Below are 53,203 nucleotides of genomic sequence, written 5' to 3' on the forward strand. Positions count from 1 at the left end.
TCGAGGTCGAGATAATCGTAACGCAGCGCGATGTTGAGTTCATCGAGCAGAAGAAGCCCGATGGACGGATCGGCCATCAGTTCCTCAGCCTTGGCCCAGGCGCGTTCGGCGGCCGCGACATCGCGCTTCAGGTCCTGCGTTTCCCAGGTAAATCCCTCGCCCATCGTGTGCCATTCGACGCGATCGCCAAACAGTTCCAGCGCCGGCCGTTCGCCGGTTTCCCATGCGCCCTTGATGAACTGCACGACACCGACGCGTCGGCCATTGCCGAGCATGCGCAGCGCCAGACCAAAGGCCGCCGTCGACTTGCCCTTGCCGGGGCCGGTATTGACTATCAGCAGACCTTTTTCCAAAGTCTTTTCCGCCACTTCGGCATCCTGCACCGCCTTGCGATTGGCCATCTTGCGCTGGTGGCGCTCGGCTTCCTGCTGGTCGATCTCTTTCATTTCGGCTCCTCGGCGACGGCTCGTTTCGGGAAGCGCGGACTATAGGGGATTCGTTTCGCGCGGCAATCCATGCCGTCTACAAGGGCGTTTGCATTGACACTGCGTGTACCGACGCCTAGGGAAAGGGTGACGGTCTTTTCTCGGCAACGGGGAAAGCTAAGAGGGAACGTGGTACGGCCGGTCTTCAGGCTTCAAACCACGGCTGCCCCCGCAACTGTAGGCGGTTAGCCCCGCACCACGCCACTGAAAGCGATTTCGGGAAGGCGGCGATAGGGCGACGATCCGCAAGCCAGGAGACCTGCCGTCAGAGACAGAAATTCCAGCCGGGCGGGGTGCTCCGGCAAGGATGTTTTTTTCAGGCGCGACCGGCATCCAGTCATCGCGCCCGCACCCCGCATGTTTTGAATTAGACGGGGTAGATGCTTGGATTTCTTCCAGCCCGACGACGACCAGAAAACTGACCCCGCTGCAAAAACGCCGGCGGTAACGATTTTTGTGTGCGCCAGCTGCCGCGCCAGCGAAGGCTCGACCGAGGAACCTAGTCAGGGCACGCATCTGCTCAACGCAACCGTGGAAGCAGCGGCTGAACAGGTGCCGAACGTCACTATCAAAAGCGTCAGCTGCCTTTCCAACTGCAAGCGCGGCCCAAGCGCCGTGATCGCACGGCAGGACGGCTGGACCTATGTATTCGGCCATCTCGACCTCGAAAACGCCGCCGACCTGATCACCGGCGCCGAACTGATCGCCACCTCGGCCGACGGCCTGATGCCCTGGAAGGGCCGGCCGGACTGTCTCAAGCGCAACATGATCGCCCGTATTCCGCCCTTCGATTTCAACGCATAGACCGACATTCAGGAAAAGCTCATGACCGCCAATCTCGCCCGTATTCCCTGCACCGTCGTCACCGGCTTTCTCGGCGCCGGCAAGACCACGCTTCTGCGCCACACGCTGCAGAACCTCGAAGGCAAGCGCCTTGCCGTTATTGTCAACGAGTTCGGCGATGTCGGCATCGACGGCGAAATCCTGAAAAGCTGCGGCATCGAAAACTGCCCGGACGACAATATCGTCGAGCTGGCCAATGGCTGCATCTGCTGCACCGTGGCCGACGACTTTGTGCCGGCAATCGACAGGATTCTTGCGCTTGAGCCGAAGGTCGACCATATCCTGATCGAGACGTCCGGCCTCGCCCTCCCCAAGCCGCTGATCCAGGCATTTCAGTGGCCGAGCGTGAAAAGCCGCGTCACCGTCGATGGCGTTGTCGCTGTGGTCGATGGTCTGGCACTGGCCGAAGGCCGCGTCGCCGACGACATGGAAGCGCTGGCCGCCCAGCGCGCCGAGGACGATAGTCTGGACCATGACAACCCGGTCGAGGAAGTGTTTGAAGACCAGATCGCCTGCGCCGATCTCGTGATCCTGACCAAGGCCGATCTTCTCGATGAAAAGGGTCTGGCGATCGCCACCGCGCATGTGACCGAACATCTGCCGCGCGCCGTGCGCATCGTGCCGGCCTCCAATGGCGTGGTCGATCCGGCCGTATTCATCGGTCTGGGCCTGGCCGTCGAAGACGATATCGAGAACCGCAAGACCCATCACGACGACGAGCTGGACCACGAACACGACGATTTCGACAGCTTTGTTCTGGATATGCCGGCGATCACCGATCCGGCTGAACTCAGCCAGCGCATCGCCGATGTGACGGCGGCGGAAAAGGTGCTGCGCATCAAGGGTTATGTGGAAGTGGCCGGCAAGCCGATGCGTCTTCTCGTGCAGGCCGTCGGCCCGCGCGTCAACCACTACTTTGACCGCCCCTGGGCAGCCAATGAAGAGCGCCGTTCGCGTCTCGTCGTCATCGGCGAAAAGGGCATCGATGCGGCCAAGATCGAAAAGATCCTGGCGGCCTGATGCATATCCTCGCCACCACGTCCTCGTCTCTTGACGACCTGATCGAACCGGTCGACCTCGACCAGACGCCGGGCGACGTGGTGGTGCTGTCCTTTACCGACAGCGATCTGAACGGCATTGCCTCCGCATGGGCCAAGGGCGGCGAAAGCATGCCGTCGCTCAGGCTCGCCAATATTTCCGAACTGCGCCACCCGATGTCGGTCGATCTGTGGATCGACAAGGTGGCGCGTCACGCCAAGCTCATTCTCGTGCGTATCCTCGGCGGCCATGACCGCTGGCCTTATGGCGCCGACGAACTGGCCCGCATGACGCGCGCGCGCGGCGTGACGCTCATCATGCTGCCCGGAGAATGCAGCGAGCGCGACGCGCGGCTGGCCGCGGGCTCGACAGTTTCGGCCGCCGAACTCGACCGGCTGCTCTCCTATTTTCGCGAGGGCGGTCCGGAAAACATGGTGTTTCTGGCCACGCGAATGGTCGGGCTTGTTCAGGGCAAGGCGGCGGAGGCGGCCGATGCGGTAAGCGTGCCAAAAGCCGGGTTCTATCATCCCGGCCGTGGCGTTTGCGAAACTGCGGATACGCTTCTGGCCGCGATGCCGGGTGCGGCCATCGTGCCGATCCTGTTTTATCGATCCATGCTGCTGGCCAGTGACGTCGCGCCGATCGATGCCTTGTTCGATGCCTTGGGGAATAAGAACATTCGGGCGGTGCCGGTTTTTGTCGCCGGCTTGAAAGACAGGGCATCGCTCACTTTCGTCGAAACGGCGATGGCAGCGATAAAACCCTCGGCGATCATCACTGCCACCGCCTTTGCCAGTGGCGCGGATGACGAGGGCAAAACACTGTTCGACCGCATCGGCGTGCCGGTTCTGCAGGTGATCGTTGCCACCACCCGTCGCGACGCCTGGCTTGAAAACCGGCGCGGGCTGGGACCGGCGGATCTCGCCATGCATGTGGTTCTGCCGGAACTGGATGGACGCATTCTCGCCGGTGCGGTGTCGTTCAAGGATGCGCGCAACGCGGACGAACTGGGATTTGCCGGGCTGATCAACCGGCCAGAGCCGGACCGGGTGGCGCAGGTGGCGGGACGGATAGCCGGCCTTTTGCGGCTACAGAAGGCGGAGCGAAAAAATCGCCGCATCGTCATCCTTCTGCCGGATTATCCCGGCGCGCCGGGACGCACCGGTTATGCCGTCGGACTGGACGTGCCGCAAAGCGTGCTGGAAATGCTGAGCCAGCTGCGGCATGCCGGTTATGACGTCGAAAATATTCCGGCGGATGCCAAAAGCCTGCTGCAGCAGCTTGATGGCACCGGTGAAGCCTGTTCGCGGGAAGAGTATCAGGACTTTTTCGACACGCTTCCAAGGGAAGCCCGCGATGCCGTGACGGCGACATGGGGTGCGCCGGATGACGACGAAGCACTGCGGGAAAATGTTTTCGCCTTCCGCGCCGCCCGTTTCGGTAATGTCACCGTCGCACTCGCACCCGATCGCGGCCGCGAGGTGGATCGCCGCACCGATTACCACGATCCCGAACGCCCGCCGCGCCACGGACTGATCGCTTTCGGCGCATGGATGCGCCAGACGCTCGACGCGCATGCGGTGGTGCATGTCGGCGCGCATGGCACGCTGGAATGGCTGCCGGGCAAGACCGTGGCCTTGTCCCAAACCTGTTTTCCGGAAATCGTGCTCGGCTCGCTGCCGGTGATCTATCCGTTCATCGTGTCCAATCCCGGCGAAGCGGCTGTTGCCAAGAGGCGCATTGCCGCCGTCACCATCGGCCACCTGCCGCCGCCCTTGACGGAAGCGGGGCTTTCCGACGCACAGAAAAAGCTGGAACTGCTGGTCGATGAATATGCGCAGGCTGATGGGCTGGATCGCCGCCGCCGCGACAGGCTGGCCAAACTGATCGTCGAGATGGCGCATGAGACCGGTCTGGCGACCGATGCCGGCGTTGCGGCAGGCGAAGACGCCGATACGGCGCTGACGCGGATCGACGCATTTTTGTGCGACCTGAAGGATTTTGCCATCAAGGATGGCCAGCACGTGTTTGGTCGCGACACCGACATCACCACCGACACGCCGGACCCGATGCGCCGGCAAAGCGCGGAAAGTGAGCGAAAAGCGTTTCTGGATGCACTCGATGGCCGCCATATCACCGCCGGTCCTTCCGGCGCACCGGCACGCGGCCGCCGCGATGTGCTGCCGACCGGCCGCAACCTCTACGCTTCCGACCCGCGCACCATGCCGACACCGACAGCCTTCGAACTCGGCAAACGTGCCGCCGACGAGGTGTTGCGGCGTTACCTGCAGGATCATGGCGACTGGCCAAAGAGCCTTGTGATCGATCTCTGGGGCAGTGCCACCTTGCGCAGCGGCGGCGAGGAAGTGGCGCAGGGGCTGGCGCTGATGGGGGCGAAACCCGTTCAGGACCCCGCGACCGGACGCATCACCGGCATCGAGATTTTAGCCCCGGCAAGCCTTGGGCGACCCCGCGTCGATGTGAGCTTTCGCATTTCCGGCCTTTTTCGCGACATGTTTGCGCCTCTCATCGCGCTGCTCGATGCCGCCACCCGCGCCATCGCAGTCCGGGAAGAAGCGCCGGGCGACAATCCGCTGAACGAGGCGGCACATGCCGAAGGCGTCGCCCCGCAGCGCATTTTCGGGTCCGCCCCCGGCACCTATGGCGCCGGCATCGAGGAACGGCTGGCCGATGGCGAATGGCGCGAGCGCGCAGAACTGGGCAAACTCTATCTCGACGCGACCAGCCACGCCTTTGGTGGCGCCGAGGGCGAAGGCGTGGAAGCCCGCGGCCAGTTTACCGAGCGTGTCCGCGCCGCTGACCTGCTGGTGCATACCGGCGACGACCCCGGTCGCGACCTGCTGGACGGTTCCTCCGACGTCGCCTTTATCGGCGGGTTTTCCGCAGCCGTGGCAGCCCTTGGCGGCAAGGCGGATGTGATTGCGCTCGACACCACCGATCCCGACCGGCCGCGCGCCCGTTCCATCGTCGAGGCGATCACCCGCGTGGTGCGTGCCCGCGCCACCAATCCGCGCTTCATCGCCGGCCAGATGCGACATGGCCCGCGCGGTGCGTCCGAATTTGCCGAAACCGTGGACCGGCTGGTGGGTTTTGCCGAAACGACGCAAGCCATTCCCGGCTCGCTGATCGAAGCCGTCTATCAGGCCTATGTGGCGGATGACGATGTGCGAAACTTCATTCTCGACCAGAACCGGCAGGCGGCAAAGGCCATCGCAGAACGTCTTCTGTCGGCCCGTCGCCGTGGCCTCTGGCATCCACGCCGCAATTCCATCGATGGCGAACTGGAACTGTTGCTGTCGGAAGCCGACCGTGACGACGCAAGGGTGCTGGTATGACGGCGCCTCTCCCCATCCCGAACACCGCAATCCCGCCGATGGTGCGCGGCGCCTGCCCGGCGCTGGCGACGCCGATGATGACCGGCGACGGGCTTCTGGCCCGTATCGGCCTCGATGGCCCCATTCGCCCGGCCGACCTCATCCGCATCGGCGAACTGGCGATACGGCACGGTAACGGCCTGATCGACATTTCCGCCCGCGGCAATATTCAGCTTCGCGGTTTGAGTGCTCCAAGTGCGCGGGCGCTGGAAACGGACGTGCGCCTGATGAACCTGCCATTGCGGGATGGTGTGGCAGTCGAGACCGGTGCGCTGGCCGGCCATGATCCGCAGGAGATCACCAGCCCGGAACCGCTGGCTTCCGCCATTCGCGCATTCATCAGCGAATACGGCCTGTCGCGACGTCTGGCAGCAAAATTTGTGGTGGTGGTGGATGGCGGCGGGCAATTGCCGCTGCATGCGCTTCTCGCCGATATCCGGCTGCTGGCGGTGCGGCGCGGAACCGAGATTTTCTGGCGTATTCTTTTGGGTGGCACGGCCGGCACTGGCAGATCCGTCGGCGTGGTGGCCGATGCGGATGCGACGACCTGTGTGACGCTGATTCTGGCAAGGATTGCCGCGATGGACGTGCCAGTGCGTGGGCGGGCGCTGGATTCTGCCGAGGTGCGGGAGTGGCTTGGCGATGTCGTGATCGCGGATGATGACGTTGTTATGGAGCAGACGGCAGTGGCGCTTGGGCTTTTCCAGCTCATGAATGCTGCCGTTTCCTGTGAAGCCAGGCATCAGCCGCAAGTCACTTCTCCCCCGCGGGGAGAAGTGCCGGAGCGCCAGCGAGGCGATGAGGGGGCGACCCGGCAGCACCTGCATGTGGCGATATCCCCCTCATCCGGTCCTTCGGACCACCTTCTCCCCGATGGGGAGAAGACATTAGCATCTGGCCGAATCACCGACATCCCGCTCCCCGATCAGTTCGCCGCCCGCATCGGCATTCCCTTCGGCCAATGCCCTGCCGAAACACTGATAAACCTCGGCCGACAGGCGGAAACGGCGGGCATCGCAAAAATCCGCCCAGCCATCGACCACTCCCTCGTCTTCTTCGGCACGCAAGATGCCTGCCGCAGCATGATCGAATTCTCGAAAGACCTGATCCTATCGCAGAACGACCCGCGGGCAAAAATTGCTGCCTGTCCCGGTTCACCGGCCTGCGCCTCGGCGTCCATCAAAACCCATGCGCTTGGCACGCTTGCCGCACGGGATGTGGCCAACCTTCTGGACGGCTCCTTCACCCTGCATCTTTCCGGCTGCACCAAGGGCTGCGCGCACCCGGCAAAAGCGCTGGTCAGCCTTGTCGGAATGAATGACAGCACGGCATTGATCTTCGAGGGCAAAACAAGCGATATGCCGCTCAAACTCATCCGCCACGGCGAGGAAGGCAAGACGCTCGGCGCTCTGGCCCATCTTGTCCGCCTCGAAAGAGGTGCCGGCGAAACCACACGCGACTGTCTTTGCCGGCTGGGCCCTGCCCGGCTGGAAAAGGTGCTTTCGCAAGGACTGTCATGACCCAATACGACTACATTCGCGAAGGCGACGCCATTTACGAAAAATCATTCGCCATCATTCGCGAAGAAAGCGACCTGTCGCGATTTTCCGAGGACGAGGCCGGGATCGCCATCCGCATGATCCATGCCTGCGGACAGGTGGAAGCCGCCCAACATTTTCATTTCTCCCCCGACTTCGTTTCTTCTGCGCGTGACGCGCTGAAGGCCGGAAAGCCGGTTTTCTGCGATGCGCAGATGGTGGCGCATGGCGTGACCCGCGCCCGTCTGCCGGCCGATAACAAGGTCATCTGCACCCTGCAGGACCCGCGCACGCCGGAGCTTGCGAAGGCGATCGGCAATACTCGCTCGGCCGCCGCACTCGATCTCTGGGTCGATCAGCTGGAAGGCGCGCTTGTCGCAATCGGCAACGCACCGACGGCGCTGTTTCATCTTCTGGAAATGCTGGATGCCGGCGCACCACGCCCGGCCGCCATCATCGGCATGCCGGTCGGTTTTGTCGGGGCGGCGGAATCCAAGGAAGCACTGGCGATCAGCCACCACAAAATCCCCTATGCGATCGTTTCCGGCCGTATGGGCGGCTCGGCGATGACGGCAGCGGCCATCAACGCACTGGCGAGGGCCGGGCTTTGAGCAATATTGAAAAAGGCCGCGTTTTCGGCGTCGGCACCGGCCCCGGCGACCCCGAACTTCTGACACTGAAGGCGGTGCGCACCATCGCAGAGGCCGATGTGATCGCCTTCTTCACCAAGAAGGGTGGCCATGGCAATGGCCGTGCCATCGTGGAAGCGCATGTGCGCCCCGGCACGATCGAACTGCCGCTGGTCTATCCGGTCACGGTCGAGATGGACAAGGACGGCGACGATTATCGCGGCGCCATTGCCGAGTTCTTCGACCGGTCTGCGGAAGAGATTGCCGTGCATCTGGATGCCGGCCGCAGTGTTGCCGTGCTGAGCGAAGGCGACCCGCTGTTTTACGGCTCCTACATGCATCTGCATCTGCGGCTGGCTGGCCGCTACGATGCCGAGGTTGTGCCGGGCGTGACCGCGATGTCCGGCTGCTGGTCGATGGCCGGCCTGCCGCTGGTGCAGGGCGATGACATTCTGAGCGTGCTGCCGGGCACACTGGCGGAAGATATTTTGACGGAACGACTGTCCGGCACGGATGGCGCGGTGATCATGAAGGTTGGCCGCAACCTGCCAAAGATCCGCAGAGCGCTTGCCACCGCCGGCAAGCTGGATGGTGCGATCTATGTGGAGCGCGGCACGATGGCGACGGCGGCGATGACACCGCTCACTGAGCGTGACGAAAGCCCGGCGCCCTATTTCTCCATCGTGCTTGTTCCCGGCTGGAAGGCGCGGCCATGAGAGGATCGATTACCGTTATCGGGCTCGGGCCCGGCAATGCGCATCAGGTAACACCGGAAGCGCTGGCAGCGATCGAAGCCGGCGAGGATTTTTTCGGTTACGGCCCTTATGTCGATCGGTTGTCCTTGCGCGACGACCAGCGCCGCCATGCTTCCGACAACCGTGAGGAAATTTCGCGCGCGCAGGCCGCTTTGATGCTCGCGGCGAAGGGCGGAAGAGTCTGTGTCGTTTCCGGTGGCGACGCCGGCGTATTTGCCATGGCAGCGGCCATGTGCGAGGCGATCGAGGCCGGACCGGCGGAATGGCTTGAGATCGAATTTTCCGTCGTGCCGGGCATTACCGCCATGCTGGCCGTGGCCGCCCGTGTTGGTGCGCCGCTTGGCCATGACTTCTGCGCGATTTCGCTGTCGGATAATCTCAAACCCTGGGAGCTGATCGAAAAGCGGTTGATCGCGGCAGCAGAAGCCGGTTTCGTGATGGCCTTCTACAACCCCGTCAGCAAGGCGCGGCCGCACCAGCTTTCCCGCGCTTTCGACGTGCTGCGCGCACATCTTCCCGGTACTGTACCGGTCGTCTTCGGCCGCGCCGCCGGACGGCCGGACGAAAGGATGCGGATCGAGCCGCTGTCGAATGCCCATTCAGACATGGCCGACATGGCGACCTGCATCATCGTCGGTTCGACCGAAACGCGGCTGATCGAACGGCCCGGGCAGGCCCCGCTGGTCTATTCGCCACGCTCTGCCGGAAAGATCTGATCGAGATGGGAAAGCACGGCATCCACGCTTTCGAACGATGTGACCTGCGGCAGAACCGGCCGGCGGATCATGATCACTTCGATGCCGAGCTTTCTAGCCGCCACGATCTTTCCGTAGCTGGCGCTGCCGCCGGAATTTTTCGAGACGATGGCATCGATGCCGTGATCGGACAGAAGGGCCAGCTCGTCGGATTCGCGAAACGGGCCACGCGCGGTCATATACTGCGCGGAAGGTACGGTGAGCGGCGGTTCGACCGGATCGACGCTGCGGATGACATAGGAATGCTGCGGCGCCTGTTCGAAGGGCAAAAGCTCCTGCCGGCCGAGCGCCAGAAAGGCACGGCGCGGCGTTTTGCCGAGCGCTGTGACAGCAGCCGCGACGCTTTCGACGGGCGTCCAGCGGTCGCCCTGCTGTTCGGACCAGCCTTGCCGGCGAAGCGCGACCAGTGGAACGCCGGAAAGACGGCTCGCCTCGGCGGCGTTGGCGGAAATCTTTGCGGCATAAGGATGAGTGGCGTCGATCAGCAGATCGATGCCATGATCGTTCAGGTAGGCAGCCAGCCCTGCTGGCCCGCCAAAACCGCCGGTGCGCACCGGCACCGGCATGGCGATCGGCGTGCGTGTGCGGCCGGCCAGCGACAGCGTGGTGGCAAAACGGCTGTTCTGCGCCAGAACCTCGGCCAGAAGCCGGGCTTCGGTGGTGCCGCCCAGAATGAGGATGGAGTTTTTCAAAATGCCTCCTGAATCAGACCGGAAGCATGTAACGATTGATCCGTGGTTGTCCATCATCGGCCTCGGCGAGGATGGTGTTTCGGGCCTTGGTGAACGGGCACGTTCAGCGATTTCGGCTGCCACCGTCGTGTTCGGCGGCAAACGGCATCTGGAACTGGCCACCCCTCTGATCGCGGGCGAGGCGCGGCCATGGCCGCAGCCTTTCGATACCGCCATGCAGGCGGTCGTCGATTTGCGTGGTCAAAAGGTTTGCGTGCTGGCCTCGGGCGATCCGTTCTTTTTCGGCGTCGGTGTCACGCTTTCTCGGCATGTCGAAGCGCAGGAATATATCGCCATCCCCTCCCCATCCGCTTTTTCGCTGGCGGCGTCACGGCTGGGCTGGGCGCTGCAGGATATCGAGACGGTCTCGCTGCATGGACGCTCGCTCGATCTGGCGCGACCACTGCTGCATCCAGGCCGCAAGGTTCTGGCGCTGACATCGGATGAGATGGGACCGGCAGCCTTGGCGACGTTGCTGACGGAGAGCGGTTTCGGAAAATCCGCGCTGACAGTGCTGGAAGCGCTGGGTGGCGGGCAGGAACGGGTTCGAACCAGCACCGCAGAAAAATTCGATCTCGCCGATATCCATGTGCTGAATGTCGTGGCCATCGAGGTTATCGCCTCCGGAAATGCACGCATTCTGCCGCTAGCCTGCGGCATGGATGACGCCCTGTTTGACCATGACGGGCAGATCACCAAACGCGAGATACGGGCGCTGACGCTGTCGGCGCTAAGCCCTCGGCGTGGTGAACTCCTGTGGGATATCGGCGCCGGTTCGGGGTCGATCGGCATCGAATGGATGTTGCGGCACCCGTCCATGCAGGCCATCGCCATCGAAGGCGATGCGGCACGCGCCGTGCGGATCGGTCACAATACGGCAGCGATGGGTGTGCCGGGCCTGCGCATCATCAAGGGTACGGCACCGCAGGCGCTGGGCGGATTGCCGAGGCCGGATGCGATCTTCATCGGCGGCGGCGGCAGCGAGCCGGGTGTGTTTGATGCCGCCGTGCAGGCACTGGGACCGGATGGACGGCTTGTCGCCAATGCGGTGACGCTGGAAATGGAAGCGGTGCTGCTGGCGGCACATGCGCGGCTCGGCGGATCACTTAGCCGGCTAGATATTTCGCGCGTGACGCCGATCGGAACCATGTTTGGCTGGCGACCGGCCATGCCGGTGACCCAATGGATCTGGACAAAACCGTGAGTGAAACGGCAACCACAAGGCGGATCGTTGCCGGCATCGGCTGCCGCAAGGATACTCCGACCGCGACCATCCTGAGCGTGCTGGCGGAAACGCTGGAGCAGACGGGTTTTCCCGGACGCACGCCGGACATGCTGGCGACCGGCACGATCAAGGCCGATGAGGCCGGGATCATCGAAGCGGCAAAAAAACTCGGCGTTCCGCTGGTCGTGGTCGAACAAGCCGCGCTCGAAGCCGCAGCCTCGCGCACGCTGACCGTTTCGCAAGTGAGCCTCACCTATGCCGGAAGCCCGAGCCTTTGCGAGGCATCAGCTCTTGCCGCCGCCGGCGAGACCGCGGTACTGGCCGCACCACGATTTGTACGCGATGGCGTGACCTGCGCCATTGCCGTCGCAAATGCCGAGACTGGCCCGAATAAAAAGACTGGAAAGACGACAGCATGACCGTTCATTTCATCGGCGCCGGACCGGGCGCGGCAGACCTGATCACCGTGCGCGGCCGTGACCTGATCGGCAAATGCCCGGTCTGCCTGTTTGCCGGCTCGATCATGCCGCGCGAACTGCTCGCCTATTGCCCACCGGATGCCCGCATCATCGATACGGCTTCGCTGTCTCTCGACCAGATCGAGGCCGAATATGTGAAGGCGCATGAAGAGGGCAAGGATGTCGCCCGCCTGCATTCCGGCGATCTTTCCGTCTGGAGTGCTGTGGCCGAGCAAATCCGACGGCTGGAGAAACATGGCATCGATTACACGATGACACCGGGCGTACCGTCCTTCGCAGCCGCCGCTTCCGCGCTGAAGCGCGAGTTGACTATTCCCGAAGTGGCGCAGAGCCTTGTTCTGACCCGCGTTTCCGGCCGCGCTTCAAAAATGCCGGAGGGTGAAAACCTGAAAGCCTTTGGCGCCACCGGCGCAACGCTTGCCATCCATCTGGCGATCCATGCGATCGGCAAGGTGGTGGAAGAGCTGACGCCGCTTTATGGCGGCGATTGCCCGGTGGCCGTGGTGGTGCGGGCGACATGGCCGGATGAACGGGTTTTCCGCGCCACGCTTTCGACCATCGAGGCAATGCTGGCGGCCGACCCGGTGGAGCGCACGGCGCTCATTCTGGTCGGGCCGGGACTGGCAGCGCAAGATTTTCGCGAGAGCGCGCTTTATAACGCCGATTACGTGCGCCGGTTCAGGGGCGGAGACGGGCCGGGATCGGACGGCGCGGCTTGATCGGACGGCGTGAACGGCGCTTCGGCAACGAAATTTCCCTGACGGTCAAAGATCAGGATTTCCAGCGCGATATCGCCGCTGTCGAGCACTTTTGCCGCCGTCTGCCACGCCAGCGCAGCAATCGCCGGGCCGAGTTCCAGCCCGTCTTCAGCGGCGATTTCGAACGCGTGCATCACGGTGTTGGCGCTGCGGATGCGATCGGCCAGATCGGCGCTGGCGCCGACATCGATCGCGACCTTTGCCAGCCCATCGAGATCGGCCAGGCCACGTTTGGAATGCAGGTCGAGCATGCCTTGCGCCAGCTTGGTCATCTTGGCCACGCCGCCGGCAACGGTGACGCGCGGAACGGGGTGGCTTTTCAGATATTTCAGCATGCCGCCGACAAAATCGCCCATATCGAGAAGCGCGACTTCGGGCAGATTGTGCCGCTGCTGCACGGCCTTTTCCGAGGTCATGCCGGTGGAGCCGGCGACATGGGTGAGGCCTTCGGCACGCGACACGTCAATACCGCGCCAGATGGAATGGATCCATGCCGCGCAGGAAAACGGAATGACGATGCCGGTCGTGCCGAGGATCGAAATGCCGCCCAGAATGCCCAGGCGCCCATTCAGCGTTTTTTCGGCGATATTTTCACCATCCGCAACCGACACCTCAACTTCGAAATCGGTCTCTCCGCCCGAAACCTCGGCTATGGCGGCAGCGATCATCTGGCGGGGGACGGGGTTGATCGACGGTTCGCCGATGCCGAGCGGCAGGCCCGGCTTCGTGACCGTGCCGACACCGGAACCGGCCTTGAAGGTGATGCCGCTACCGGGGCGACCACGCCGCACGGTGGAGGAGATCAGTGCGCCATGGGTAACATCGGGATCGTCGCCTGCATCTTTCACGATGGACGCGCGGGCAAAATCAGCTCCCAGCTCTTCACCGGCCAAGGCAAAGGCCGGACGTTGCCCACCGGGCAGGCCAACCTCGACCGGATCGGGAAATTTTCCCGTCAAAAGCGCAGCGCAGGCCGCCTTGGCAGACGCGGCAGCGCACGTGCCGGTGGTCCAGCCACGCCGCAGGTTCTTGCCATCCGCTTCGATGCCAGTTTCACTCATGACCGCTTCTATAACGTTGCCCCGAGCCGCAGTCACCGGCAAAAGGTTTTTCGCATGACAGGTCCTGTCCCGACATTTTCGACCGAAGGAATTTTTGCATGACGGCACGGGCTCTCATCATTGGCGCACCACGCTCCGGCTCGGGCAAAACAAGCGTGACGATCGGCCTTCTGCGCGCCTTCGCCCGGCGTGGTATCAAAGTGCGTGGAGTCAAATCGGGGCCGGATTATATCGACCCCGGTTTTCACCATGCTGCGACAGGCCTGCCCGGCCTGAACCTCGATACCTGGGCGATGGAACCGGCGCTGGTGGCGCATCTCCTGAACGATGCCGCAAGCGATACCGAACTGGTGCTGATCGAAAGCGCCATGGGCCTTTTTGACGGCATCAACGGCGGCGATGGCCGCACCGGTTCGGCTGCCGATCTGGCGCGCCTGCTGGGCATTCCGGTTCTGCTGGTTCTGGATGTGTCTGGCCAATCGCAGACGGCAGCCGCCGTCGCACTGGGGTTCAGGCATTACGACCCGAAAGTGGAAATTGCCGGCGTCATCATGAACCGGGCCGGCAGCGAACGGCATGTAAAGCTGTCCGGCGATGCGATTACCGGCACCGGCCTGCCGCTGGTGGGGGCGGTGTTGCGCAACCCGGATCTGGTTCTGCCGGAGCGGCATTTGGGTCTGGTGCAGGCCAGCGAACATCCGCAGATCGAAGGCCATATCGAAAAACTGGCCGATGCGATGGAAGCCTCGCTCGATCTCGATGCCATTTTCGATATCGCCGTGCCGCTCAAGGAGACAACCGCGATGTCACCGGAAGCCAATCTGCAGCCCCCCGGCCAGCGCATTGCCTTAGCGCAGGATGCTGCTTTCACCTTCCTTTACCCGCATGTCGCTGCCCACTGGCGCGCATTGGGTGCGGAAATCGTGCCCTTCTCGCCTCTGGCCGATGAAGCGCCGTCCAAGGATTGTGACGTCTGCTGGCTGCCGGGCGGTTATCCCGAACTGCATGCCGGAACGATAGCCGCCGCCAAAAATTTTCGCACCGGGCTGGGCGAATTTGCGCAGACGCGGCCGGTGCACGGCGAATGCGGGGGCTACATGGTTTTAGGCGAAACGCTGGAGGATGCCGATGGCGTGACCCACCAGATGACCGGGCTTCTGTCTCACCAGACCAGTTTTGCAAAACGCCGCATGAACCTCGGTTATCGGCAGGCGACGATTGCCGCCGATGGTCCGGTGGGCAAGGCAGGCAGCATGATCCGTGGCCACGAGTTTCATTATGCCAGCGTGATCGATGCCGGTTCGGACGATGCCTTTGCGACGATCGCGGACGGCACCGGCAAACCGCTCGGCACATCCGGCGGGCGGCGCGGGTTTGTCAGCGGCACGTTTTTCCACGCGATTGCGCGGGTGAGCGGAGCCTAAGCGTGATCCTTAATTCGTCGTCATCCCGGCCTTGAGCCGGGATCCAGCAGAAACGCGGCTGCGTGGCGGAAAAGTCTTTTCAGCCCAAGGACTTGGGCTGGCTGGTTTCCGGCACGAGGCCGGAATGACGGAGAAAATTGGTCGCCCCTATTCCACAAATACCCTGACCGTGGCCGCCCGCCCCACCGCATCGATGACCGTCAGCGTCGAATAACCACCACCATCCGGCTGCCATTCACTGGTGCGGCGGCGCGAGAGGTCAGACAGAGGCTGACCATTGGCGAGCCAACGGAACGGCGCGCGGCCACCCTGCAATTTCAACGTCAGCGGTTCCAGCGTGTTACCCGAAGCAGCACCAAGATCGACCCGCGCACCTTCCGGCGGATAAACGATCTGTGGCGCCGGTTCGCGTGCCGAGGCCGAGATCAGCCCGGATGCGGTCATCGAAAAACGCCGCTGGCTGATTGGCAGATCGGCCTGCGCCACGCGCACTGCGCCAGAGGGTGCCGGCGGCATCGGCGTGATGGCGACGCCGGAGCGAGAAAAGGCGTCGAACAGGATCGGGGCCGCCGTCGCATAACCGGCAATGCCGGGCACCGCGCCATTATCCGGCCGGCCGACCCAGACGCCGAGCACATGGCGGCCATCATAGCCAATCGACCACGCATCACGATAACCGTAGCTGGTGCCGGTCTTGTAGGCGATGCCCAGCCGCCGGCTGCCCTGCGGCGGCAAAACGTCGGAGAGGATGTCGGTGACATTCCATGTGGCGACCGGTTCGAGCAGCGGATCGGCGGGATCGATACCCGGTTTTTCGCGCACGCCATCGCCCAGCCGCACCGGCTGGCCGCGATTGGCAAGCCCGGCATAAAGCTGCACCAGATCTTTCAGCGACACACCGACACCGCCAAGCCCGATGGCAAGCCCCGGCGCCTCGCCGATCGGTAGCGCCGGTTTTACATCCGAACGGCGAAACCGCATCATCAACCGGCTGGGGCCGACGGCATCGAGAAGACGCACCGCCGGCACGTTGAGCGACAGTTGCAGCGCCTGGCGGATGGACACGTCGCCCTGATAGCTCATGTCGAAATTGCGCGGCCGATAACCGTGGAAATCGGAGGGGCGGTCCTCGATCACCGTTTCCTGCGACACCAGCCCCTGTTCAAAGGCCAACCCATAAATGAAGGGTTTTAGGGTCGAACCCGGCGAACGATTGACGCGCGTCATGTCCACCCAGCCGGAACGGCTGGCATCGAAATAATCCGCTGATCCGACCTCGCCGACAATCTCGCCGGTGCGGGCATCGGCCATGACCATGGCAAGCGATATCTTGGGGCCGAGTTTCTGCACGGCGGCGCGGGCCGCATCTTCCAGCCCTCGCTGCACATCCCGCCTGAGCGTCGTGACGTGGCGGTTCTGCGTCGGCTGCTTGCGAATGGCGGCTTCGGCCAGATGCGCGGCATAGGCAGGCAATTGCAGACGACGCGACGGCACTGGATGTAAAGCCGCCTGCTCTGCGGCCGCCTTGCCGACTGTTTCCCTCACCGGCTCACGATCGAGCACACGTTGACGCGCGGCGGTGGCAACCTGCGAGCGCCGATCGGGCCGGCGCGCCTCCGGCGATTGCGGCAAGGCGACCAAAAGAGCTGCTTCCGATACAGAAAGCCGGCGCGGCTCCTTGCCGAAATAGGCAAGGCTTGCAGAGCGCACGCCTTCGAGATTACCGCCGTAAGGCGCAAGCGTCAGATAGAGATCGAGGATCTCAGGCTTCGACAGCCTCCGTTCGATCTGGATGGCGCGGGCAAGCTGCACGAATTTGGCGGTGAAGGAGCGGTTTTCGCGCGGCTCGATCAGCCGTGCCACCTGCATGGAGAGCGTCGAGGCGCCCGAAACGATACGGCCATTGGTGACGAATTGTGTGGCGGCACGCGCTAGCGCCCAGAGATCGACACCGGTATGTTCATAAAAGCGCTGATCCTCATAGGCCACCAGCATGCGCAGGAATTGCGGATCGACGTCGGCTGCCTTTGTGCCCAGCCGCCAGCGGCCATCCGGCGTGGCGAAGGCGCGCAAAAGCTGGCCATCGGCATCCACGACCTCGCGCGAGATCACACCGGCCTTTTCCAAAGGCGGTGGATAAGCACGGTCGGCGGCTTCCAAACCATAGACCGCCGCTACGCCAAGAAGGGCGATAGCAACGGTACCGACAACGAGTTTACGCCAGAGCCGCATTATTGCGCCGCCTTCACCTCCATGCGGCCTGTCGCGGTGCGCGCCGAAAACTGCGGGCGGTACATGTCCTCGACATAGGCTGCCGGATGATCGTAAACGCCCGGCGTCACCGCGCGGACCACATAGGCCAACGAGATTTCGCGGTTATCGCCGCCGCTGCGATCGAAGGCTGCGACAAAACGGTCGTTGCGGAATTCCGTATGGGCGGCCTGCGTATCGCCGATCCATTCGAAATTGGTGAGCTGGGCGCTATCGACGAGGCTCGGATTGTCGATCTCGAAACCGGCGGGCAGCAGATCGGTGATGACGATACGCGAAGCCCAGTCATTGCTTTCCGTCACCGTCAGCACCACCACGTAACGCTGGTTCTGCTCGGCTTCGGTGACGCTGATTTCCTCGCCTTCCAGCGTGTAATAGGCGCGGGAAATCTGAAAACCATCGCCGCCGGCCGGCAGCGGCACGACCGGTGCTGCAACCGTGGTCAGCACCGCCGAGAGCGGATCGGGGCTGCGATTGGCGAGCGTGACCGGATGATCGGCCAATGCTGCACCTTCGATGCGGGACATGTATGCGCCCTTGTGGGCGGCACCATTGACCTGCAGCGATATCCCCTCATCACCCTGCTGCAACGCGCGGGCGGCGAGCAGCATCCAGGCCTGTTCCTGGGTGCTGGTGTATTTTTTGTTGCGCCATTCGCTGGCAACGACCTTTGCAAGGTCCGGCACGATGGCCGGCACCGGGCGGCTTTCGGCAGCAAGCGCCAAAACCGCCGCGCCATCACGCAGCGACGAACCGTAATCCGAACGCGCGAGGCTCACCTTGCGGACCTGTGCGTCCTGAGACATCTGCAACGACTGCGCAAAGATGTTCTTCGAACGCTGGGCATCGCCATAAAGCGCCAGCGATGCAGCAAGATGCGCCTTGGCGAGCGGCGTCGGGAATTCCGAAAGCATCGTATCGGCGTAATAACGCAGATCGCTGATCGCGGCCTTGCGGTTGCGCGACAGGACATAAAGCGCATAGGCGATCTCATTGCCCTTGTCGCGAACGCTGTTGTCATAACCGAGGCCGTTCTGGAGATTTTCCAGCGCCTGCACCAGCGCCTGATCCGGCACCGTATAGCCCTGTTCGCGAGCGCGGCTCAGGAAGTCGGTGACATAGGAATCCAGCCAGAGATCACCCGAACCCGGTGCCCAGAGACCAAAACTGCCCGACGACGACTGGTAGGAGAGGACGCGGTAGATGGCATCCTGCACGCGCTTCTTGATCTCTGCATCGTCGGCCAGCCCGTTCTTCTGGGCGAGTTCGCTCAGATAAAGAAGCGGCAGCGCCCGGCTGGTGGTCTGCTCGGCGCAGCCATACGGGTAACGGTCGAGGCTGGTCAGCAGCGACGGGATATCGAACTCGGCCGAACGGCTGACATTGAGCGCGATCGAGGCACCCGGCAGAATGCTGTCCGCAAACAGATCGCCATTCACCGTAAGGCTGCTGCCGGGAGCAAGCGAGATGACGCGGCGGCTTGTAATCGGCAGCGTAGCAGGGCGCACCGGCAGGTAAAGCGCCTGTTCCAAGGCCATGCCGGAATCGTTTGTCAGACGGATGTTGATCTGGCCATCACCGGGCTCAACCCCGGAGATTCTTAGGGCCACATCCTTCTTCGCACCTGGCTGCAATTGCAGGGTTTGTTCCGGCGCTGCGACCGAAATTGCATCATTGCCGTTGACCGACAGGCGATAATTGCCGGCGGGCGCATCGGTATTGGCGATATCGAGACGCAGGTTGGCTTCATCGCGGGGGGCGAGGAAACGCGGCAGGCTGGCGGTGACGACAACCGGATCGCGGATGATGACATCCGTCACGCCATGGCCGACACCGGTCTTCGACCAGGCAACCGCCATGACACGGGCCGTGCCGTTGAACTGCGGGATATCGAAACTGACTTTTGCATTGCCATCGGCATCCAGCTTTACGGGACCGGAGAAGAAGGCGACGAGCTTTTCCTTCGGCGGGCTGGCCTGCAGTGCCATGCTGCCGCCATCGCCACCGGTGCGGATACGGCCCATTGCGCCGAGCGAGCCATCGATCAGGCGTCCGTAAAGGTCGCGGATTTCCAGACCAAGGCGACGCTGGCCAAAATAGAAATCGTCCGGGGCCGGCGGTTCGTAACGCGTCAGGTTGAGAATGCCGACATCGACGGCGGCAACCGTGACATATGCCTCTTCACCCACACCGGCACCGGCAACATTGACGGCGACCTCAAGCGGCTGGCGCGGAAGGGTCTTTTCCGGCGCGGTCAGCTTGATCGCAAGATCGCGCAGTTCCGGATCGACCTTCAGCCAGGTGATGCCGATGGCACGCATCGGCATGCGATTGTCACGCGCTTCGCCGGGGCGATAAAGCGTAGCGGTGACATAGGAACCGGCACCCCAGTTTTCCGTGACCGGGATTTCGACCTCGCCGCCGTTTTCGCCGATATCGACATTGTCGACCGAGATCAGCTGTTCGGCGCCGCCCATGACCATCAGCGAACCGGCATAACGCGACGCGATTTTCAGCTTGGCGGTTTCGCCGACCTTGTAGCTCGGCTTGTCGAGGGCGATTTCCAGCGCATCCGGAGTTTCGGTGGAACTGGCGGTGACGAACCAGCCGGCATCGAACTCGACGCTCGACTGCGGCCCCCCGGCTTCGGGCGTTTCCACCTCAAGGCGGTAACGGCCCCAGCTTGCCTGCACGGCAATCTCGCCGCCATCGGCTGAGAGATCGACCTTGCCGGTCGCCACCTGTTCGGTACGGGTGATCGGCTCATACCGCCAGGAACCACCCTCGCGATACCATTGGTAATTGCGCTCCAGCTTGACCAGCTTCCACAGCGCACCCTTCGAGGCCACCTTTTTGCCGGTCTCATCGATCATCAAGATATGGAATTTTCCCTGCGCGTTTTCGGGCAGATCACCCGAAAATTCCGGCTTGATACCAATGCGCGGGCCATCGGCGCGAACCGGCAGCGTCAGCTTGCGCTCGATGGCGCGGCCGCCGCCTTCCTGCATTCGCAAGACGATATCGGCAGACACCAGCTGCGTGGTGGACGGAATTTCGGCGATAGCGGCATCGAAACTGGCCTTGCCGTCTTCATCGAGCGGGTCGAGCCCTTCGAGTGGCAGGCGGGTGGCTTCCGCGGCTTCTTCATCGGCGAGGCCGAAGACATAACCCTTGAAGGCCTCCGTCTCGCGCGACGGTTTCAGCACCACTTCGCCTTCGAGATTAAGCCCGGCGGCCGGCGCACCATAGAGATAACGGCCATCGACATTGACCGGCAGCGGCTGGCCAACGGTGATGGTATCGACGTCGCTGGTCAGATCAAACTCGATGCGATCCGGCACAAAATCATCGACCAGGAATTCCTTGGAGGCAATCGCACTGCCCTTGGGGTCGGTAAACACCTGCATGGTCCAGGTGCCGCGCATCGCGGTTTCCTGCAAGGCTAGGTCAAGCGTGTAACCGCCAAGTTGACCGTTTTCGACCTGCCGACGATCTTCGACGCCATCCGGGCGCAGGAAGACAAACGTGAGCGGCAGGTTTTCGATGGCGTTGGAATCGACATCACGCGCCAGCGCCGAGGCATGCACGGTTTCGCCGACGCGATAAATGCCGCGTTCGGTGAATGCAAAGATGTCTATCGCGCCCGGTGCGGCACGGCCGGTAACACCGCGATCGGAGAGATCGAAACCGGCGCGCGTCATATCGAGGAAAACGTAATCCGTGTCGCCGTTCTTGGCCGTCAGAACGGCCGGCACCATGGCGGCGGTGCCGCGCATCAGGCCGGCGGTGAAATTGGCGCGACCATCGGCATCGGTCTTTAACGTGCCGAGAATTTCGTTGTTCTTGGCCAGCAGCTGCAACTCGACATCGGCGACCGGCTTGGCCGTGGAAAGCGAGCGGATGAAAACGTTGAGGCCATCGGTGCCGGCATAGGTGGAGATGCCGAGATCGGAGACGACGAACCATTGCATCGCCTTGTTTTCCCAGCTGTCCTCATCGGCAGTCGGCAGGCTGGCGGTCATCACGTAGACGCCGGGCTTGCGCTGCGGAAGCGCTTCATCGACCGGGAAACTGGTGACGACGTCCTTGTTCATCTCCTGACCGATCTCGAGCGAGCCCTGCCAGACCAGTTCGCCGCTCTCTTCCTGAATGCGGTTGGCGCTGTAGCCATCCATCTGGGTGAGGAATTGCGACGAGGTCAGAAGCGGCGCGATACCGCGCTCGCCGATCCGGTAGAGTTTCAGCGCGGCGCTCGGTGTGTTGACGGAGACGAGCGGAATGCCGCGACGGGCTGTGGATGGCAGCACAAAACTGTCGCCGGTGAACCGCAGCGACGGCGAGCGATCCTTGACGTAGATGTCGATATCGACGGCGGCAGCGAGGTTTTCATCGACGGAGGACGTCAGGCCACGGCGGAGCGTCAGCTTGTACCGCTGGCCATGGGTCAGGCCTTCGACGCAGATCTGGTTGTCCTTGGCTTCCAGCGCTTTTGGCGCGGCACCATCCAAAGTGACGAAAGGCGCGTAATCGACGCCGGCCTTGACCAGAGGTTCGGAGAATTGAATGCAGGCACGCGCTTCGGCACCATCGGCATCGACGGTGTTGCCGACGACGCGGAAACCAAAGCGCTGCACGAGATCCTGATAAACGGCCTGCACCGTCTTGGCATTCACCAACGCAAGGCTTTCCTTGAGCGCATTGATGGCCGCACGATTGTTGGACTGCCGCGCCAGCCCACCGCCGAGAAGGGCAAGCGCTTCGGCACGACTCTGGGTCGAGCGGCTCAACTGATAACCGTTGATGCCGGCCATGACAGCCTGGCGGGCAAATTCGCCGTTGTTTTCGACGCTGCCGGCAGCACGCGCCATTTCGATCCACAGCGCGCCATCTTCCGGGTTGATGGCGAGTGCGGCCTGATAGGCGGGAAGCGCCGCGCCTATATCATTGCCGACGACTTCCAGCTGCGCCAGAGCCTTCAGGCTTTCCAGCCCCTGTCCCTGCAAGGTCGGCGTGGGTGCGAGGCCATCCTTGAATTCGCGCGCCTGCTGAATCAGTTCTTCGGAGAGAAAACCGAGACGCGGAGCGGCACCGATGTCCGGTTCCGATGCCACATCTACCACCTTGCCGGCGATCGCGCCGGGGGCAGCGTTCAGCTGGTTGAAGTCCGATTTCAGAAAGCACCACTTTGCCTTGGTATTATAGGTGAAGGCACGGCAGGAGCGATCGTCGACGCAGGCCGTCTGGCACTGGTTGACGTCGATGTTCTTCACGGTGCGAAGGTCGAACCCGGTGTAGTCGCTGTTTTCGCTGGTGATGACCTGTCGTCGCGTTTCCTGCGCCGACAGTGGCGCGGCCAAAGCCAGCGCGCCGAGGACAAAAGCCGAGATGCGGAAAAAGGCGCGCTTAGACATGAAAGTCCTCCCCAACGCGGTGCCGTGAGCCGGTGTGTTATCTTCTAATTTGACGAGTGCTTGTCAATCTTCAGCGCAGGTATGCGCCAGCTATGTTGCAAGCTCAAGATGGGAAATTTACCGGCGATGGCTGGCGGTGGACATCGATCCGGCTGAGGCGCAGAATTGCGATCCATCAAACCAGACGGGGGTATGTGCGGATGGCAGATGATATGCCCGAGCCTGCGGCAAGCAAGCTGACGATCACCAAGCGCAAATGGGCGGTGGAAGGAAAGTTTCTCACCGGCCGTCCAACCCGCCCCGACACGGAACGCCTGCCGCCCGGACAACATCTCGTCAAGAACTGGCCGGTTCTGGATCTCGGCCAGCAGCCGGAGATTTCACGCGAGCGCTGGCGGCTGGATATACGCGGTCTGGTGATCCATCCGATGACCCTGGACTGGACGGCACTGCAGGATTTACCGCAAAGCGACAGCGTTTCCGATATTCACTGCGTCACCACATGGTCGCGTTACGACAACAACTGGAAGGGCGTGGAAATCCGCGACCTGATGGATCTCGTTCATCCCAAGGACGAAGCAAGCGCTGTGATCCTGACCAGTTACGATGGCTATACGACCAACCTGCCGCTGGCCGATTTTGCCTCAGAAGACGCCATGCTGGTGACCGACTGGGAAGGCCAACCTCTCTCGGAAGAACACGGCGGACCGGTGCGGCTCGTCGTGCCGCATCTCTACTTCTGGAAAAGCGCCAAATGGCTGAACCGCATCGAATTCATACGCGAGGACAGGCCTGGCTTCTGGGAGAAGAACGGTTATCACATGCGCGGCGATCCATGGGCCGAGGAACGGTATTCGGACGATTGATCGCTTCGATCAGATCGCTGCCGCCAAACCGTTTTTCGCCCGCGCATTGGCCCAATCGGCACTGGCCTTAATCCCGCCGAGCGGAAAAACGTGACACTGCTCGATCAAGCTTCGCGGGTTCGTTGCGCAGTAGGCCTCGATCTCATTAACCAGATCGGTCGGTTCGAAAGGCACCAGCAGCTTGCGGAAATCCAGAGCACGCTTCTGCAGAATGGCAAGCGACGGACCGACGCCACAGGAGATCGCGAACTTGATCAGCGTCTGCAGCTTGGTCGGCCCGGCAATGCCGAGATGGATCGGCAGGTCGATGCCATCGGAAAAGATGCGTTCCGCCCAGGTGATGACCGGTTTGGCATCGAAGGCGAACTGCGTGACGATTGCCATCTTTGCATCGGTGCGCTGGGCATAATCATTCTTCGAACGAAGGGCGGCATCGACAATGATCGTGCCACCGGCGCGATCGATATCGCGATTGCCTTCCGGATGACCGGCAACGTGAAGGCGTTTGAAACCATACCGGTCGAACAAGCCGGTTTCGAGCATCGCCATGACGCTGTCGATTTCACCAACGGGGCGGACATGCCCGCCACCCAGCAACAGCGCCTGTTCGACACCGGCTTCCTCGCGGTAACGTTTGATCCACGTATCGAGCGTCGAAATATCCGGGATGCCGCGGGCCGGGATATGCGGCATCGGGGCCAAACCTTCTACGGTCAGCCGGCGCGCGGTTGCCACCATGTCATCGATCGGCGTGCCTTCGATATGGGCGATGTAAACACGCGTGCCTGCCGGCAGAATTTTTCGAAAATCCTCGATCTTGGCGGCAGTGCGCGGCGTGACCTCGATGGAGAAATGCGAAAGCAGGTTGATCGCGCCAGCCGGCATCCCGATTGCCGTTTCCTGTTCCGTCACTGCAAAGGCCATGAAGTTTTCCGTATCCGATATTCGTGTACCGCGTGAATATCAGGATAAGACGGCAATGTCGTTTGCACATGCCGCACGGCCGACATGCACGGACGCATTTGCGCCCATGCCGGAACCTTTGCAGGTCAAAGGCCGGAAATCAGACGGCGAGATAATTGTGCCGCAACTCGGCATTGTCGAGAACATCGGCAGCGGCACCACTATAAACCACCGTGCCCGTGTCCATGATCACGGCCCGATCGGAGAAACGCAGAGCCGCCACCGCATTCTGTTCGACGATGATGGTGGTGATGCCGAGATCGCGGATCTGCCGGACGATCTTTTCGATCTCCTGCACGATGACCGGCGCCAATCCTTCATAAGGCTCGTCGAGGAACAGGATTTTCAGATCTCGCGCCAAGGCTCGGGCAACGGCCAGCATCTGCTGTTCGCCACCCGACATGGTGGTGGCTTCCTGCGTACGGCGTTCGGCAAGGCGGGGAAAATGATCATAAATCTTTTCGACCGACCAGCCCTTTTGCCCGGACACCTGCGCCAGAAGCAGGTTCTCTTCCACCGTCAGCCCGCCGATGATACGGCGATCCTCCGGCACCAGCTGTACACCGGCCTGCGCTGCCTGATAGGATTTCATCCTGTGCAGCGGCTGGCCATCCAGCCAGATCTCACCACTTTTCAAAACCGGACTGTCGGCGCGCGCCAGAGTGCGCAGCGTCGATGTCTTGCCGGCACCGTTGCGGCCGAGCAGCGACAGGACCTCGCCCTTGGCGATGGAAAAGGAGACGCCCTGGACAATGTAGGATTCGCCATACCAGGCGTGGATATCCTCGACGCTGAAGAAGGGTCTCTCCTCAACAGGCTCCATGCTCTGGGCTCCTTTCGTCAGGTCTGTTTGGCGGGTCATGGCGTTCATGCGTGTGCTTCTCCGAGATAGGCTTCCTTGACCTTGGGGTTGCCCCGCACCTCGTCCGGCAGTCCATCGGCGATGATGCGCCCCTGCGCCAGCACGCTGACGCGGTCAGCAAGCGAGAACACCACATGCATGTCGTGCTCGATGATCACCTTGGTCATGCCGCGCGCCTTGATGCGTTTGAGAAGCTCGATCGTCATGTTGGTATCGTGGCGCGACATGCCGGCGGTCGGTTCATCCAGCAGCAGCAGCTTTGGTTTCTGGATCAGGCACATGGCAAGCTCCAGACGGCGCTTGTCGCCGCGCGACAGCGAACCGGCCAGCTGATGGCGTCGCTCCAGCAGGCCGACATCGCCCAGATGAAACTCGGCAGAATCGCGGATTTCGCTTTCGCTCTCCACCGATTGCAGCGCGTGAAAACGATAGGCGCCGTCCCGCTTGGCAAAGGCCGGGATCATGACGTTGTCGAGCAAGGTCAGATCCGGAAAGATTTCCGGTGTCTGGAACACCCGGCTGACGCCGAGCTGGTTGATTTCATGCGGTTTTTGCTGGTCGAGCGTGGTTCCGGCAAACACGACATGGCCCTGATCCGGCCGGATGCGGCCGATACAGACATTGAGCAGCGTCGATTTTCCTGCACCGTTGGGGCCAATAATGGCGTGGACGGTGCCTTCGGCAACGCTGAGATCCACATCCGTTAGCGCCTTCAACCCGCCGAAACGCTTGCTGACATCGGCGACGTGGAGAACGATATTCCTGTCTGACATGGTCGTTACTCCGCTGGTTGCGCATGAGCGGCAACGGCCGGTTTTCCACCACCGCCGCCACGCTTGAAGAGGCCTGAGATCCGTCGGAAACCTTCCATGATGCCGCCGGGCAGAAAGATCACGATCAGCACGAAGATGACGCCAAGCGTCAGGTGCCAGCCCTCGCCGACGAACAGCGACAGTCCGCTGACCAGCGGGTTCTCGATACTGTCAGGCAGAAAATCGAAGATGCGATGCAAGGTCTGCTCGTTGAAGGCGGAAAAAATGTTCTCGAAATATTTGATGACGGCCGCACCGAGGATCGGCCCGACCAGCGTTCCGGCACCACCCAGAATGGTCATCAGCACCACTTCCCCCGAGGCTGTCCATTGCATCCGCTCGGCGCCGGCCAAGGGGTCGGTGACCGCCATCAGAGAACCGGCAAGCCCGGCATAAACGCCCGAGATGACGAAGGCGGCGAGCAGATACGGCCGGTTGTTGAATCCGGTGTAACGCATGCGGTTCTGGTTGGATTTCAGTGCCCGCAGCATCAGGCCGAAGGGCGAGCGAAAGATTTTTATCGCGAAGAAGAAACAGAGGATCAGCACGATGGCGCAGAAATAGAAGCCCGCGTAACCGCCGCCGCTGAGGCCGATACCGAACAGTTCGACACGCGGCAGACCGCCGGTGGCCGCACCGGCCATACGATCGAGCACGCGGGGATCGCCCAGTGTCAGCTGCAGGCCGGTCTCACCATTGGTCAGCGGCGTCAGCACCGAATAGGCAAGGTTATAAAACATCTGCGCGAAGGCGAGCGTGAGGATGGAGAAATAGATGCCGGAACGGCGCAGCGCCACATAACCGATGACCATGGCCACCAGACCGGCAACGACCATCGAAAACAGGATAGCCGGCAAAGCATTCATGGTGAGGAGCTTGAACATCCACACCGCCGCATAGGAGCCGATGCCGATAAAGGCGGCGTGGCCGAAGGACAGATAACCGGTCAGGCCGAACAGGATGTTGAAGCCAAGCGCAAAAATGCCAAAGATGCAGAATTTCTGCATCAGCGCCGGATAGGCGGCACCGAGCGGTTGCAACGAAATCGGCAGGGTCAGGACGACAAGAGCAAAACCGAGGAACAGCAGCCAGTCCTGTTTCGAGAGATTGAAAGCCATCGGTTCACTCCTCCATAACGCCGGCACGACCCATCAGACCACGCGGCAGGGTGAGCAGCACGACGACTGCCACAAGATATATGATGATCTGGTCGATGCCGGGAATGATCGCCTTCACCTCGTTCATCGAGGCAAAGGATTGCAGGATGCCGAGCAGAAAGCCGGCCAGCACCGCGCCACCGAGCGACCCCATCCCGCCGACCACGACCACCACGAAGGAGAGGACCAGGAATTCCATGCCGATATGATAATCCGGCGGCAGGATCGGCGTGTACATGACGCCGGCCACACCGGCGACCACCGAGGCGAGGCCGAAAACGACGGTAAAGCGTCGCTCGATATTGATGCCGAGCAGGCCGACCGTTTCGCGATCACGCATGCCGGCACGCACCACCATGCCGTAGGTGGTGAAGCGCAGGAAAGCGAAGACGGCGCCGATGATGGACAGCGAGAAGAACAGATAGATCAGCCGCCACCAGGGATAGGGCAGACCATTGCCAAGGCCGATCAACTCGCCCACGGCGGCGGTGCCGCGAAATGCCGCCGGCGCCGGTTGCGGGATCGGGTTGGCGCCAAAATAGTGCTTGATGATTTCCTGAATGACGATTGCCAGACCGAAAGTGACAAGGATCTGTTCGGAATGCGGGCGCTTGTAGAAATGGCGGATGATGCCGCGCTCCATGGCGATGCCGAACAGAAGCATGACCGGTATGGCAAGCAGGATGGCGGCCGGCACGGAATAATCGACCAGAAATTTTCCACTCTCGCCGAGCCACGCTTCCACATAGGGCTGACGCACTTCCATGGGCGAACCCCAAGGGGTGGTCTGGCTCGGATCGATCGTCACCGACTGCAACGTCAGAAGCTTGTTGAAGCCGACAGCACAGAAGGCGCCCATCATGAACAGCGCGCCATGGGCGAAATTGACGACGCCGAGCGTTCCGAAAACAAGGGTTAGACCAAGCGCGATCAGGGCGTAGGCGCCGCCCTTGTCGAGCCCGTTGAGGATTTGCAGCAGTATCGCGTCCATGAGACCGCCATAAAATGAGGATTGCGACAGGCCCGCCGGACGCTTTCGCGCCCGACGGTCGATATCCGGCCATCAGGCCCGGATCAGACGATGATCAGCACTTCTTGGCGTCGGCCGGGCCGAGATCACCGCCAAAGATCTTGGCGTCGTAAGTGACATCCTTGGCGGGGATGACTTTCTTGACCTCGAGAAGATCGAACTTGTCTTTTGGCGCGGCCTTGCCCTGCACGACGAGGATGTCCTTGAAGCACTGGTGGTCGTCTGCGCGATAAAGGGTCGGGCCGTTGCCGAGGCCGTCGAAATCGAACCCTTCCAGCGCCTTGATGACTTCCGGAGCATAGAAGGTGCCGGCACGTTCGCAGGCATCGGCATAAAGCAGTGCCTGCACATAGCAGGTATGCGCGGCCTGCGACGGCGGGGTACCGTATTCCTTGCCGAACGACTGGGTGAAGGCCTTGGTGCCCGGGTCGGTGAGTTTCCAGTCCCAGTTGGCAGTGCCGTAAATGCCCTTGATCGCCTCGCCAGCGCCCTGTGCCATCAGTTCGGAGAACAGCGGCACGACGATCTCGAAGGATTTTCCGTTGACCTGCTTGTCGCGCAAACCGAACTGCACCGCCTGGGTCAGCGAGTTGATCATGTCCTTGCCGTAGTGGTTGAGGATCAGCACATCGGCGCCGGAATTGAGAACCGGGGTGATGTATTGCGAATAATCGCCGATGCCGAGCGGCGTCCGCACCGCCTTGACGGTCTGCCAGCCGAGCTTTTCGGTGGCGGCCTTCATCGATTCTTCCTGCGTCCAGCCCCAGGTGTAATCGGCCGTCAGGTGATAGGCCTTGCGGTCAGTGCCATAGGCTTCGCCGATGACGGGGCCGAGACCGATGCCGGACATGTAGGCGTTGAAGAAATGGCGGAAACCGTAACGTTTCTTGTCCTTGCCGGTCGTGTCGTTGGAATGGGTGAGGCCTGTCATGAAGATCACGCCGAGATCTTGGCAAAGGCTCTGCACGGCAACGGCTTCAGCCGATGACGAACCGCCAGTGATAACGACAGCGCCGTCCTTTTCCACCATGCGCTTGGCGCTGTCGCGCGCCGCATCGGCCTTGGTCTGGGTATCACCGGAGACGAAGGCGACCTTCTTGCCGAGAATGCCGCTGCCCTTCAGCGCCTTGGACGAGAAGGTCGGCAACATGCCGCCATCGCCCTCGCCATTGAGATGTTTCACGGCCAGCTTGTAGGCCTTGAGCTCGTCCTGTCCCTCGTCGGCGTAAGGCCCGGACAGAGGCACGTTGAAGCCGAAAGTGACGGTGTCGCCGGTCGGCACGTTGCAGGACATCTTGTCCTGCGCATAGGCACCACGAACGAAATGCATCGGAGCTGCCAGTGCAAGACCGGACAAAGCGCCGGTACGCAACAGACCACGACGGGTAACGATAATGTTGGACATGTGACTCCTCCCAAAGTCGGTGAAAACGTTGCACCCCTCCTCAAGAGCGCAGGACCAAAGGCTACCCTCAACCCGGATTTAGCCAATCCAACATTGGTCTTACGACTATCGTCTAGAAAAACCCGCCTCTGAAGAATCCGGGCAAACCGGATTTGCGACACATTATCAAATTCAGGCTCAGGCAAGCCTCGGTGCATAGGTTCCGGCACAATCGGGTGAGGACAAGGCTGCAGCTGCACATCTAGAGGCTGTGCAAGGCCAAGGCAGAAACCTGATTACGCTTCGAAAATTCATATTTCGTTCGATTTAGCCCGGGACCTGTTCACATGACTTCGATCGTTTCAAATCTGAGCACGAGCCAGATCAGATCCCTGTCGACGGCATCCGTCGCCGCCTGGTCGACCGAAGACGTGGCATCGCTTTCGACCAGCCAGATCAATGCATTATCCTCGGCCCAGATCGCCGCACTGGACAAGGAGGATGTCGAAGTCCTCGGCTCCCAACAGCTGCGCGCGATCTCGCAATCGGCAATCGTCGGCCTGTCGCTGGATCAATTGGCCGTGCTCGATACGCATGCGATCGAAAGCCTGACATCCGCCCAGGTCGCCGCGATGACGGCCTCGCAGATCGGTGGCTTCTCGACACTTCAGGCGGAAGCACTGACGGAATCGCAGGTCAGCGCGCTCACCTCCGCACAGCTCGCAGCGCTCGGTCCAGAAGAACTCGCCACATTCTCGACTTTGGACATGGCGTCGATCGGCAGCAAGGCAATCGTTGGCCTGACGACTGAAACCATGGCTTCGTTGACGACGGCACAGATTGCAGCCCTCAATCCCAAATCGGTCGGCGCTCTGACCACCGGTCAGGTTTCAGCTCTGGCATCCACGCAGGTGGAGGCCTTGACCGCAGCACAGGCCAAGGAACTGACGGCAACCCAGCTCGGAGTGCTGGGGGCCGCAGGTCTCGCCACATTCTCTGCAGACGAAATCGCCGTTCTCAGCGGTAACGCGATCGCCGGCATGAATCCTGCAGTGCTTGCCGGCCTTGGTTCCGACCAGATTGCCGCACTGACAACTGTTCAGATCAATGCGATCAAGGCGTCGCAGGTATCACCGCTCGGCACCGACTTCATTGCCACGCTGTCCACCAGCCAGATCGGCGCATTGAATACCGGTGCTGTCGCGACGCTGACGACGACACAGATTGCAGCCATGAGCAGCGCTCAGGTCGAGGCTCTTTCTGTGCCGCAGGTCAAGGCGCTGAGCTCGGCGCAGGTTACGGCCCTCGGTGCGGACGGCATTGCCACGTTTACAACGGCTGAAATTGCCGCCCTGTCCAACAAGGCGATACAGGGCCTGACGGACGAGGCCATCGAAAATCTGACACCGCAGCAGATCGCGGCGTTTAGCACCAGCGCGGTTGCCGCGCTGACCACGGCCCAGATCAAGGCCATGTCTCCGACCCAGATCGAAGCGCTGACGATTGTGCAGGTCAAGGTCCTGACATCCGCGCAGCTTTCGGCGCTAGACGGTGACGATATTGCGAGATTCACCAACGCGGAAATTGCCGCCATCAGCAACAAGGCGATTTCCGGTCTGACGACAGAGGCTCTTGCTGAGCTGTCACCCACGCAGATCGCTTCGATCAGCACCATCGGCATCACCGGCCTGAGCACGTTGCAAATCAAGGCTCTTACCACCGCCCAGGTCGATGCACTCTCGGCAAGCCAGATAAGAGTTCTGACCTCGGGGCAAGTGGCCTATCTGACCAGCGAACAGATCGAGACCTTTTCTCCCGACGAAATCGCAGCAATCAACATCAAGGCGTTGGCAGGCCTCGGCAGTGCCGGAGTTAGCGCTTTCTCGACCGCACAGATTGCCGCGCTGACGTCAGCACAGGCAAGCGCACTCAGCACCATCCAGATTGCGGCGCTCTCCACCGCGCAGGTTGACGCGCTGAGTACCACCCATTTCCGCGCCATGAAAAGCACACAGATCGCGGCACTTGGCGCCGACAACATGGCAACGCTTTCCGAAGCGGAGATTGCATCGATTGCCAGCAGTGCGGTGGTAGGCCTTACAACGGCTGCCGTCGCTGCGCTGACGACGGCGCAGATCGCAGCCCTGACCACAGCCCAAATTTCGGCGCTGACGCCCGCTCACATGACGGCGTTGACGGTTGATCAGGCCGAGGCACTGACGCCTGCCCAGGTGAAAGCGCTGACGTCCAAGCAGATCGCTGCGCTGGGAAATGACGATATCGCGACATTCTCGACCGACGATATCGCCTCCATCACCGCCCGTGCCATGCCAGGCCTCAGCACAGATGCCTTGGTAGCACTTTCGTCCGCACAGGTGGCCGCTCTCGATACGAGCGCCATCGCGGCCCTGAAGGCGAACCAGATCGCGGTGATCGATACGGACTTCATTGCCGCACTATCAACGAAGCAGATTGCGGCACTCAGCACGACAGCCGTCGCACGCCTGAGTACCGGGCAGATCGATATCATGAGCAACGCCCAGCTCGAAGCGCTGTCAGTGAACCAGATCAGGGTGATGACCTCTGACCAGCTGTCCGTGCTCGACAGGAACGATATCGCGACATTCTCGACAGCCGAGATCGCGGCACTCTCCTCCAGCGCCATCTCCGGTCTTGGCCCGGAGGTTTTTGGCAGCCTTTCCACGGCACAGATCGCAGCCCTGAGTGCCGGCGCAGTAACCGGCCTGACATCCGATCAGGTCGCAGCGCTCAGTACGGCACAGGTTGATGCCTTCACGATCACCCAGATCAAGGCGATGACGGCGAACCAGGCGATGGGACTTGGCGCCGACGATATCGCTACTTTCTCGACGGCAGAAATTGCAGCGCTTAGCAACAAGGCCGCCGCAAGCCTCGGCACCGATGCTTTCGCCGCACTGTCTTCGGCGCAGATCGGAGCGCTGAGCACGACTGCGATAGCCGGACTGACTGTCGATCAGATCGATAGGCTTTCCAGCGCACAGCTGGCAGCTCTTTCTCCAGCTCAGATCAGGTCCCTGAGTTCCACACAGCTGGCGGCTCTTGAACCGGAAGATATCGCGGCATTTTCGACAACCGGTATTGCAGCAATCAGCAACAGAGCCATTGGTGGCCTCAGTGCGGCTGCGATGGCGGCACTCTCGACTGCACAGGTCGCAGCGCTGAGCACGCTCGCCATCACAGGACTGAGCACCACCCAGGTTGAAGCGCTCGGCAGCGAGCAGATTTCTGCGCTGTCGACCGCACAGATCAAGGCCCTCAACGCATCGCAGGTCGGCGCCCTCGGCGACGACATCGAACTTCTCTCCGCCGCGCAGATCGCAGCGCTCAGCGCCACCGGACTGGTGGGCTTGAGCAGCCAGCAGATTGAAGCCTTGAGCACCGCGCAGGTTGCCGCATTGACCACGGCGCAGATCGCAGCGCTGAGTTCCAAGCAGATCGCTGCCTTCGAGACCATCGATCTTGCCGCTCTCACGACCGCCCAGATTGCATCCATCAACACGAGCGGCATTCAGGGCCTGACCTCTGACCAGATCGATGCACTCGGCACCGGCCAGATCGCAGCATTGACGACACGGCAGATGAATGCGCTGAAATCGGCACAGATCGGCGCGCTGGGAACCGACGATATTGCCGCGCTTTCGACCGCGCAGATCGCCGCATTGAGCTCTTCCGGCATCAACGGTCTGAACTCCCAGCAGATTGCAAGCCTGACGACGGCCCAGGCCGAAGCATTGACCAGTGCGCAGGTGGCAGCCCTGACGTCCAAGCAGCTCGCCGTGCTGGGGCCGGACGAAATCGCCCAGTTCTCCAGCAAGGACATTGCCGCCATCACGCCCGGCGTCATTGCCGGTCTGCCGACCGAAACCATCGCATCACTGTCGACAGGACAGATCGCGGCGCTCAGCACCGCTGGCATTGGCGGCCTGACGACACGCCAGATTGCAGCACTCAGCACCGCGCAGGTGGAAGCGCTCACAAGCGCGCAGATCGGCGCGCTCAACTCCGCCCAGCTTGCAGCGCTCGGCACCGACGATCTTGCGACATTCACGACGCGGGAAATTGCCGCCATCAGTGCCACCGCCATTTCGGGCCTTTCCACCGATACGCTGGCCATGCTGACCACCGGCCAGATCGCCGCGCTCAGCACTGCCGGCATCAGCGGGTTGACGACACGGCAGATCGCAGCACTCGGCACCGATCAGGCAGAAGCGCTCACCAGCGCACAGATTGCCGCATTCAGCGCCTCTCAGATAGCTGCCTTCGGCGCCGACGATCTTGCCACCTTCTCGACCCGTGAAATCTCCGTAATCAGCTCCAGTGCCATCGGCGGACTGACGGCGGAGACGGTGGCATCGCTGTCGACGGCACAGATCGCAGCGCTCAGCACCGCAAGCACGGCGGCGCTCGGCACCGACCGGATTGCCGCACTGACCAGCGATCAGCTGAAAGCGCTCACCAGTTCGCAGCTCGGAGCACTGACCTCCAGACAGGTCGCAGCACTCGGCACGGATGACATCGCCACGCTTTCCACCGGCCAGATCGCTGCACTCAGTGCCGGTGGCATTGCCGGCATGACCACGGATCAGATGGCCGCCCTCAGCACCGATCAGGCTGAGGCGCTGACCAGCACGCAGGTCGCGGCACTCAGTTCCAAGCAGGTTGCCGCACTGGGAGCCGATGATCTCGCCAAATTCTCCGACGAAGACATGGCGGCAATTACCTCTGGCGCGCTCGCCGGGCTCTCGACGGACGTATTGGCATCGCTTTCGACAGACCAGATCGCGGCGCTGAGCGCATCCGGCATCACCGGACTGACCACGGATCTGATTTCCGCACTCAGCAGTGCCCAGATCGAAGCCCTGACGACGGCACAGGTCCACGCACTCGGCTCGCGGCAGGTCGCGGCATTCGGTACCGACGATATCGCCGCCCTCTCGACGGCCCAGATCGCAGCTCTCGGTTCCGATGGTATCGCCGGCCTGTCGAGCACACAGATCGCCGCCTTGAGCACCACACAGGCCGAGGCACTGGTCAGTGCGCAGATTGCGGCCCTGCAGTCTTCGCAGATGGGAGGCCTGACACCCGGCGCCATCGACACGTTCACACCCGGAGAAATGGGCGCGATTACACCCGGCGCCATCGCAGGTCTTCCAACCTCCGCGATCGCCTCGTTGTCGACGTCCCAGATTGCCGCTCTCAGCGCAGCGGCCATAGCAGGCCTGACGACAGCGCAAATTGCCGCTCTCAGCAGCCATCAGATCGAAGCGCTGACCACGGCGCAGGTGGCGGCCCTGACATCGCGTCAGGTGGCAGCCCTTGGCACGGATGATCTTGGCGCACTTTCGACAGCCCAGGTGGCTTCTCTCAGCACTGCCGGTATCGGCGGCCTGTCCAGCACGCAGATCGCGGCACTTAACACTGAACAGGTCGAGGCGCTCAACGCCACCCAGATCGGCGCCCTGACATCGCGTCAGATTGCGGCACTCAGCGCCGATGCCATCGAGACCTTCACGACCGCCGAGATCGCGGCGATCAGTTCGATGGCCATTCCGGGTCTGGCAACCAGCGTGATCGCCGGCCTCTCTACGGAGCAGGTCGCATCGCTCAGTTCGGCTGGGGCTTCGGCACTGACCACCGACCAGATCGTGGCGCTCAGCAGCCATCAGGTGGAGGCGCTGACGAGCACGCAGATCGGCGCGCTGAACTCGCGCCAGATCGCCGCCCTTGGCGCTGACGATCTCGCGACCTTCACCACGGCCGAACTTGGCGCCATCAGCTCGAATGCCATCCCCGGACTTTCGACGGCCGCGATTGCCGGTCTGACGAACAGCCAGGTCGCCGCCTTGAGCACGGGCGGCATTGCCGGCCTGACCACAGCCCAGGTCGCCGCATTGAGCGTCGATCAGGTGGAATCGCTGACCACCGCCCAGATTGGCGCCCTTGGCTCGAAACAGGTGGCGGCACTGGGTGCCGATGATATCGCCGCGCTGACGACCGCCCAGATTGCGGCGATGAGCACAGGCGGCATTGCCGGCCTTGGCAGTACGCAGACAGGCGGGCTTACTCTTGAACAGGTCAACAGCCTGTCGACCAGCCAGATCGCGGCACTGACATCGGATGCATTGAGTGGTTTCAGCGTCGCGGCACTGGATGTGCTGTCTCCGGAAAAACTGGCGGCCATCAGCTCCACCGGCATGAAGGGCCTGTCGACCGCCTTCATCGCGACCCTGTCGGCCGGCGAGATCGCCGCCCTCGGTACATCGGGCATTTCCGGTCTCAGCAGCGACCAGATCCACGCGCTCAGCAATGACCAGCTGGATGCCTTGTCGCTTACCCAGATCGCCGCACTCGGCTCGTCCGGCCTTTCGGGCCTGACGACATCGCAGCTGACGACATTTTCGACCGAAGAACTGGCAGCGATCAACACCGCGGCAGTCCGCGGCCTGCCGACGGCCGTGGTCGCAGCCCTGACAACGGACGATATCGCAGCGCTGACGACCGGCCAGATGGCAGCACTCGGCTACAATCAGGTTGCCGCGATGACGACGACCCAGCTCGGTTCGCTGACGATGAGCCAAGTCGGCGCGCTGACGGCCATCCAGGCGGCAGCACTCGGTGCTGATGATCTTGCGGCATTTTCACCGGAAAACATCATGTCGCTCAGCTCGACGGCGGTCACCGGCCTCAGCACCGCGGTGCTGGCAGCCCTGCCGACCACGCAGGCGCAGGCCTTTACCGCTGGCCAGATCGGCGCGATGACCTCGGCGCAGGTTGCAGCACTCCAGAGAAGCGATGCCGGCAGCGTTTCCAGCTCCAGCACCTCGTCATCCTACTCGACAACGAGTTTTTCCTCCTATTCGGCAGACAACAGCAACGCCGCATCGGAAGCGGAAACGTCCGACACCAGCACACAGCAATCGGCCGATACCCAGTCCGACGATGTGGCTTCGATCATCTCCTCCTACCTCGCGGTCTGATACGCTCGAGAGGATGTAATAACATAAGCAGTGGCCAGATTTCCGATCAGGCCACTGCAGGCTTGCTTCGGGCAAGCCTGCCCGGTTACAGCGTTTCAACCTATCGCATGTGGTTGCAACGCCGGCCGTCAGGTCGCACAACGCGGGACCTGACATCATGGCCGCCAATTCCACTCCTCCGACGCTCGCCGACATTATCGAACTCGCGCGAACGCAGAAAATGACGCTGGCCGATCTCTTTCGGGTTGCTGAAGGGCGAAGTGCTGCCGGGCACAAGGCGGAAGCGGCGGAAATCTACAAGGCCTGGATCGCCTTCAACGACGGCAATCCGTTCGTGCATCTCGCCAGCTTCAACTATTCCGTCATCCTGCGTCAGCTTGGCGACGTCACCGGCGCCATCAACGCGCTGCGCAATTGCGTGACGCTGGACGGACGTTTTGGCCCCGGACACATCAATCTCGGCCGCGCCTATGAGGATGCCGGGCTTGCCGTGCAGGCGATCCAGCAATGGCGCAAATTCATCGAGCAGACTTCTGACAGCACGGCGGAACGTGTTTCCTACCGCCTGATGGCCCTGCAGCATGTCGGCCGTGTCATGGAAAATGCCAACCTGCTGGAGGATGCGGAGCAGACGCTCTGGCAGGCCATCGAGCTTCGGCCCGACAAGACGGAAGCGGGACAGCACTGGACGGCGATCCGGCAGCGCCAGTGCAAGTGGCCGATCATCATCTCCTCCGACCATGTGAGCAAGCGGCAGCTGCTCGATTCGATGTCGCCGCTGGCCTTGGGATGTTATTCCGACGACCCGATGTTCCAGCTGGCCAAGGCCTATCGCTACAACAAATCGCTGGTTGGCCGACCCGATATCAGTGCCTTTGCCCGCAAGACGGTAAAACAGAAGACCGGCACCGGCGAGCGCCTACGCATCGGTTACGTTTCCTCCGACCTGCGCGACCATGCCGTCGGTTTCGCACTGCGCGAAGTTCTGGAACTGCACGACAAGGCGAGTGTCGAGATATACGCCTATTATTGCGGTGATCCGGTTCGTGGCGATGCAACACAGACGCGGATGAAAAGCGCCGTCGACTGCTGGCGCGACATCGCCACGCTCTCCGATGAGGACGCGGCCCGCCAGATCGCCGCCGACGACGTCGACATTCTCATCGACGTCAACGGCTATACCAAGCACGCCCGCACAAAAATTTTCGCCTATCGCCCGGCGCCGGTCATCGTCAATTTCTGCGGTTATCCCGGCTCGATGGGCAGCCCGTTCCATCAATACATCATCGCCGACCCGTTCATCCTGCGGCCTGAGGACGAAATTTTCTATTCGGAAAAGGTGCTGCGCATCGCCTGCAACCAGCCGCTCGACCGTAAGCGCGAGATCGCGTCAGGCATCACCCGCGCGGATGCCGGCCTGCCGGAAGACGCTTTTGTATATGCCTGCTTCAACGGCATGCAGAAGATTACCGCCGATTGTTTTGCCCGCTGGATGAAAATTCTCGAGGCGACGCCCGGCAGCCTTTTGTGGCTGCTGGCCGGCGAGGACGAGGTCAACAAGCGTCTCATTGGCGAAGCGGAAAAATCCGGCATCGATCCCACCCGCATCATCTTCGCGCCCAAGGCACCGAACCCGAAACATCTGGCACGTATCGGTCTGGCCGACCTCTTCCTCGACACTTTTCCCTATGGCGCCCATTCGACGGCTGCCGACGCCATCACCTCCGGCCTGCCGATCCTGACCATGCCGGGCAAGAGTTTTGCCGCCCGCTTCTGCGGCAGCATCATCACCGCTGCCGGCATTCCCGAAATGACTTGTGCCACCCCGGACGAGTATGTGGAACGCGCAATCGGCTATTTCACTGATCGCAAGTCGCTCGCCAAGGTCAGAACCTCGCTGCAGAAACAGCGGGAGACCAGCGTGTTGCGCGATATTCCAGCCCTTGCCCTTCGGCTGGAAGAACTGTTCTGGCAGATGCAGGGTGAGGCCGAGCGGGGAGAAACACCAGTGCCGGACCTTGGCAATCTCGATACCTATTACGAAATCGGCGCGGAGATTGCCGAACAGATGGGCGAGTATGAAAGCGATGACGCCTATCGAGAGCGTTACCGACAGGCGCTGACGAACTGGGATGCATTTTCGCATGTGCCAAACGACAAGCGTTTCTGGCCAGCGATAGACGCCTGATCCTATCGCTGAAATTGCTAAAACGCCTTTTTGACAGGCAGAATCAAATTCTGCCTGTTTCTACGTCATTCAACCGGTTGACAAGCGGCGGAGTGCGCCGCAAAAAGTAGGCATAACAAGACCTACCGAACCAGGGGAACATGATGAAATCGACCATCCTGAAGATCGCCTTCGGGGCGATGGCGCTTGCCGCTTCGCTGACCGCTGCCACCGCGCAGGACCTCAAGCCCGTCAAGTTTTCGCTCGACTGGACGCTGCAGGGTAACCACGCCATCTGGGGCCTGGCTCTCAAGAATAAATATTTTGAGCAGAACGGCCTGAAGGTCTCGATGGACCGCGGTTATGGTTCGGGCGATACCGTCGTCAAGATCGCTGCCGGCGCCTATGACATCGGCTTTACCGACGTCAATTCGGTGATCAAGTTCAATGCCGAAAACCCGGATCGCAACGTCGTCGCCTTCTACCAGGTCTTTGACAAGACACCGAACTCGATCATCACGCTGAAAAAGTCCGGCATCACCAAGCCTGCCGATCTCGCCGGCAAGAAGATCGGTGCACCCGAAAGCGATTCCAGCCGCATGATGTTCGGTGCGTTTGCCAAGGCCAACAAGATCGATCCGGCCTCGATCAACTGGGTGTCGATGGCGCCAAACCTGCGCGAAACCATGCTGGTTCAGGGTCAGGTCGAGGCTATTTCCGGCTTCTCCTCCACCTCGGTCTTCAACCTGATTTCCGCAGGCGTGCCGCAGGACGATATCGTTGTGCTCTCCTATGCCGACAACGGTCTCGACCTCTACGGCAGCGTCTTGGTGGCAATGCCCGACTACATTGCCAAGAACCCCGACATCATCAAGGGTTTCGTCAAGGCGACGATTTCCGGCACGATCGACCTTTTGAAGGATCCGGCCGCCGGCATGACCGCCATGCAGGAAATCGAGCCGATGTTCGACACCAAGCTCGAAACTGCACGTCTGGCCTTCCTGATGGACAAGGGCGTTCTGAAATCGCCGGCCTTCGACAAGAACGGCCTCGGTTATGTCGATCCGGCCCGCATGGACCTGACCATCAAGACCAATAGCGATGTCTACAAGGTTCCGGCTCCGGCCGCAGCCAAGGTCTACACGACCGAGTTCCTGCCGCCCGCATCGGAACGCATGCCGCCGAAGTGATCGCTTCGCAAGCCCGGACGACAAGAGAAAAAACGTGATGAAAAACCTCGTGGAACTGGTGAACGTCAGCCTTTCCTATGGAAAGACGCTTGCCGTCTCCGAACTCAACATGGCTGTCGCGGCGGGTTCTTTCGCCGCGGTCGTCGGGCCGTCCGGCTGCGGAAAATCCTCGCTGATGAAACTGGTGACGGGCCTGATGCCCGCCACATCAGGCAGCGTGCTGATCGACGAACGAGAAATCGACGGGCCTGTCAGCATCGTCGGCATGGCCTTCCAGAACCCCAACCTTCTGCCCTGGCGCACGACGCTCGAAAACGTGCTCCTGCCACTGGAAGTGGTGCGTCCTGAGCGCCACCAGTTCCGCGCCAAGCGCAAGGAGTTCGTCGAGCGTGCCATGGATCTGCTCCGCATCGTCGGGCTGGACGGTTTTGCCGATCATTATCCGTGGCAACTGTCGGGCGGCATGCAGCAGCGCGTTTCGCTGTGTCGTTCGCTGATCCATCAGCCACGCCTGTTGATGCTCGACGAGCCTTTTGGCGCACTCGATGCCTTTACCCGCGAAGAGCTGTGGGACGTGCTGCAGACCATCTGGCTGGAGCGAAAATTCACCGCCATTCTCGTTACCCACGACCTGCGTGAGGCGCTGTATCTGGCCGACAAGGTGCATGTCATGTCGAACCGGCCCGGCCGCGTCGTGCGCTGTGTCGATACCGCCGAATTTTCCCGGCCACGCAACGAACGCACCTTCATCGATCCGAAATTCAACGAGAACGTCATGGAGCTGCGCGCTGAAATTCGCGCCCAGCGCCTGCCGATCGAAATCAAATCAGCCGCAGGTTCGGAGATGACGCCATGACCAAGTTCGAACGTCTCGGCTCCATCTTCCTGCCGATCCTTCTCGTCTTCATCTGGCAGGCTGCCTGCATCGGATTCAAGATACCGTCCTTCGTGCTGCCGGCGCCGACGGAAATTGCCGTGGCTCTCTGGGACAATCTCTACATCATCTGGTTCCACTCCAGCCAGACACTGCTGACGACTGTGATCGGCTTTGCCGTCGCCGTCATCTTTGGCGCAGCGCTCGGTATTCTCGTCGGCTCGTCGCGGTTCGCCTATTCCAGCCTCTACCCCATGCTGGTCGGTTTCAACTCGGTGCCGAAAGTGGCGATCGTGCCCATTCTGGTGGTCTGGTTCGGCATCGGCACCGTACCGGCCATTCTGACCGCTTTCATGCTGAGCTTTTTTCCGATCGCCGTGAATGTCGCAACCGGGCTGGCCACCATCGAACCGGAACTGCGTGACGTGCTGCGCTCGCTCGGTGCCAATCAGCTCGACATTGTCCGCAAGATCGGCATTCCGCGCTCGTTGCCCTATCTCTTCGCGTCGCTGAAAATCTCGATCACGCTCGCCTTTGTCGGCTCGGTGATTTCCGAAACACTGGCGTCCAATCGCGGCATCGGCACGCTGATGACGCAGGCATCGGCCAATTTCCGTGTGTCGCTGGTATTTGCCGGCCTCGTCGTCATCGCCGCCATGGGTATCGCCATGTACGTCATCTTCGCAATGATCGAGAAACGGATGACTGCCTGGGCCGTGCGCGGCACGACGTTCGGCGTCGGCGGCTGAGATAAAGACATCCCGAAAATGAAAAACCGGCGTCTCGCGGCGCCGGTTTTGTTGTGTCAGCGAGCCGCTTTCGAAACCGCCGCCTTCAGGGTTTCCTCGTCGTAAGGCTTGCCCAGCATCACCGCCCCCGGAATATTGTCGGGCACGGATGTGTCGCCGGTCGCATAGACCACACCGATTTCCGGCAGCAGCTCACGCGCCCTGATCGCCAGTTCATGACCGTTCATGTCCGGCAGGCCGAGATCTGTCACGAGAAGATCTATGCCGCCGCGCTGTAATACCGTCAGTGCCTCGCAGGCCGTGCCGGCTTCGAGAACCTGATGACCAAGTTCGGCCAGCATCTCGGCAGTGTTGATGCGGATCAGCGCATCATCCTCCACCAGAAGAACCGTCAGCGGCAGCATCGAGGAAGCCGGTGCGGGATTTGTCGTCGTCGCCATTTTCGGCGCCGATGCCATCTGCTGCTGTTTCTGGTTGGCGATCAGGTGACGCAGCCGGCGAGCCAGCGCTTCACGCGTATACGGTTTGGAAAGAAGCTCGACGCCGGCATCAAGCTTGCCGCCGTGCACGATCGAGTTTTCCGTATAACCCGACGTGAACAGCACGACGAGATTGGGCAGGCGTTCCTTGGCGCGGCGCGCCATCTCCCGGCTCTTCAGCGGCCCCGGCATGACGACGTCGGTAAAGATCACATCGATCGGGATACCGCTTTCGACAACAGTCAGGCCGGCCTGCGCGTCACGCGCAGTGAGAACGCGGTAACCGAGATCGGCCAGCGTTTCGACCACGGTGGCGCGAACCTCGTCATCATCCTCGACCACGAGCACGGTTTCAGTACCGCCGACGATCGGGCCGTTCTGGACGACGATTTCCCGATCCTCATCGGCAACGGCGCGCGGCAGATAGACACGAACGGTCGTGCCATGGCCGACCTCGCTGTAGATCTTGACGTGGCCGCCCGACTGCTTGACGAAACCATAAACCATGGACAGGCCGAGACCTGTGCCCTTGCCTTCCGGCTTGGTCGAGAAGAACGGCTCGAAAACCTTCTCCATGATGTCGGCACTCATTCCGGAGCCGGTATCGGTGACGGCAATCATCACATACTGGCCGGGTTCGACCTCGACATGCGCCCGCGCATAATCCTGATCGAGCGACGCATTGCCGACTTCGATCGTCAGCTTGCCAGTGCCCTGCATCGCATCGCGTGCATTGATGGCGAGATTGAGAACCGCGTTTTCCACCTGCGTCGGATCGGCATAGGTGTTCCAGAGACCGCCGGCGGAAATCACTTCGACTTCGACGGATTCGCCGATCGAGCGGCGCAGCAGATCTTCCATGCCGTTGAGGAAACGGCCGACATTGATGACCTTTGGCTCCAGCGCCTGACGGCGCCCGAACGCGAGAAGCTGGCTGGCCAGCTTGGCACCGCGACTGACACCGGCCATGGCATTGGTGACGCGGCGTTCCGCGCGTTCGTTGCCGGCGACATCCTTGGCAAGAAGCTGGAGATTGCCCGCCACGACCTGCAGGAGGTTGTTGAAATCGTGCGCAACGCCACCGGTCAGCTGGCCGATGGTTTCCATTTTCTGGGCCTGTTGCAACGCCTTCTGCGAGACCATCAGCTCGTGCGTACGCTCTTCGATCTTGTGCTCGAGCGTGGCGTTGAGTGTCGCCAGCGCCTCTTCATTACGCTTGGAATGCTCGATATCGGTATTGGTGCCGATCCAGCGCAGGATGGCACCACTGGCATCGCGCACCGGCACGGCACGAACCACATGCCAGCGATAGGCTCCATCCTTGCGCAGAACCCGGTATTCGGTCTGCAGGATCTGGGCCGAAGCAAGCGCCGTCTGCCATGCGGCGAGCGCCGGCGGCAGGTCATCCGGATGCACGAACGGCCTGATGCTTTCCGTCAAAGAACCTTCGGGAACGCCGAGATATTCGTAAACACGATCATTGAACCATGTCGTCTGCCCGTCGGGATTGGCAATCCAGATATGGTTGAGGACGGATTGCGAAAGCGTGCGGAATTCGGCCTCGCTGGCGCGCAGCGCATTTTCTGCCAGCTTCTGCTCACTCCTGTCCGAAAACAGGATGGCGACATTGCCGGATTCCGGCCCATCGACCGGAAAAGCCTGCACGTCATAATATTTGCCAAGCGCTTCGGCGGCATTTTCAAATGCAACTTTTTCCTGCGTACGGGCAACCTGACCGTAGATATCGAACCAGCGCTGCTCATGATCGGGCGCGATCTCGCGCATACGGCGACCGACACTGTTGAGGATACCTGTCTGTTTCTCGAATGCCGAGTTGACCTCGAGAAAAAGGTAATCGACAGGATTGCCGTTTTCGTCCCAGATCATCTGAATGACGCAGAAACCGTCATCCAGTGTCTGAAACAGCGAGCGGTAGCGCTCGTCGAATTGTGCAGCAGAGCGCTCGGCCTGGCGCCGGGCGGTGATGTCGAACAGCATGCCCGGAAACCGGATCGCCTGACCGTGCTCATTCTCGATCAGACGACCGCGGGCGGCGACATCGCGGATAGATCCATCCGCATGATGCACCCGATACTCGCTGCGGAACGGTTCTCCGCTGGAAAGCGCATCTGCTATCTCGGTCGATACACGGGCCCGGTCAGCGGCATGGATGTTGAAAACAAACGATTCAAGCGGCAGGCCAGTTGCTGCGGCATGGGGATCGACCCCGAATGTTTCGGCAAAGCGCCGATCAGTGACCACCCGGTCGTTTTGCAGATCCCAATCCCAGGAACCGATGACGTCGGTATTGGCGAGTGTCAGTTCAAGCTGTTCCTGCATGGCCAGCCGATCGGCCGCCCGAAGCGTGATGACGGTCCCACCGTTGGGCGCTGGAACCGATGTCGCGATCAGGTGTACGACCCGGCCATCGAGCGCAATGAATGATCGCTCGGCATCACTGCGCAGATCGTCATATCGTTTTCCCAGCACATCCTCTTCCAGATAGCCGAGAAGACGCCGCGCGCCTTCGGACCAGCCGGTGACTATATTGTCGGAATCGATGAAGACGAGCGGCGGGGAATTCAGAGTATCCATGGACAGGAAAACTTGACACCAATATGTGGAAATAGCTCGGCGCTCATACCACCCGGTGATCACGCGTACAACTGCACTACCGATCACACCTCAGCAACGGTAAAGAAACGTCGTTAAACCTCCGGTCTCGAGGAGACCCTGCTCTCATACCGGATCGATACTTTTGGCGATGCGCTCAGCAACCGCGTGTGCCTGCACGCGAATATCGGGAACGGCAGTGATTTCCCAGAATTGCCCGGCCGTCAGGCCACCGACGGCGTAAAGACCCTGCTGCGCCCGCCCGCCGCCGTCGCATACCTGCGAAACATTATCGACGACGATACCGAGACCGAGCCGATCCGGCCGCAGCAAGCCACCTTCCTGCATCGAAAGCAGCAAGGGCGAGTGTTTGAGGCCCGCGCGTTCCATGCCGGTACAGTTGACGACGCGGTCGACGGCAAATTCCTTTATGTCCGAACCGCCGCGCTTCCTGAAGCGCAGAACGACACGCTTGTCATTCTGCTCCATGCTTTGCAGGTAACCGGCGTGAACGGCCACCGTGCCCGCGTTCAGAAGAGCCTCGAAGCGCTGGCGCACCGGCGGTGCCAGCCTGTGCCGATGCACATTCCACCAGGCCAGTGCATGCCGCAGGAAACGCGAACGCTGTTCCTCATTCAGGGATTGCCACAGCGATTGCGTCAGGGGCCGCAGACCGTCCATGACGACACGCCAGTCTGCCGCATCTCTGGCCTGTGCGCGCAGGGCATGGAGAAGCTTGCTGATTGCCCGCGTTTCGGGCAGTTGCGGTGGCGACGGTGTCAATCCGACAGTGGCGTGCGAATGCGGCACAAGGCCCCGGCGGGACAGGACCTGGATGCGGCCCTTATGCCCTCGTTCACGCAGTGCCAGCACCTGATCGATCATCGTCAGGCCCGAGCCGAGAATACAGATATCCTCCTCCGGCTCCACATGTGACAGCCAGTTGAGACGCCAGGGGTTTTCGACGATACGGTCGCCGGCGTCGTTCTGGTGCGAGACGGGCAGGTCGGCATTGCCGAGGCCAAGACAAAGAATGACCGCGCTAGCATCCAGACTGCTGCCGGTTGCCAGCTCGAAAGAATACCCCCCATCAACGACCCGCATGCATCGTGTTGCCTTGGCCCTGATAAAATCGAGCCGGACATCCTGTCGACGTTCGCGCAGGAGCGCCGCAAAGCGGTCGCGCAGATAAAGCCCGTAATCACCGCGTGAGGCAAACGCGTTCGCTTCTGCCGGGCGGCCACGGTCGCCCAGCCATTGCCGGAAATCATCCGGAAGATCGCAAAATACACTCATGCGTGCGGCGGCGACATTCAGGCGGTGCAGATGGAATTCAGTGCGATAGGCCGTGCCGCGGCCGAAACCGGCATCGTCGCCAACCACGGCGATGGAGGTACCGGCCGGCATTTCCCTCAGAAGGTTGATCGTTACGGCGATGGCCGAAAAGCCGGATCCCACAACAACGACATCGTAAACCATCGGCTCTCCGTCATTTTCCGGTTGCTGATGGCCACCGGATCGGGACCATGCTTTCACACCATTCTTGCATGAAGCATAGAACGCGTGCCGGGCTGTTCAAGGTGAAAGATTTCGACAACAGCTTTCACCGAACCCGCAATCTCAATCGCCGTCTTCTTCGTGCGCCTTGCCCGGAACATCGGGATTGCCTTCCGCACGGTCGCGATGCAGCGCTGCACGGGCCAGCAACATCAGCGTCACCGGTGTCGTCACTGTCACGAAAATGCCGATGAGAATCTCATGCAACACAAAGCGCTGTGTCGACAGGGTAAAATAGATCATCGAGGCCAGCATGATGCCGCCGATACCCCAGCTCGTGCCGAGTGTCGGCGCATGGATGCGCTCATAAAAAGTCGGCAATCGCAAAAAGCCGATCGCGCCGATCAAGGTCAGCGAGGCCCCGACGATCAGAAAGAAGGCGACGGCAATCGCACCCCATAGGGGAATATCGACAACAAGACCCATTATTCGATCACCTCCCCGCGCATCAGGAATTTGGCAAGAGCGACAGTCGAAACGAAGCCGAGCATGCCGATGACGAGTGCCGCTTCGAAATAGACCACGCGGCCTGTACCGATGCCAAAGGTTACCAGCAGCAGCATGGCACTGACATAAAGCGTATCCAGCCCGATGATACGGTCCTGCGCACGCGGCCCACGAAACATCCTGAGCGAGGCAATGGCCATTGCTGCACCGATCATCAGCTGGGCAATCGATACGGCGGTGAAAATGATGATTGCACTCATGCGAATATCTCCATCAGGAGTTTTTCGTACCGGTTCTTGACCAGATCGATCCATTCATTCTTATCAAGCAGATCGAGGACATGCAGAAGAACCGTCCGGTCGTGCTGATCATATTCAAGCCATGCCGAACCCGGCGTGCTGGTGAGAATAATGGCGAGTACGGCAAGCGCCGTGCGATCCTCAATCTCCAATGGAATGGTCAGGAACCCCGGCCGGCGCCCTTTGCCTCTGCCGAAAAGCAAAACACCGGCAACGGCGATGTTGGACCGGATGATGTCGAAAAAGACGATGGCCACCAGCTTGGGTATGAGATGCCATTTGCGGATCTTTGGCTTGTCGGGCCTGAGCGATGCCATCGCCCATGACGCAAAGACGGCAACAAGTGTGCCCAGAATGAACTGTCCCGGCGTGAAACCGCTGAGCAGAAGCCACATCAGAATCAACGAGGCGGTGAGAAGAGGATAGGGCAGCATCAGTTCGCACCCTCCACCGACACCTTTGTCTGATCATCATAATCCGTGATCACGGTCGCGTTCCTGACCGCATCGATATAGATGGACGGATTGGCCAGCGTGCGAATGGTTGTGTCCATGTACTGCATCGCCGGTCCAGCCTGAACCGTCAGCACCAAAGTCAAACCTAGCAGGAACATGACCGGCACGATTTCGATGACAAGAACCCGTGGGACAGTGCCCTCGATCGAACTCCAGAAGGTGCGGATGCCGGCACGCGTCATCGCGATCAGCGATGCAACGCCGGAGAGGATGACCAACGCGACCAGCGTCCAGACAGCCGCCGTGGGCGGCACACCGATAGCGCCGGTGCCCATCATGGCCGAAAGCATGGCAAACTTGGCAACGAAGCCGGAAAGCGGAGGAAGACCCGCGAGAAGAATGCCGCAGGCGGCAAAGCAGGTGCCCAGAATGGCCATGGTGCCGGGCATGGTGACACCATCCCCCTCTTCTGGCTCATCCTCATCCGCATCGCCATAGGCTTCCATGGTGACCGCCAGAACGTTGGCTCCGGCATCCTGACCGCGCTCGACAAGCTCGATCAGCATAAAAAATGCGCCGATCGTCAAGGTGGAGCTGACGAGATAAAGAAGCGCACCGGATGATACAGCGCCATCATTGATGCCGAGAACCATCAGCAGCGTTCCCGAAGACACCAGCACGGAGAAACCGGCCAGACGCCCCAGCGCCTGTGAACCGAGCACACCGACCGTTCCGAAAATCAGCGTGGCGATGCCCCCGTAAAGCAGGACATTTGCGCCGAAACCGGCCGAAGGGCCGTCGCCGAACAGAAGCATGGTCAGTCGCAGGATGACGTAAATGCCGAGCTTGCTGAGAATGGCAAAAACACCGGCGACAGGCGCGGACGCCGCATTATAGGCAGTCGGCAGCCAGAAGCAGAGCGGCCACATGCCGGCCTTGATCAGGAAGGCGATACCGAGAACACCCGCGCCGGCCTCCATCAGCATGCGCCGGTCCGGCTCGATATTCGGAATGCGGGCAGCCAGATCCGCCATGTTGAGCGTGCCGGTCGTGCCGTAGATCAGGCTGACTCCGATCAGGAACAGCAGCGCCGCCGCCAGATTGACGGCGATATAGTGCATACCCGCCTTGACGCGCAAAGGCCCGGAACCATGCAGCAGCAAGCCATAGGATGCCGCCAGCATGACTTCGAAGAAAACAAAGAGATTGAACAGATCGCCGGTGAGAAACGCGCCATTCACGCCCATTAGCAGCAGCTGGAACATGGTGTGAAAATGCGCACCCACCGTGTGCCAGCGCGCCAACGAATAGACCAGCGCCGCAAGACCGAGCAACGACGTCAAAAGCAGCATGAGCGCCGACAGCGCATCAAGCACCAGGACGACACCGAATGGCGCCATCCAGTTGCCCAGCAGATAGACGCCTTCGAAATCGTTCGGGCCACTTTCTATGCGGAAGAGCACGAAAGAGATGACGACCAGCAGCAGCGCCGCTGCAAGGCTGACGAGCCCTTTCGCCATGCGGCTGCGTTCATCGATGAACAGCAGGATGGCGGCGGCGGCAAGCGGCAGAAGGACGGGTGCTATGATGAGATGATGTGCCCAGCCGTTCACTTGCGATCCCCCCTTCCGTCGACGTGGTCGGTGCCGGTCAGGCCGCGAGACGCCAGCAGCACGACGAGGAAAAGCGCGGTCGTGGCAAAACCGATGACGATGGCGGTCAGCACAAGTGCCTGCGGAACCGGATCGGCCAGCGCACCCGTCGCTACATCATCGGTCAGCAATGGCGGCACATTGGTCTTGACGCCACCGACACCGAAAATGAACAGGTTGACGGCGTAGGACAGCATTGAAAGCCCGACGATGACCTGATAGGTGCGCGGGCGCAAAAGCAGCCAGACACCACATGTGGTCATGACGCCGATGGCGATGGACAGGATGATTTCCATCAGGCCTCTCCTCCCTTGGCTTTTTCAGCGTCGTTGGCCCGCAAACGATTGATACGAACCGACTGGTGCGCCAGTGCCACGAGGATCAGCACCGTCGATCCGACAACCAGCAGGAACACACCGAGATCGAAGAACAATGCGGTGGCCGCCGGCATTTTCCCGATCAGCGGCAGTTCGATATAGCGCGAATGCGAGGTCAGGAACGGATAACCGAGGAACCAGGCGCCGATACCGGTCAGCATCGCCGTCAGAAGACCCGCCCCCATCCAGCGCAAGGGCAAAATACGGATGCGATCTTCCGCCCAGCGCGTGCCGCCTGCCAGATATTGCAGCAGAAACGCGATCGACAGCGTCAGGCCGGCCGAAAACCCGCCGCCCGGAAGATCATGCCCGCGCATGAAAATGTAGACTGCGAAAGTGATCAGGACCGGGAACATCCACTGCATGATGATGGAGGGGACCAGCAGATATTCACGCACCGTATCGCCGGCGGAACGCTCCGGGCGTTCCTCATCGAATCGGTTCTGGATAAGCTGCTGCTCCGGCATGCTCATGCTGTCGGCTGCCGGACGGAAACGACGCAGAAGCGAATAGACCGTAAGCGCCACGATGCCGAGGACGGCGATTTCGCCCAATGTATCGAAACCGCGGAAATCGACGAGAATGACATTGACGACATTGCGTCCGCCGCCCTCGCTATAGGCGTTTTCAAGGAAATAGGTGGCAATAGCGTCCGGAACCGGCATGGTCATGACGGCATAGGACACAAACGTCATGCCGATGCCGCAAACGATGGCAAGCGCCAGATCCCGGAAGCGCCGGAAGCGCGCACGTAATGTGACCGCGTCATCGACACCCTCGTTCCGTTTCGGCAGCCAGCGCAGACCGAGCAGGATAAGGACGGTCGTCACGATTTCCACCAGCAACTGGGTCACGGCGAGATCGGGAGCGGACAGCCAGACGAATGTGATGCAGACCGTGAGGCCGACGCCGCCCAGCATGACCAGAGCCGCCAGACGGTGGTACTTGGCCATGAAGGCCGTGCCGATCGCCAGGCAAATGCCGATCAGCCAGACGACCGCAAACATCGGATCGACACCTGAAAAAGCAAAGGGACGCGGTTCGAAACCGGACAGGGTGAGTGGCAGCATGCCGGCGAGAAAACCGGTAAACACCACCCAGCGCAATTGCGGCTGCAGTTTTCGCGTCCCAAGCCGCTGTTCGGCCAGACGCGCCCAGCGCCAAGAGACTTCGACAAGGATACGCTCGAAAATGCGCTGACCGCGCAGACGGCGGAAGACAGGCGGGCCATCCGCGCAGGATGCCAGATAGCGGCGAAGGATAAAATAGATCGCCGCACCGGCCACCAGCGCGACCATGCTCATCACCAGCGGCAGGTTAAAACCGTGCCAGATCGACAGGCTGTATTCCGGCGTATCCGCGCCCAGCACGCTGGTAACAGCCACATGCAGGAACGGCCCGATGGAGAAAGACGGTACGATGCCGACGATCAGGCAGATCACCACCAGAATTTCGATCGGGAAACGCATCCAGCGTGGCGGCTCATGCGGCGCGGGTCTTGGAAGATCGGCCGGCGGGCTGCCGAAAAATACGGTGTGAATGAAGCGTAGCGAATAGGCGACGCTGAAGGCACCGGCCAATGTCGCCACATAAGGCAGGATACGATCGAGAATGGAATCGGCATGCGTTTCCACCGCCTCGGCAAAAAACATCTCCTTGGAGAGAAAGCCGTTGAGCAGCGGCACGCCGGCCATCGCGGCGCTCGCCACCATGGCAAGCGTGCCGGTAATCGGCAGGAATGTATAAAGCCCGCTTAGCCGTCGCATATCGCGCGTGCCGGTCTCGTGATCGATGATACCGGCTGCCATGAACAACGACGCCTTGAACGTGGCGTGGTTGACCATATGGAAAATCGCCGCCACCGTTGCCAACGGGCTGCCGAGACTGAGAAGCGTCGTGATCAGCCCAAGATGGCTGATCGTCGAATAGGCAAGCAGACCTTTCAGGTCCTGCTGGAACATCGCAAAATAGGCGCCGAGCAGCAGCGTGATGATACCGGCCGCACCCAGAATGAAGAACCATTCGTAGGTCCCGGCCAGCGCCGGCCAAAAACGGGCGAGCAGAAACACACCCGCCTTCACCATCGTGGCCGAATGCAGGAAGGCTGAAACCGGCGTGGGTGCCGCCATCGCATTGGGCAACCAGAAATGGAAGGGAAACTGCGCGCTCTTGGTCAATGCGCCCAGCAGGAAGAAGATCAGCGCCATCAGGTAGAGTGGGTGATTGCGGATGATATCGCCCGATGCCAGGATCTTGTCGAGATCGTAGCTGCCGACGATATTGCCGAGCAGAAGCACGCCGATCAACAGGCAGAAGCCGCCGATGCCGGTAATCGTCAGCGCCATACGGGCACCGTCGCGGGCCGCTGCACTGTTGTGCCAATAGCTGATGAGCAGGAACGAGAAGATACTCGTCAGTTCCCAGAAAACCGAGAGCAGGATGACATTGCCGGAGATGACGATGCCCAGCATCGCGCCCATGAATGCGAGCAGAAAGGAGAAGAACCGCGGTACCGGGTCATCCTCGGACATGTAATAACGGGCATAAACGACGACGAGAAAGCCGATGCCGCTGATCAGGACACAGAACAGCCAGGCAAAACCATCCATCCGCAAGGCAAAGTCGAGACCGAATTGCGGAAGCCATTGCAACTTGGCGCGAAGGATCTCACCTCTAGCAATCGTCGGATAGGCGGCGGCCGATGCGCCAAAACAACCGAGTGCCACAACCCCGGAAATCAGCGAGGGCAGGCTGCGCGAGGAGCTCTTCAGCAGCGCAGCAGACAGCAGGCTTCCGACAAAGGGCAAGACCAGCAGAAGGGCAAGAATGGTTGGCCCTGTCGTTATCCCAATGTCCTGTTTCCTTTTCGGCTCCGGCAGAGATCTGCCCAGCAGAGTATTGCAAAAGCAACACTGGTCGGCGAATCAAAAATGCCATATATGAAAGATATTGACCAATATGGGCAGCTTTAAACGATGGGTCAAGGCGACTACTGCAAGATATTGACCCCCGCTCTGTGTCGGGCCGCTCGGGGTTATCTCGACTGGACGCAGATGGATCTCGCCGAGCGCTCAGGCGTGTCTCGCAGCACGATCCGGGACTACGAAGGCGACCGTCACGACGTACACCGCGCAACGGAAGCGCAACTGCGTCTGGCATTCGAGACCGCCGGTATCGCGTTTGTCCGCATGGAAGGCGATCAATTTGGCGTCTGTCCGAAAGCGGTGAACTGACGACGGCAGAAGAAAGCTGCGCCATTTTCCAAGCGTCGTTTGGCGGAGGGCAGACCACCTGTTTTGAGCGCACGCGTTGCTTTGATGCGCTTGTATTTTGGCTATTTGTTTTTTGGGAGATTTTATTGGTTGCGGGGGCAGGATTTGAACCTGCGGCCTTCAGGTTATGAGCCTGACGAGCTACCGGGCTGCTCCACCCCGCGACGAGCACAAACCGAAG

The 53,203-nt window shown here is 61.2% G+C and carries 37 protein-coding genes, 1 tRNA gene and 1 riboswitch (1 of these 39 running past the window's edge); of the genes, 18 read left to right on the forward strand and 20 right to left on the reverse strand.

Annotation, left to right across the window (positions count from 1 at the left end; genetic code table 11):
* Positions 1 to 446 carry the 5' portion of a cob(I)yrinic acid a,c-diamide adenosyltransferase gene (gene cobO, locus EDF70_RS20915; protein ID WP_132277505.1) on the reverse strand. It extends 169 nt beyond the left edge of the window, so 446 of the gene's 615 nt are visible here — the first part of the coding sequence; the start codon lies at positions 444 to 446; the stop codon falls past the left edge of the window.
* Positions 447 to 559: 113 nt separating this feature from the next.
* A riboswitch (cobalamin riboswitch) is annotated at positions 560 to 767 on the forward strand.
* A gap of 102 nt (positions 768 to 869) precedes the next feature.
* Here cobO and EDF70_RS20920 point away from each other — a divergent pair.
* The 7 genes from EDF70_RS20920 to EDF70_RS20950 are packed head-to-tail and all read left to right on the forward strand — an operon-like array spanning position 870 to position 9,399.
* Positions 870 to 1,289: a DUF1636 family protein gene (locus EDF70_RS20920; protein ID WP_245519259.1), complete on the forward strand. Its 420-nt coding sequence runs from the start codon at positions 870 to 872 to the stop codon at positions 1,287 to 1,289.
* Positions 1,290 to 1,310: 21 nt separating this feature from the next.
* Positions 1,311 to 2,348, forward strand: coding sequence for a cobalamin biosynthesis protein CobW (gene cobW / locus EDF70_RS20925; RefSeq protein WP_132277514.1), 1,038 nt, complete (start codon positions 1,311 to 1,313; stop codon positions 2,346 to 2,348).
* Positions 2,348 to 5,722 (forward strand): cobaltochelatase subunit CobN, encoded by a 3,375-nt coding sequence (gene cobN, locus EDF70_RS20930; protein ID WP_132277516.1) that lies wholly within the window; start codon positions 2,348 to 2,350, stop codon positions 5,720 to 5,722. The genes cobW and cobN overlap by 1 nt, the downstream gene beginning before the upstream one ends.
* Positions 5,719 to 7,281 carry a precorrin-3B synthase gene (gene cobG, locus EDF70_RS20935; RefSeq protein WP_132277518.1) on the forward strand — a complete coding sequence of 521 codons (1,563 nt, stop codon included), beginning with the start codon at positions 5,719 to 5,721 and terminating at the stop codon, positions 7,279 to 7,281. Before cobN ends, cobG begins: the two co-directional genes overlap by 4 nt.
* The gene (locus EDF70_RS20940) at positions 7,278 to 7,910 is read left to right on the forward strand and encodes a precorrin-8X methylmutase (RefSeq protein WP_132277520.1); all 633 of its coding nucleotides are present in this window, start codon (positions 7,278 to 7,280) and stop codon (positions 7,908 to 7,910) included. Before cobG ends, EDF70_RS20940 begins: the two co-directional genes overlap by 4 nt.
* Positions 7,907 to 8,644 carry a precorrin-2 C(20)-methyltransferase gene (locus tag EDF70_RS20945; RefSeq protein ID WP_132277522.1) on the forward strand — a complete coding sequence of 246 codons (738 nt, stop codon included), beginning with the start codon at positions 7,907 to 7,909 and terminating at the stop codon, positions 8,642 to 8,644. Before EDF70_RS20940 ends, EDF70_RS20945 begins: the two co-directional genes overlap by 4 nt.
* Entirely contained in the window at positions 8,641 to 9,399 is a 759-nt protein-coding gene (locus EDF70_RS20950; RefSeq protein WP_132277524.1) for a precorrin-3B C(17)-methyltransferase, read from the forward strand. Before EDF70_RS20945 ends, EDF70_RS20950 begins: the two co-directional genes overlap by 4 nt.
* On the opposite strand, the gene EDF70_RS20955 is transcribed toward EDF70_RS20950, so the two are convergent.
* A complete protein-coding gene (locus EDF70_RS20955) occupies positions 9,369 to 10,130 on the reverse strand; it encodes a cobalt-precorrin-6A reductase (protein ID WP_132277526.1) in 762 nt (253 codons plus the stop codon). The two genes, EDF70_RS20950 and EDF70_RS20955, sit on opposite strands and share 31 nt — an antisense overlap.
* A gap of 1 nt (position 10,131) precedes the next feature.
* Between EDF70_RS20955 and cbiE the strand changes: the two genes are divergently transcribed.
* From cbiE to cobM, 3 genes are read left to right on the forward strand one after another with little or no spacing between them, the layout of a single operon-like run.
* Complete coding sequence (gene cbiE, locus EDF70_RS20960) at positions 10,132 to 11,373, forward strand: precorrin-6y C5,15-methyltransferase (decarboxylating) subunit CbiE (RefSeq protein ID WP_132277528.1); 1,242 nt, start codon at positions 10,132 to 10,134, stop codon at positions 11,371 to 11,373.
* On the forward strand, positions 11,370 to 11,813 hold the full coding sequence (locus tag EDF70_RS20965; protein WP_245519260.1) for a cobalamin biosynthesis protein: 444 nt from the start codon (positions 11,370 to 11,372) through the stop codon (positions 11,811 to 11,813). The genes cbiE and EDF70_RS20965 overlap by 4 nt, the downstream gene beginning before the upstream one ends.
* Entirely contained in the window at positions 11,810 to 12,592 is a 783-nt protein-coding gene (gene cobM, locus EDF70_RS20970) for a precorrin-4 C(11)-methyltransferase (RefSeq protein WP_132277532.1), read from the forward strand. The genes EDF70_RS20965 and cobM overlap by 4 nt, the downstream gene beginning before the upstream one ends.
* Here the strand turns inward: cobM and EDF70_RS20975 are convergent.
* A complete protein-coding gene (locus EDF70_RS20975) occupies positions 12,538 to 13,677 on the reverse strand; it encodes a cobalt-precorrin-5B (C(1))-methyltransferase (protein ID WP_165932086.1) in 1,140 nt (379 codons plus the stop codon). The genes cobM and EDF70_RS20975 overlap by 55 nt on opposite strands.
* A gap of 113 nt (positions 13,678 to 13,790) precedes the next feature.
* On the opposite strand from EDF70_RS20975, the gene EDF70_RS20980 reads away from it, so the two are divergent.
* Positions 13,791 to 15,116 carry a cobyrinate a,c-diamide synthase gene (locus EDF70_RS20980; protein ID WP_132277536.1) on the forward strand — a complete coding sequence of 442 codons (1,326 nt, stop codon included), beginning with the start codon at positions 13,791 to 13,793 and terminating at the stop codon, positions 15,114 to 15,116.
* A 147-nt stretch (positions 15,117 to 15,263) separates the two neighbouring features.
* On the opposite strand, the gene pbpC is transcribed toward EDF70_RS20980, so the two are convergent.
* Positions 15,264 to 17,348: a penicillin-binding protein 1C gene (pbpC, locus tag EDF70_RS20985; RefSeq protein WP_132277538.1), complete on the reverse strand. Its 2,085-nt coding sequence runs from the start codon at positions 17,346 to 17,348 to the stop codon at positions 15,264 to 15,266.
* Entirely contained in the window at positions 17,348 to 22,798 is a 5,451-nt protein-coding gene (locus tag EDF70_RS20990; RefSeq protein ID WP_132277540.1) for an alpha-2-macroglobulin family protein, read from the reverse strand. Before EDF70_RS20990 ends, pbpC begins: the two co-directional genes overlap by 1 nt.
* A 200-nt stretch (positions 22,799 to 22,998) precedes the next feature.
* Here EDF70_RS20990 and EDF70_RS20995 point away from each other — a divergent pair, with 200 nt between their 5' ends.
* Positions 22,999 to 23,664, forward strand: coding sequence for a sulfite oxidase-like oxidoreductase (locus tag EDF70_RS20995; RefSeq protein WP_132277542.1), 666 nt, complete (start codon positions 22,999 to 23,001; stop codon positions 23,662 to 23,664).
* A gap of 9 nt (positions 23,665 to 23,673) precedes the next feature.
* On the opposite strand, the gene EDF70_RS21000 is transcribed toward EDF70_RS20995, so the two are convergent.
* The 6 genes from EDF70_RS21000 to EDF70_RS21025 all read right to left on the reverse strand — a co-directional run bounded on the left by EDF70_RS21000 (position 23,674) and on the right by EDF70_RS21025 (position 29,893).
* Entirely contained in the window at positions 23,674 to 24,588 is a 915-nt protein-coding gene (locus EDF70_RS21000) for a methylenetetrahydrofolate reductase (RefSeq protein ID WP_132277544.1), read from the reverse strand.
* 139 nt (positions 24,589 to 24,727) lie between these two features.
* On the reverse strand, positions 24,728 to 25,450 hold the full coding sequence (locus tag EDF70_RS21005; protein ID WP_245519261.1) for an ABC transporter ATP-binding protein: 723 nt from the start codon (positions 25,448 to 25,450) through the stop codon (positions 24,728 to 24,730).
* Between the two features lie 44 nt (positions 25,451 to 25,494).
* Positions 25,495 to 26,262 carry an ABC transporter ATP-binding protein gene (locus tag EDF70_RS21010; protein ID WP_132277546.1) on the reverse strand — a complete coding sequence of 256 codons (768 nt, stop codon included), beginning with the start codon at positions 26,260 to 26,262 and terminating at the stop codon, positions 25,495 to 25,497.
* A 5-nt stretch (positions 26,263 to 26,267) separates the two neighbouring features.
* Positions 26,268 to 27,419, reverse strand: a complete 1,152-nt coding sequence (locus EDF70_RS21015) for a branched-chain amino acid ABC transporter permease (RefSeq protein WP_132277548.1) — start codon at positions 27,417 to 27,419, stop codon at positions 26,268 to 26,270.
* Positions 27,420 to 27,423: 4 nt separating this feature from the next.
* Entirely contained in the window at positions 27,424 to 28,449 is a 1,026-nt protein-coding gene (locus EDF70_RS21020; RefSeq protein WP_132277550.1) for a branched-chain amino acid ABC transporter permease, read from the reverse strand.
* 94 nt (positions 28,450 to 28,543) lie between these two features.
* The gene (locus tag EDF70_RS21025) at positions 28,544 to 29,893 is read right to left on the reverse strand and encodes a substrate-binding protein (protein ID WP_132277552.1); all 1,350 of its coding nucleotides are present in this window, start codon (positions 29,891 to 29,893) and stop codon (positions 28,544 to 28,546) included.
* A gap of 326 nt (positions 29,894 to 30,219) precedes the next feature.
* Here EDF70_RS21025 and EDF70_RS21030 point away from each other — a divergent pair, with 326 nt between their 5' ends.
* The 5 genes from EDF70_RS21030 to EDF70_RS21050 all read left to right on the forward strand — a co-directional run bounded on the left by EDF70_RS21030 (position 30,220) and on the right by EDF70_RS21050 (position 41,871).
* A complete protein-coding gene (locus EDF70_RS21030; protein WP_132277554.1) occupies positions 30,220 to 36,891 on the forward strand; it encodes a hypothetical protein in 6,672 nt (2,223 codons plus the stop codon).
* A 157-nt stretch (positions 36,892 to 37,048) separates the two neighbouring features.
* Entirely contained in the window at positions 37,049 to 39,079 is a 2,031-nt protein-coding gene (locus EDF70_RS21035) for a glycosyl transferase (RefSeq protein WP_132277556.1), read from the forward strand.
* Positions 39,080 to 39,222: 143 nt separating this feature from the next.
* A complete protein-coding gene (locus EDF70_RS21040) occupies positions 39,223 to 40,248 on the forward strand; it encodes an ABC transporter substrate-binding protein (protein WP_207908281.1) in 1,026 nt (341 codons plus the stop codon).
* A 37-nt stretch (positions 40,249 to 40,285) separates the two neighbouring features.
* Positions 40,286 to 41,104 carry an ABC transporter ATP-binding protein gene (locus EDF70_RS21045; RefSeq protein ID WP_132277560.1) on the forward strand — a complete coding sequence of 273 codons (819 nt, stop codon included), beginning with the start codon at positions 40,286 to 40,288 and terminating at the stop codon, positions 41,102 to 41,104.
* On the forward strand, positions 41,101 to 41,871 hold the full coding sequence (locus EDF70_RS21050; RefSeq protein ID WP_132277562.1) for an ABC transporter permease: 771 nt from the start codon (positions 41,101 to 41,103) through the stop codon (positions 41,869 to 41,871). The genes EDF70_RS21045 and EDF70_RS21050 overlap by 4 nt, the downstream gene beginning before the upstream one ends.
* A gap of 56 nt (positions 41,872 to 41,927) precedes the next feature.
* On the opposite strand, the gene EDF70_RS21055 is transcribed toward EDF70_RS21050, so the two are convergent.
* The 8 genes from EDF70_RS21055 to EDF70_RS21090 all read right to left on the reverse strand — a co-directional run bounded on the left by EDF70_RS21055 (position 41,928) and on the right by EDF70_RS21090 (position 52,578).
* Positions 41,928 to 44,945, reverse strand: coding sequence for a PAS domain-containing protein (locus tag EDF70_RS21055; protein ID WP_132277564.1), 3,018 nt, complete (start codon positions 44,943 to 44,945; stop codon positions 41,928 to 41,930).
* Positions 44,946 to 45,089: 144 nt separating this feature from the next.
* Positions 45,090 to 46,442, reverse strand: coding sequence for an FAD/NAD(P)-binding protein (locus EDF70_RS21060; protein WP_132277566.1), 1,353 nt, complete (start codon positions 46,440 to 46,442; stop codon positions 45,090 to 45,092).
* Between the two features lie 141 nt (positions 46,443 to 46,583).
* On the reverse strand, positions 46,584 to 46,946 hold the full coding sequence (mnhG, locus tag EDF70_RS21065; RefSeq protein ID WP_132277568.1) for a monovalent cation/H(+) antiporter subunit G: 363 nt from the start codon (positions 46,944 to 46,946) through the stop codon (positions 46,584 to 46,586).
* Positions 46,946 to 47,227, reverse strand: a complete 282-nt coding sequence (locus tag EDF70_RS21070; protein WP_132277570.1) for a K+/H+ antiporter subunit F — start codon at positions 47,225 to 47,227, stop codon at positions 46,946 to 46,948. Before EDF70_RS21070 ends, mnhG begins: the two co-directional genes overlap by 1 nt.
* Entirely contained in the window at positions 47,224 to 47,700 is a 477-nt protein-coding gene (locus EDF70_RS21075) for a Na+/H+ antiporter subunit E (protein ID WP_132277572.1), read from the reverse strand. Before EDF70_RS21075 ends, EDF70_RS21070 begins: the two co-directional genes overlap by 4 nt.
* Positions 47,700 to 49,334 (reverse strand): monovalent cation/H+ antiporter subunit D, encoded by a 1,635-nt coding sequence (locus tag EDF70_RS21080; protein WP_132277574.1) that lies wholly within the window; start codon positions 49,332 to 49,334, stop codon positions 47,700 to 47,702. The genes EDF70_RS21075 and EDF70_RS21080 overlap by 1 nt, the downstream gene beginning before the upstream one ends.
* A complete protein-coding gene (locus EDF70_RS21085) occupies positions 49,331 to 49,669 on the reverse strand; it encodes a Na+/H+ antiporter subunit C (protein ID WP_132277576.1) in 339 nt (112 codons plus the stop codon). Before EDF70_RS21085 ends, EDF70_RS21080 begins: the two co-directional genes overlap by 4 nt.
* Positions 49,669 to 52,578, reverse strand: coding sequence for a monovalent cation/H+ antiporter subunit A (locus EDF70_RS21090; protein WP_348639728.1), 2,910 nt, complete (start codon positions 52,576 to 52,578; stop codon positions 49,669 to 49,671). Before EDF70_RS21090 ends, EDF70_RS21085 begins: the two co-directional genes overlap by 1 nt.
* 147 nt (positions 52,579 to 52,725) lie before the next feature.
* Between EDF70_RS21090 and EDF70_RS21095 the strand changes: the two genes are divergently transcribed.
* Positions 52,726 to 52,983 carry a helix-turn-helix transcriptional regulator gene (locus EDF70_RS21095; protein ID WP_132277580.1) on the forward strand — a complete coding sequence of 86 codons (258 nt, stop codon included), beginning with the start codon at positions 52,726 to 52,728 and terminating at the stop codon, positions 52,981 to 52,983.
* A 126-nt stretch (positions 52,984 to 53,109) separates the two neighbouring features.
* Here EDF70_RS21095 and EDF70_RS21100 read toward each other — a convergent pair.
* A tRNA-Met gene (locus EDF70_RS21100) sits at positions 53,110 to 53,186 on the reverse strand.
* Between the last annotated feature and the right edge of the window lie 17 nt (positions 53,187 to 53,203).

The organism is Neorhizobium sp. JUb45, from assembly GCF_004343585.1.
Taxonomy (GTDB): Bacteria; Pseudomonadota; Alphaproteobacteria; order Rhizobiales; family Rhizobiaceae; genus Neorhizobium.

What these genes read in the sequence shown, in the direction of transcription:
- cobW (WP_132277514.1), top strand. Translation starts at nt 1,311, where the DNA reads ATGACCGCCAATCTCGCCCGTATTCCCTGCACCGTCGTCACCGGCTTT.
- cobN (WP_132277516.1), top strand. Translation starts at nt 2,348, where the DNA reads ATGCATATCCTCGCCACCACGTCCTCGTCTCTTGACGACCTGATCGAA.
- cobG (WP_132277518.1), top strand. Translation starts at nt 5,719, where the DNA reads ATGACGGCGCCTCTCCCCATCCCGAACACCGCAATCCCGCCGATGGTG.
- EDF70_RS20940 (WP_132277520.1), top strand. Translation starts at nt 7,278, where the DNA reads ATGACCCAATACGACTACATTCGCGAAGGCGACGCCATTTACGAAAAA.
- EDF70_RS20950 (WP_132277524.1), top strand. Translation starts at nt 8,641, where the DNA reads ATGAGAGGATCGATTACCGTTATCGGGCTCGGGCCCGGCAATGCGCAT.
- cbiE (WP_132277528.1), top strand. Translation starts at nt 10,132, where the DNA reads ATGCCTCCTGAATCAGACCGGAAGCATGTAACGATTGATCCGTGGTTG.
- cobM (WP_132277532.1), top strand. Translation starts at nt 11,810, where the DNA reads ATGACCGTTCATTTCATCGGCGCCGGACCGGGCGCGGCAGACCTGATC.
- EDF70_RS20980 (WP_132277536.1), top strand. Translation starts at nt 13,791, where the DNA reads ATGACGGCACGGGCTCTCATCATTGGCGCACCACGCTCCGGCTCGGGC.
- pbpC (WP_132277538.1), bottom strand. Translation starts at nt 17,348, where the DNA reads ATGCGGCTCTGGCGTAAACTCGTTGTCGGTACCGTTGCTATCGCCCTT.
- EDF70_RS20990 (WP_132277540.1), bottom strand. Translation starts at nt 22,798, where the DNA reads ATGTCTAAGCGCGCCTTTTTCCGCATCTCGGCTTTTGTCCTCGGCGCG.
- EDF70_RS20995 (WP_132277542.1), top strand. Translation starts at nt 22,999, where the DNA reads ATGGCAGATGATATGCCCGAGCCTGCGGCAAGCAAGCTGACGATCACC.
- EDF70_RS21000 (WP_132277544.1), bottom strand. Translation starts at nt 24,588, where the DNA reads ATGGCCTTTGCAGTGACGGAACAGGAAACGGCAATCGGGATGCCGGCT.
- EDF70_RS21005 (WP_245519261.1), bottom strand. Translation starts at nt 25,450, where the DNA reads ATGGAGCCTGTTGAGGAGAGACCCTTCTTCAGCGTCGAGGATATCCAC.
- EDF70_RS21010 (WP_132277546.1), bottom strand. Translation starts at nt 26,262, where the DNA reads ATGTCAGACAGGAATATCGTTCTCCACGTCGCCGATGTCAGCAAGCGT.
- EDF70_RS21015 (WP_132277548.1), bottom strand. Translation starts at nt 27,419, where the DNA reads ATGGCTTTCAATCTCTCGAAACAGGACTGGCTGCTGTTCCTCGGTTTT.
- EDF70_RS21020 (WP_132277550.1), bottom strand. Translation starts at nt 28,449, where the DNA reads ATGGACGCGATACTGCTGCAAATCCTCAACGGGCTCGACAAGGGCGGC.
- EDF70_RS21025 (WP_132277552.1), bottom strand. Translation starts at nt 29,893, where the DNA reads ATGTCCAACATTATCGTTACCCGTCGTGGTCTGTTGCGTACCGGCGCT.
- EDF70_RS21030 (WP_132277554.1), top strand. Translation starts at nt 30,220, where the DNA reads ATGACTTCGATCGTTTCAAATCTGAGCACGAGCCAGATCAGATCCCTG.
- EDF70_RS21035 (WP_132277556.1), top strand. Translation starts at nt 37,049, where the DNA reads ATGGCCGCCAATTCCACTCCTCCGACGCTCGCCGACATTATCGAACTC.
- EDF70_RS21040 (WP_207908281.1), top strand. Translation starts at nt 39,223, where the DNA reads ATGAAATCGACCATCCTGAAGATCGCCTTCGGGGCGATGGCGCTTGCC.
- EDF70_RS21045 (WP_132277560.1), top strand. Translation starts at nt 40,286, where the DNA reads ATGAAAAACCTCGTGGAACTGGTGAACGTCAGCCTTTCCTATGGAAAG.
- EDF70_RS21050 (WP_132277562.1), top strand. Translation starts at nt 41,101, where the DNA reads ATGACCAAGTTCGAACGTCTCGGCTCCATCTTCCTGCCGATCCTTCTC.
- EDF70_RS21055 (WP_132277564.1), bottom strand. Translation starts at nt 44,945, where the DNA reads ATGGATACTCTGAATTCCCCGCCGCTCGTCTTCATCGATTCCGACAAT.
- EDF70_RS21060 (WP_132277566.1), bottom strand. Translation starts at nt 46,442, where the DNA reads ATGGTTTACGATGTCGTTGTTGTGGGATCCGGCTTTTCGGCCATCGCC.
- mnhG (WP_132277568.1), bottom strand. Translation starts at nt 46,946, where the DNA reads ATGGGTCTTGTTGTCGATATTCCCCTATGGGGTGCGATTGCCGTCGCC.
- EDF70_RS21070 (WP_132277570.1), bottom strand. Translation starts at nt 47,227, where the DNA reads ATGAGTGCAATCATCATTTTCACCGCCGTATCGATTGCCCAGCTGATG.
- EDF70_RS21075 (WP_132277572.1), bottom strand. Translation starts at nt 47,700, where the DNA reads ATGCTGCCCTATCCTCTTCTCACCGCCTCGTTGATTCTGATGTGGCTT.
- EDF70_RS21085 (WP_132277576.1), bottom strand. Translation starts at nt 49,669, where the DNA reads ATGGAAATCATCCTGTCCATCGCCATCGGCGTCATGACCACATGTGGT.
- EDF70_RS21095 (WP_132277580.1), top strand. Translation starts at nt 52,726, where the DNA reads ATGGGTCAAGGCGACTACTGCAAGATATTGACCCCCGCTCTGTGTCGG.